Source organism: Bradyrhizobium sp. USDA 3397, assembly GCF_054060965.1.
The window spans coordinates 4,065,987-4,119,364 of sequence record NZ_JBSSDS010000001.1; the positions used below are offsets into that span (position 1 = coordinate 4,065,987).

At 65.7% G+C, this 53,378-nt stretch carries 60 protein-coding genes and 1 riboswitch (2 of these 61 cut by a window edge); of the genes, 36 read left to right on the forward strand and 24 right to left on the reverse strand.

Annotation, left to right across the window (positions count from 1 at the left end):
- Together ACVWYQ_RS18625 and ACVWYQ_RS18630 are read right to left on the reverse strand one after the other, a co-directional pair.
- A protein-coding gene (locus ACVWYQ_RS18625) for a DUF1501 domain-containing protein (RefSeq protein WP_404543975.1) crosses the window boundary here: on the reverse strand, positions 1-1,164 show its 5' portion. It extends 54 nt beyond the left edge of the window; only the first 1,164 of its 1,218 coding nucleotides appear in the window; its start codon is at positions 1,162-1,164; the stop codon falls past the left edge of the window.
- Between the two features lie 2 nt (positions 1,165-1,166).
- Entirely contained in the window at positions 1,167-2,717 is a 1,551-nt protein-coding gene (locus ACVWYQ_RS18630) for a DUF1800 domain-containing protein (protein WP_404543977.1), read from the reverse strand.
- A gap of 117 nt (positions 2,718-2,834) precedes the next feature.
- On the opposite strand from ACVWYQ_RS18630, the gene ACVWYQ_RS18635 reads away from it, so the two are divergent.
- Positions 2,835-3,050, forward strand: a complete 216-nt coding sequence (locus tag ACVWYQ_RS18635) for a hypothetical protein (protein WP_404543979.1) — start codon at positions 2,835-2,837, stop codon at positions 3,048-3,050.
- Positions 3,051-3,113: 63 nt separating this feature from the next.
- Here ACVWYQ_RS18635 and ACVWYQ_RS18640 read toward each other — a convergent pair whose 3' ends face one another.
- From ACVWYQ_RS18640 to ACVWYQ_RS18650, 3 genes are all read right to left on the reverse strand, one after another.
- Positions 3,114-3,812: a glutathione S-transferase family protein gene (locus tag ACVWYQ_RS18640; protein WP_404543982.1), complete on the reverse strand. Its 699-nt coding sequence runs from the start codon at positions 3,810-3,812 to the stop codon at positions 3,114-3,116.
- Positions 3,813-4,077: 265 nt separating this feature from the next.
- A complete protein-coding gene (locus ACVWYQ_RS18645; protein WP_128264786.1) occupies positions 4,078-4,308 on the reverse strand; it encodes a hypothetical protein in 231 nt (76 codons plus the stop codon).
- The gene (locus ACVWYQ_RS18650) at positions 4,305-5,084 is read right to left on the reverse strand and encodes a sulfite exporter TauE/SafE family protein (protein WP_271538998.1); all 780 of its coding nucleotides are present in this window, start codon (positions 5,082-5,084) and stop codon (positions 4,305-4,307) included. Before ACVWYQ_RS18650 ends, ACVWYQ_RS18645 begins: the two co-directional genes overlap by 4 nt.
- Before the next feature lie 152 nt (positions 5,085-5,236).
- Here ACVWYQ_RS18650 and ACVWYQ_RS18655 point away from each other — a divergent pair, with 152 nt between their 5' ends.
- The 4 genes from ACVWYQ_RS18655 to uvrB all read left to right on the forward strand — a co-directional run bounded on the left by ACVWYQ_RS18655 (position 5,237) and on the right by uvrB (position 9,820).
- Positions 5,237-6,151: a LysR substrate-binding domain-containing protein gene (locus tag ACVWYQ_RS18655; protein ID WP_157286545.1), complete on the forward strand. Its 915-nt coding sequence runs from the start codon at positions 5,237-5,239 to the stop codon at positions 6,149-6,151.
- 100 nt (positions 6,152-6,251) lie between these two features.
- On the forward strand, positions 6,252-6,476 hold the full coding sequence (locus ACVWYQ_RS18660) for a hypothetical protein (protein WP_157286544.1): 225 nt from the start codon (positions 6,252-6,254) through the stop codon (positions 6,474-6,476).
- Positions 6,477-6,526: 50 nt separating this feature from the next.
- Entirely contained in the window at positions 6,527-6,754 is a 228-nt protein-coding gene (locus tag ACVWYQ_RS18665; RefSeq protein ID WP_271539002.1) for a hypothetical protein, read from the forward strand.
- Between the two features lie 93 nt (positions 6,755-6,847).
- Entirely contained in the window at positions 6,848-9,820 is a 2,973-nt protein-coding gene (uvrB, locus tag ACVWYQ_RS18670; RefSeq protein WP_271539004.1) for an excinuclease ABC subunit UvrB, read from the forward strand.
- A gap of 37 nt (positions 9,821-9,857) precedes the next feature.
- On the opposite strand, the gene ACVWYQ_RS18675 is transcribed toward uvrB, so the two are convergent.
- Positions 9,858-10,244 carry a hypothetical protein gene (locus ACVWYQ_RS18675; RefSeq protein ID WP_157286541.1) on the reverse strand — a complete coding sequence of 129 codons (387 nt, stop codon included), beginning with the start codon at positions 10,242-10,244 and terminating at the stop codon, positions 9,858-9,860.
- A 503-nt stretch (positions 10,245-10,747) separates the two neighbouring features.
- On the opposite strand from ACVWYQ_RS18675, the gene ACVWYQ_RS18680 reads away from it, so the two are divergent.
- The 5 genes from ACVWYQ_RS18680 to ACVWYQ_RS18700 all read left to right on the forward strand — a co-directional run bounded on the left by ACVWYQ_RS18680 (position 10,748) and on the right by ACVWYQ_RS18700 (position 14,322).
- A complete protein-coding gene (locus tag ACVWYQ_RS18680; RefSeq protein ID WP_271539815.1) occupies positions 10,748-11,188 on the forward strand; it encodes a nuclear transport factor 2 family protein in 441 nt (146 codons plus the stop codon).
- Between the two features lie 198 nt (positions 11,189-11,386).
- Positions 11,387-11,827, forward strand: coding sequence for a nuclear transport factor 2 family protein (locus ACVWYQ_RS18685; RefSeq protein ID WP_271539006.1), 441 nt, complete (start codon positions 11,387-11,389; stop codon positions 11,825-11,827).
- A gap of 373 nt (positions 11,828-12,200) precedes the next feature.
- A complete protein-coding gene (locus ACVWYQ_RS18690) occupies positions 12,201-13,109 on the forward strand; it encodes a hypothetical protein (protein ID WP_456726254.1) in 909 nt (302 codons plus the stop codon).
- 356 nt (positions 13,110-13,465) lie between these two features.
- Positions 13,466-13,888: a hypothetical protein gene (locus tag ACVWYQ_RS18695; protein WP_036009414.1), complete on the forward strand. Its 423-nt coding sequence runs from the start codon at positions 13,466-13,468 to the stop codon at positions 13,886-13,888.
- Between the two features lie 296 nt (positions 13,889-14,184).
- Positions 14,185-14,322 carry a hypothetical protein gene (locus tag ACVWYQ_RS18700; protein ID WP_007614812.1) on the forward strand — a complete coding sequence of 46 codons (138 nt, stop codon included), beginning with the start codon at positions 14,185-14,187 and terminating at the stop codon, positions 14,320-14,322.
- Positions 14,323-14,359: 37 nt separating this feature from the next.
- Here the strand turns inward: ACVWYQ_RS18700 and ACVWYQ_RS18705 are convergent, their stop codons facing one another.
- From ACVWYQ_RS18705 to ACVWYQ_RS18715, 3 genes are all read right to left on the reverse strand, one after another.
- Entirely contained in the window at positions 14,360-14,506 is a 147-nt protein-coding gene (locus tag ACVWYQ_RS18705; protein WP_198399945.1) for a hypothetical protein, read from the reverse strand.
- Between the two features lie 198 nt (positions 14,507-14,704).
- A complete protein-coding gene (locus ACVWYQ_RS18710; protein ID WP_157286537.1) occupies positions 14,705-15,184 on the reverse strand; it encodes a MaoC family dehydratase in 480 nt (159 codons plus the stop codon).
- On the reverse strand, positions 15,184-15,636 hold the full coding sequence (locus ACVWYQ_RS18715) for a MaoC family dehydratase (protein ID WP_036027191.1): 453 nt from the start codon (positions 15,634-15,636) through the stop codon (positions 15,184-15,186). Before ACVWYQ_RS18715 ends, ACVWYQ_RS18710 begins: the two co-directional genes overlap by 1 nt.
- A gap of 167 nt (positions 15,637-15,803) precedes the next feature.
- Here ACVWYQ_RS18715 and ACVWYQ_RS18720 point away from each other — a divergent pair, with 167 nt between their 5' ends.
- Entirely contained in the window at positions 15,804-16,100 is a 297-nt protein-coding gene (locus ACVWYQ_RS18720) for a DUF4282 domain-containing protein (RefSeq protein WP_028134403.1), read from the forward strand.
- Between the two features lie 114 nt (positions 16,101-16,214).
- Here ACVWYQ_RS18720 and ychF read toward each other — a convergent pair whose 3' ends face one another.
- The 4 genes from ychF to ACVWYQ_RS18740 all read right to left on the reverse strand — a co-directional run bounded on the left by ychF (position 16,215) and on the right by ACVWYQ_RS18740 (position 19,404).
- Complete coding sequence (ychF, locus tag ACVWYQ_RS18725) at positions 16,215-17,312, reverse strand: redox-regulated ATPase YchF (protein WP_404543991.1); 1,098 nt, start codon at positions 17,310-17,312, stop codon at positions 16,215-16,217.
- A 123-nt stretch (positions 17,313-17,435) separates the two neighbouring features.
- Complete coding sequence (gene pth / locus ACVWYQ_RS18730) at positions 17,436-18,041, reverse strand: aminoacyl-tRNA hydrolase (protein WP_271539016.1); 606 nt, start codon at positions 18,039-18,041, stop codon at positions 17,436-17,438.
- 58 nt (positions 18,042-18,099) lie between these two features.
- Positions 18,100-18,816 (reverse strand): 50S ribosomal protein L25/general stress protein Ctc, encoded by a 717-nt coding sequence (locus tag ACVWYQ_RS18735; protein WP_057027685.1) that lies wholly within the window; start codon positions 18,814-18,816, stop codon positions 18,100-18,102.
- Between the two features lie 324 nt (positions 18,817-19,140).
- Positions 19,141-19,404, reverse strand: coding sequence for an accessory factor UbiK family protein (locus tag ACVWYQ_RS18740; RefSeq protein ID WP_404543992.1), 264 nt, complete (start codon positions 19,402-19,404; stop codon positions 19,141-19,143).
- Between the two features lie 198 nt (positions 19,405-19,602).
- Here ACVWYQ_RS18740 and lgt point away from each other — a divergent pair, with 198 nt between their 5' ends.
- The 5 genes from lgt to ACVWYQ_RS18765 all read left to right on the forward strand — a co-directional run bounded on the left by lgt (position 19,603) and on the right by ACVWYQ_RS18765 (position 24,434).
- Complete coding sequence (lgt, locus tag ACVWYQ_RS18745; RefSeq protein ID WP_404543994.1) at positions 19,603-20,448, forward strand: prolipoprotein diacylglyceryl transferase; 846 nt, start codon at positions 19,603-19,605, stop codon at positions 20,446-20,448.
- A gap of 20 nt (positions 20,449-20,468) precedes the next feature.
- Positions 20,469-21,587: a class I SAM-dependent methyltransferase gene (locus tag ACVWYQ_RS18750; protein ID WP_404543995.1), complete on the forward strand. Its 1,119-nt coding sequence runs from the start codon at positions 20,469-20,471 to the stop codon at positions 21,585-21,587.
- On the forward strand, positions 21,584-22,351 hold the full coding sequence (gene pgeF, locus ACVWYQ_RS18755) for a peptidoglycan editing factor PgeF (RefSeq protein WP_271539025.1): 768 nt from the start codon (positions 21,584-21,586) through the stop codon (positions 22,349-22,351). The genes ACVWYQ_RS18750 and pgeF overlap by 4 nt, the downstream gene beginning before the upstream one ends.
- Before the next feature lie 323 nt (positions 22,352-22,674).
- A complete protein-coding gene (locus ACVWYQ_RS18760) occupies positions 22,675-23,286 on the forward strand; it encodes a hypothetical protein (RefSeq protein ID WP_157286532.1) in 612 nt (203 codons plus the stop codon).
- A 194-nt stretch (positions 23,287-23,480) separates the two neighbouring features.
- Entirely contained in the window at positions 23,481-24,434 is a 954-nt protein-coding gene (locus tag ACVWYQ_RS18765) for a ribose-phosphate pyrophosphokinase (protein WP_036009398.1), read from the forward strand.
- Between the two features lie 122 nt (positions 24,435-24,556).
- On the opposite strand, the gene ACVWYQ_RS18770 is transcribed toward ACVWYQ_RS18765, so the two are convergent.
- Complete coding sequence (locus ACVWYQ_RS18770; protein WP_404543998.1) at positions 24,557-25,114, reverse strand: 6,7-dimethyl-8-ribityllumazine synthase; 558 nt, start codon at positions 25,112-25,114, stop codon at positions 24,557-24,559.
- A 78-nt stretch (positions 25,115-25,192) separates the two neighbouring features.
- A riboswitch (FMN riboswitch) is annotated at positions 25,193-25,352 on the reverse strand.
- Between the two features lie 432 nt (positions 25,353-25,784).
- Between ACVWYQ_RS18770 and ACVWYQ_RS18775 the strand changes: the two genes are divergently transcribed.
- Both ACVWYQ_RS18775 and proC read left to right on the forward strand, forming a co-directional pair.
- Positions 25,785-26,285 (forward strand): type III secretion system chaperone family protein, encoded by a 501-nt coding sequence (locus ACVWYQ_RS18775; RefSeq protein ID WP_275498573.1) that lies wholly within the window; start codon positions 25,785-25,787, stop codon positions 26,283-26,285.
- Between the two features lie 154 nt (positions 26,286-26,439).
- Positions 26,440-27,315: a pyrroline-5-carboxylate reductase gene (proC, locus tag ACVWYQ_RS18780; protein WP_404544001.1), complete on the forward strand. Its 876-nt coding sequence runs from the start codon at positions 26,440-26,442 to the stop codon at positions 27,313-27,315.
- Positions 27,316-27,410: 95 nt separating this feature from the next.
- On the opposite strand, the gene ACVWYQ_RS18785 is transcribed toward proC, so the two are convergent.
- From ACVWYQ_RS18785 to ACVWYQ_RS18805, 5 genes are all read right to left on the reverse strand, one after another.
- The gene (locus tag ACVWYQ_RS18785) at positions 27,411-27,815 is read right to left on the reverse strand and encodes a thioesterase family protein (RefSeq protein ID WP_404544003.1); all 405 of its coding nucleotides are present in this window, start codon (positions 27,813-27,815) and stop codon (positions 27,411-27,413) included.
- A gap of 196 nt (positions 27,816-28,011) precedes the next feature.
- Positions 28,012-28,215, reverse strand: coding sequence for a tautomerase family protein (locus ACVWYQ_RS18790; protein ID WP_025033847.1), 204 nt, complete (start codon positions 28,213-28,215; stop codon positions 28,012-28,014).
- A 119-nt stretch (positions 28,216-28,334) separates the two neighbouring features.
- The gene (gene hisS, locus ACVWYQ_RS18795) at positions 28,335-29,855 is read right to left on the reverse strand and encodes a histidine--tRNA ligase (protein WP_404544006.1); all 1,521 of its coding nucleotides are present in this window, start codon (positions 29,853-29,855) and stop codon (positions 28,335-28,337) included.
- Positions 29,856-30,029: 174 nt separating this feature from the next.
- A complete protein-coding gene (locus ACVWYQ_RS18800; protein WP_275508021.1) occupies positions 30,030-30,554 on the reverse strand; it encodes a YegJ family protein in 525 nt (174 codons plus the stop codon).
- A 115-nt stretch (positions 30,555-30,669) separates the two neighbouring features.
- On the reverse strand, positions 30,670-31,752 hold the full coding sequence (locus ACVWYQ_RS18805) for a branched-chain amino acid aminotransferase (protein WP_370108601.1): 1,083 nt from the start codon (positions 31,750-31,752) through the stop codon (positions 30,670-30,672).
- 337 nt (positions 31,753-32,089) lie between these two features.
- On the opposite strand from ACVWYQ_RS18805, the gene ACVWYQ_RS18810 reads away from it, so the two are divergent.
- The 3 genes from ACVWYQ_RS18810 to ACVWYQ_RS18820 are packed head-to-tail and all read left to right on the forward strand — an operon-like array spanning position 32,090 to position 34,769.
- Positions 32,090-32,632, forward strand: coding sequence for a MarR family winged helix-turn-helix transcriptional regulator (locus ACVWYQ_RS18810; RefSeq protein WP_057027673.1), 543 nt, complete (start codon positions 32,090-32,092; stop codon positions 32,630-32,632).
- Complete coding sequence (locus tag ACVWYQ_RS18815) at positions 32,629-33,360, forward strand: response regulator (RefSeq protein ID WP_036027131.1); 732 nt, start codon at positions 32,629-32,631, stop codon at positions 33,358-33,360. Before ACVWYQ_RS18810 ends, ACVWYQ_RS18815 begins: the two co-directional genes overlap by 4 nt.
- Before the next feature lie 20 nt (positions 33,361-33,380).
- Positions 33,381-34,769 (forward strand): ATP-binding protein, encoded by a 1,389-nt coding sequence (locus tag ACVWYQ_RS18820; protein ID WP_025033840.1) that lies wholly within the window; start codon positions 33,381-33,383, stop codon positions 34,767-34,769.
- A gap of 169 nt (positions 34,770-34,938) precedes the next feature.
- Here ACVWYQ_RS18820 and ACVWYQ_RS18825 read toward each other — a convergent pair whose 3' ends face one another.
- Together ACVWYQ_RS18825 and ACVWYQ_RS18830 are read right to left on the reverse strand one after the other, a co-directional pair.
- Positions 34,939-35,469, reverse strand: a complete 531-nt coding sequence (locus ACVWYQ_RS18825) for a DUF3617 domain-containing protein (protein ID WP_404544010.1) — start codon at positions 35,467-35,469, stop codon at positions 34,939-34,941.
- 44 nt (positions 35,470-35,513) lie between these two features.
- Positions 35,514-35,813 (reverse strand): hypothetical protein, encoded by a 300-nt coding sequence (locus tag ACVWYQ_RS18830; RefSeq protein WP_036027125.1) that lies wholly within the window; start codon positions 35,811-35,813, stop codon positions 35,514-35,516.
- Between the two features lie 235 nt (positions 35,814-36,048).
- Here ACVWYQ_RS18830 and ACVWYQ_RS18835 point away from each other — a divergent pair, with 235 nt between their 5' ends.
- The 4 genes from ACVWYQ_RS18835 to ACVWYQ_RS18850 all read left to right on the forward strand — a co-directional run bounded on the left by ACVWYQ_RS18835 (position 36,049) and on the right by ACVWYQ_RS18850 (position 38,827).
- Positions 36,049-36,459: a hypothetical protein gene (locus ACVWYQ_RS18835; RefSeq protein ID WP_246732434.1), complete on the forward strand. Its 411-nt coding sequence runs from the start codon at positions 36,049-36,051 to the stop codon at positions 36,457-36,459.
- 121 nt (positions 36,460-36,580) lie between these two features.
- Positions 36,581-37,273: a ribonuclease T2 family protein gene (locus ACVWYQ_RS18840; RefSeq protein ID WP_404544012.1), complete on the forward strand. Its 693-nt coding sequence runs from the start codon at positions 36,581-36,583 to the stop codon at positions 37,271-37,273.
- Positions 37,274-37,459: 186 nt separating this feature from the next.
- Positions 37,460-38,320 (forward strand): 23S rRNA (adenine(2030)-N(6))-methyltransferase RlmJ, encoded by an 861-nt coding sequence (locus ACVWYQ_RS18845; protein WP_404544014.1) that lies wholly within the window; start codon positions 37,460-37,462, stop codon positions 38,318-38,320.
- Positions 38,321-38,611: 291 nt separating this feature from the next.
- Positions 38,612-38,827 carry a cold-shock protein gene (locus ACVWYQ_RS18850; protein ID WP_008544396.1) on the forward strand — a complete coding sequence of 72 codons (216 nt, stop codon included), beginning with the start codon at positions 38,612-38,614 and terminating at the stop codon, positions 38,825-38,827.
- A gap of 69 nt (positions 38,828-38,896) precedes the next feature.
- Here ACVWYQ_RS18850 and ACVWYQ_RS18855 read toward each other — a convergent pair whose 3' ends face one another.
- A complete protein-coding gene (locus tag ACVWYQ_RS18855; RefSeq protein ID WP_225186194.1) occupies positions 38,897-39,520 on the reverse strand; it encodes an outer membrane protein in 624 nt (207 codons plus the stop codon).
- A 250-nt stretch (positions 39,521-39,770) separates the two neighbouring features.
- Between ACVWYQ_RS18855 and uvrC the strand changes: the two genes are divergently transcribed.
- The 7 genes from uvrC (at position 39,771) to ACVWYQ_RS18890 (ending at position 46,031) form a co-directional block, all read left to right on the forward strand.
- A complete protein-coding gene (uvrC, locus tag ACVWYQ_RS18860; RefSeq protein ID WP_456726255.1) occupies positions 39,771-41,831 on the forward strand; it encodes an excinuclease ABC subunit UvrC in 2,061 nt (686 codons plus the stop codon).
- Between the two features lie 97 nt (positions 41,832-41,928).
- A complete protein-coding gene (gene pgsA / locus ACVWYQ_RS18865) occupies positions 41,929-42,546 on the forward strand; it encodes a CDP-diacylglycerol--glycerol-3-phosphate 3-phosphatidyltransferase (RefSeq protein WP_036009286.1) in 618 nt (205 codons plus the stop codon).
- On the forward strand, positions 42,543-42,794 hold the full coding sequence (moaD, locus tag ACVWYQ_RS18870) for a molybdopterin converting factor subunit 1 (protein WP_271539059.1): 252 nt from the start codon (positions 42,543-42,545) through the stop codon (positions 42,792-42,794). The genes pgsA and moaD overlap by 4 nt, the downstream gene beginning before the upstream one ends.
- Before the next feature lie 4 nt (positions 42,795-42,798).
- Positions 42,799-43,266, forward strand: coding sequence for a molybdenum cofactor biosynthesis protein MoaE (locus tag ACVWYQ_RS18875; RefSeq protein ID WP_157286519.1), 468 nt, complete (start codon positions 42,799-42,801; stop codon positions 43,264-43,266).
- Positions 43,266-44,225, forward strand: a complete 960-nt coding sequence (gene prmB / locus ACVWYQ_RS18880) for a 50S ribosomal protein L3 N(5)-glutamine methyltransferase (protein WP_271539063.1) — start codon at positions 43,266-43,268, stop codon at positions 44,223-44,225. Before ACVWYQ_RS18875 ends, prmB begins: the two co-directional genes overlap by 1 nt.
- 91 nt (positions 44,226-44,316) lie before the next feature.
- The gene (locus tag ACVWYQ_RS18885) at positions 44,317-44,901 is read left to right on the forward strand and encodes a phage holin family protein (protein ID WP_057027666.1); all 585 of its coding nucleotides are present in this window, start codon (positions 44,317-44,319) and stop codon (positions 44,899-44,901) included.
- Positions 44,901-46,031 carry a YihY/virulence factor BrkB family protein gene (locus ACVWYQ_RS18890; RefSeq protein ID WP_456726256.1) on the forward strand — a complete coding sequence of 377 codons (1,131 nt, stop codon included), beginning with the start codon at positions 44,901-44,903 and terminating at the stop codon, positions 46,029-46,031. The genes ACVWYQ_RS18885 and ACVWYQ_RS18890 overlap by 1 nt, the downstream gene beginning before the upstream one ends.
- Positions 46,032-46,078: 47 nt before the next feature.
- Here the strand turns inward: ACVWYQ_RS18890 and ACVWYQ_RS18895 are convergent, their stop codons facing one another.
- Positions 46,079-46,918, reverse strand: coding sequence for a class I SAM-dependent methyltransferase (locus ACVWYQ_RS18895; RefSeq protein WP_404544024.1), 840 nt, complete (start codon positions 46,916-46,918; stop codon positions 46,079-46,081).
- A 298-nt stretch (positions 46,919-47,216) separates the two neighbouring features.
- Here ACVWYQ_RS18895 and ACVWYQ_RS18900 point away from each other — a divergent pair, with 298 nt between their 5' ends.
- A complete protein-coding gene (locus ACVWYQ_RS18900; RefSeq protein ID WP_404544026.1) occupies positions 47,217-48,695 on the forward strand; it encodes an EAL domain-containing protein in 1,479 nt (492 codons plus the stop codon).
- 15 nt (positions 48,696-48,710) lie between these two features.
- Positions 48,711-49,565: a TIGR01459 family HAD-type hydrolase gene (locus tag ACVWYQ_RS18905; RefSeq protein WP_271539071.1), complete on the forward strand. Its 855-nt coding sequence runs from the start codon at positions 48,711-48,713 to the stop codon at positions 49,563-49,565.
- A 211-nt stretch (positions 49,566-49,776) separates the two neighbouring features.
- Here the strand turns inward: ACVWYQ_RS18905 and ACVWYQ_RS18910 are convergent, their stop codons facing one another.
- A complete protein-coding gene (locus ACVWYQ_RS18910; RefSeq protein WP_008567674.1) occupies positions 49,777-50,172 on the reverse strand; it encodes a response regulator in 396 nt (131 codons plus the stop codon).
- Between the two features lie 230 nt (positions 50,173-50,402).
- Between ACVWYQ_RS18910 and ACVWYQ_RS18915 the strand changes: the two genes are divergently transcribed.
- Positions 50,403-51,386 (forward strand): bifunctional riboflavin kinase/FAD synthetase, encoded by a 984-nt coding sequence (locus tag ACVWYQ_RS18915; protein WP_404544029.1) that lies wholly within the window; start codon positions 50,403-50,405, stop codon positions 51,384-51,386.
- Positions 51,387-51,589: 203 nt separating this feature from the next.
- On the forward strand, positions 51,590-53,378 hold the 5' portion of the coding sequence (ileS, locus tag ACVWYQ_RS18920) for an isoleucine--tRNA ligase (protein WP_404544031.1). 1,220 nt of this gene lie beyond the right edge of the window; only the first 1,789 of its 3,009 coding nucleotides appear in the window; its start codon is at positions 51,590-51,592; the stop codon falls past the right edge of the window.

Sequence of the window (53,378 nt, forward strand, 5' to 3'; positions counted from 1 at the left end):
CTCGGCCAGCGCGCGATCGGACAGGCCGAACTGATCCTGCAGCACGCCTTTGATCACCGAGCGCAGATCCGTGGTCGGCTTGAGGTCACGGCCCTCATACAGATTGGCGAGCTTGAGGCCGGGCCAGTCCGCGATCACCCGGCCGCCCTGCACCGCGCCGCCGGCAAGCAAGGCGATCGTGCCGGTGCCGTGATCGGTCCCCTCGGTGCCGTTGATGCGCGCGGTGCGGCCGAACTCGGTGGCGACGACCACGACGGTGTCGCGCCAGCGATCCCTTAGGCCGCTTTCGAATTCGGCGAGCGCCCCGTCGAGGCCGCCGAGCAGGAAGGCGAGACGCCCCACAGGGCCGCCTTCATTGGCATGCGTGTCCCAGCCGTCGAAGGCGAGCGCGGCGATGCGCGGGCCATCATCGGCCGCCATCAGCTTTGCGGCGCCGCGCGCGACCTGCCGCATCTGCGCGACCGCATTGCCGCGCGTCGCTTTCATGTCGTCGCCGCTCGCCGCCTTGTCGAGCTGGAGGCCTTGCGACAGCGCGGAGGCCAAGGCGGGATCGCGGTGGCGGTAGAGCTCGACCAGGCGCATTGCGGTGTCATCATCGGCCTGCGGCAGCGCGACCGGCGCCCAGCCCACGGTGGGCGCGCTGCCGCGCAGCACTAGCGGCGTTGTGGGGCCGACCGCGAGGCCGCTCGACACGCGCTCGCCGCGCGGCAGCGCTTCCAGCGCGCGGTTGAGCCAGCCGGACTGCACGCGGCCCGGGCCGGCATAGCCGCTTTCGAGCACGTCCTGACCGTCGAAATGCGAGCGGTCGCGATAGGGCGTCGCGACCGCGTGGATCACCGCCGCGTGCTTGTCGCGATACATGCGCGCAAACTCCGGCATCGCCGGATGCAGGGCGAAGAACGAGTCGAGCATGATCGCGGGATGCGCCCCGTCGGCGCTGAGCGCGATCGATCCATGCAGGCCGGCATAATCGGGATCGCCGAGCGGCGCGACGGTCGAGAGCCCGTCCAGTGCGCCGCGCAGGATCACCACGATCATTCGCGGATCGCGCCCGTCGGCCGCGCGGGCGAATTTCGGCAGGTAAGCCCAGGCCGCAAAGGACGCGCCGCCGAGCAGGAGACCGCGGCGGGAGGTGAGGAGCCGGTTCTCGACGCAGTCGGTCATCATCATCTCCTCTGCATTTCCGGCGACATCAGCAGCAGCGCCAGCGCCTGCTGCCGCGACTCCGCGCGCTCGATGGTCCGCCGCGTCTCGGCCGAGGCGGCATCGGCGGCGGCGAACTCAAGGAGGTCGAGCGGATCGATGTTGTTGCCAAGCCGCGCGCCGATCTGCGCCGCGATGTCGAGCCTGAGCTTGATGCCTTCCGGCGCGCCCCAGGCGGCATTGCTGTCGGGAAAGCCGTTGGGACCCGGCGGCGACCACAGCGGCTGGCCGAGCAGATTGAGGTTGTTGAGATAGGCGCCGGGATCCTCCGGCACGCGCGCCAGCAGCCGGCCGCTCGCGACCAGGAAATCGTATGGCGAGCGCAGCTTCGTGAGCGGCGCTTTCCATGCTTCCTCGGAATCGACGAGCGTGGTCGCCATCGCCTTGAGATCGCCGTCGGTCTTGACGAAGACGTCGCGCAGGCGCGCAACGAGCGCCGGCGGCGGCTCGTCCGCGACGAAGTGACGGACGAATTTGGTGGCGATGAAACTCGCGGTCGAGGGATGTCGCGCGAGATCGGCGAGCGCGGCTTCGCCCTGTGCGAGGCCGGCCTGATCGTAGGTCTTGCCGAGCAGCACCTGCGGCCCGGGCTGATGCGCATTGGTGTTGAAGACGAAGGAGCCGGGAACCCCGAGCTGCCCTTGCCTGCCGGCAAAGGTCCAGCCGGTGATGATGCGCGCGAGCGAGGTGACGTCGCCTTGGGTGTAGCCGCCGCCGACGCCGAGCGTATGCAGCTCCATGATCTCGCGCGCGAGATTTTCGTTCAGCCCGCGCTTGCGGTTTTGTCCCGCGCGCGAGTCGGGTCCAAGCGATTGCTGGTTGTCGAGGAAGAACAGCATCGCCGGATGCTGCTCGACCGCCCTCAGCATGTCGGCGAAGCGACCGAGCACGTGCGGCCGGATCGCCTCGCGCTCGAACGCGCCGGCCCAGATCCGCGCCAACTCGCCCTTACTGGCAGAGATACAGAAATGATTGGACCAGAACGCGACGAGGCGCTCGGTGAAGCCGCACTCGGCCAGCGTGGCGCGCTGCAGCCGCGCCAGCGCCTCGGCGCGAAAGGTTTTCTGGATGACATTGAGCGGCTGCGGCGCTGGCTTGGCAGCAGGCGGCGCAGCGTTCGGCTGCATGGTCTCCGGCTTCGGTGCGCTGCCTGTGGGCTTCGCATCGGCCATTTGGCCAGTGATCTCTGCCGCTGCATTCAGCGAGAGATTACGGCGCAAGGGCGCGTCCTGATCGGCAGGCGCTAGTGCCGGCGTCTCGGCGGGCGCGGCGGCCTTCGCCGCCTCACGCGCCTGCTTGACCTGGTCCTGATAGGCAAACACGGCCTGCCCGAGCTGCGGCGTCGATTGCAGGCCCGGCGCTTCCAACAGCACGCCATTGGAACGCGAAAGCTCGGCCTTCACGAAGCCGCGCGGGTCGGAGCTTGCGTTGACGAGATCGCCCGATGCACCGCCGCGGGCGCCGAAGCCGAAGCGGTTGAGCGCGACGAGGGCGGCTTGCGAATCGCGGGCCATCGATGATCTGTCCTTCGCGTGTTGCGAGGTGCTTTCCTGCGACGCGGGCGACGCGTAATATACTGCAGCGGCAGATGAACCCGCCCTGAAAATGACGACGAAGCTTCGACGTAGATCATGACAAATCCGAAAGAAATGCCGTCAGCGCCGGCACTTGCGCGCCGTCTCACCTGTTCCCGTTGCGGCAGCGAATTCGGCTGCGATCTCTATGGCAATTGCTGGTGCGCGGAGGAGACGGCAAAACTGCCGATGCCGCTCGAGGGCGAGGACTGCCTGTGCCGGGCGTGCTTGCGGAAAGCGGCGGCGCGTAGCCCGGATGGAGCGCAAGCGTAATCCGGGATTCGTTCCGCTAGCACCGGCCCCGGATTTCGCTACGCTCCATCCGGGCTACGAAGTTTACACCTCGTGCCCCGGCGATTTGCGCGCCAAGCCGTCGAACGCATCCAGCAGCTTTTCGCGCCAGGCATAGATGGGATCATCCGCATCCAGCAGCTTGAACGGGCTGACCATGCGCGCCCATTGGAATCCGCCGAACACGATGTAGTCGGCGTAGTTCGGTGCCTGCCCGCCGAGAAAAGGCTGCGTCTTGAACGTCTGCCGCATGATCTCGAGCGACTTGCGGAACGCGATGACGCCGGCCTCGCGGCCCGCCATGATCTCCTCGAGAGTATTGCCGCCGAAGCGGGCCTCGCGCGACTTGCGGAAATAGGCGGCATCGACCTCATTCAGATTCTTCGGGATGTCGGCGATGATGAGCGGAAAGATGCCGCCCACGATGGCGATGTCGCCCCACGCATTGATCATGCGCGCCATGGCGCGGCCGCCCTCGCCGCCGAACAGCGACGGGCGATCCGGAAAATGGTCCTCGAGATAGTTCGCGATGATCCAGGAATCGACGATCGGCTTGTCGTGATGCATCAGCACCGGGACCTTCTCCGAGCCGTGCGGCGCAATCGCGCTCTTCTCGGTGAAGCGCCAGGGCAGCGATTCCGCTGCAAGGCCCTTGTGCGCGAGCGCCATCCGCGTGCGCCAGCAATACGGGCTGAAGGGGCGCGCTGGATCGGTGCCGACGAGTTCGTAGAGTTTGAGCGACATGGACCAGTGCTCCGTCATTGCGAGCGCAGCGAAGCAATCCAGGCTACCGCTGCAGTGACATTCTGGATTGCTTCGCTTGCGCTCGCAATGACGATGTGGAGAGAGCTGCGCTATGTCTTCTCCCTCTCCCCGTTCTTACGGGGAGAGGGTTGGGGTGAGGGGCTGCCTCCGCAATCACAGTGAGAGACGGACTCGCGGAGACTCCCCCTCACCCGCCACGCTTCGCGTGTCGGCCTCTCCCCGCAGGCGGGGAGAGGCAAAGAAACTACCGCCCGTTGGCGCGCAACAGCCTCTCACCGCCTTCCGTCACCGCGATCACCAGCCCGAGACCTGCAATCGTCTCGCGCGCGACGTAGCCGCGCTCGGCGGCGTCTTCCCAGATGGTGAGGCGCGGGCACGAGGTCTTCCAGGTCGCGATCACCTCGGCATAGGCGCGCGGCTCGCGCGCCACCCATTCGACGAAGTCCAGCACCAGCGGATCGGCCGTCTCGCTCATTGCAAACCTCCCTTGTCGAAGGCAGCCAGAACCGGCGCACGCAGCAACAGCCAGCCGCCGTGGACGATGTAGTAGCAGGCGATGGTGGTGATCAGCTTGTTGGACCAGGCGATGAACTGCTGGTCGGTCATGGCTTCGAGGATGCGCCGCGCCAGCGTGGTGCCGAGCATCGAGGCTGCGATGGCGACGGCAGCGAGCACGGGATCGAGGCCCGCGGCCTGGTCGATGATGCCGCCGAAATAGATCAGCTTGGTGAAATGGCTGACGACCTGGCACATCGCCTTGGTCGCAACCTTCTCGCGCCGGCCGAAATCGCCGCCGAGGAAGAAGGTGTCGAGCAGCGGGCCGGAGACGCCGGTCATCAGCATCAGGCCCATGCAGATCGTGCCGTAGACCGTGCCCTGCCAGAGGCTATCAGGATCCGGCTTGACGTTCGCCGGCAAAAGCCGCGCCATGAACGGGGTGACGCCGAGCAAGAGCAGCGCCGTCGGCTTGTCTGGCACGTAGCGGGTCAGCGACCACGCCGCGAGCGCGACGGCCGCGCCGACCATATAGTTCGCGACCGGCCGCCAGCGGATATGCGCCCGCCACAGGAACGCGCGCCAGCCGTTCGAGGCCATCTGCGTGATCGCATGCAGCACCATCGCGGTCGGCAGCGGCATCAGGGCCAGCAGCACGCCGATCAGGATCAGCCCGCCCGCCATGCCGAACAGCCCCGACAGGAACGCCGTGGCCACCATCAGCAATCCGAGGGCAGCGATCATGATGGGCGTCACGAAAGGATCTCCCGAGGGCGAGTGAGGGACGCGAACTGTTGCACTCCCTCGCCCCACTCGCGGGGAGAGGCAAAGGAGAACGTGCCTCGCTTGCGCCTTTTCCGCAAACTGAGTTATCTTGCCCTGGCATCAGCTTTCCTGAGGGTGATCATTTGCGGCGACTGCTGTTTCTCAACGGCATCAAGGCGTTCGAGGCGGCGGCGCGGACCGGAAGCTTTGCTGCGGCCGGGTTGGAGCTGAGCGTATCGGCGGCCGCCGTCAGCCGCATGGTGCACCTGCTCGAAGAGCGGCTCGGCGTCGCCTTGTTCGAGCGCAAGGCCAACAGGCTCGTGCTGACGCAGGCCGGCCGCGCCTATCAAAGCGGGCTGACCCCGATCTTCGATGCGCTGGCGAGCCTCACGGCGCAGGTGACGGCGCCTGCGAGCGTGCGCGTGCTCACCATCGGCGTCGGCCACACCTTTGCGATGCGCTGGCTGATCCCGCGCCTTTCGGAGTTTCGCAGCGAGGAGCCCGACATCGAGGTGCGCTTCACCACCGGCGGCGCCGCGGTGCCGTTCGGCGAGGACTGGAACTGCGGCATCAAGCTCGGCACCGGCGACTGGCCCGGCCTCGTCGCCGAGCCGCTGTTCGCGGGCGACCTCACCCCCGTCTGCGTGCCTCGCCTTGCCGGAGGATTGAAGCGCCCGGCCGACCTGAAGGGACCGAGCCTGATCCGCGTCGCGCACTCACCCGAGGACTGGCCGATCTGGCTGAAGGCGGCGGGCACGGCTCGGATCAGCGCGCGCGGGCCCGAGTTCCAGTTCTACGGCCAGGCGCTGCAGGCCGCGGCCGACGGGCTCGGCATCGCGATGGGCATCCGCCCCTATATCGACGACGATCTTGCGGCCGGCCGGCTGGTAGCGCCGTTCGACCTGTCAGTGCCCAAGGGCATGCGCTGGTACCTGCTCTATCGCAGCTTCCAGACCGAGCAGCGCGACTTTGCCGCCTTCCGCCGCTGGATCATGCGGGCGGCATCGGAACCCGCCGCCCGGCCGCGCCGGATCGGCCGTGCTGCAGCGCGGAACTGAAGGCGGGCAAAAAAGCCGCCCGCTTGTGAACGGCTTCACATCCCAAAATCCGCAGACGTGGTCTCGTGACCCTCCGAAAAGAAACGTGGGACCTACACTCATGACGACCCTCTACGACGGCTTTGACATCGAATCCTTCGAAGCTGGCAAGGGGCTGTGGCACGCGCGGATCCGCCGGGCCGATCTCAGCCCGGTGGCCATCGACGGCGTGCTGTTTCCGGCCATGGAAGTCGGCTTCGCCTGGCCCGATCGCGATGCCGCGATTGCCGATGCCAAGCACCACATCGATCGTTTTCGGCTGCGGGCCGGCGGCGACGACGAATAGGCGGTCCGCAGGCGGATCAGAGACAGGGCGGCGCAAAGGGGGGAACCGGTATGTCCATCGTCGAAACCGATGCAGCGCAGCCGCGGATCTATGCCCGCGCAGTGCTGTCCAACTGCCCGGAATGCGACAGCGATCTCACGGTGCTCCGTGTGATAGGCGGCCGCGCCGGATGCGAGTACTGGACCATGCGCTGCACTGATTGCGGCGGCATTCATCTCGACATCGTCGAGCCGAATGTCAGCACCGGAGACGACGAGGGGCCGCTGCCGGCGGCGTGAACCGCAAGGCTGCTGCCAACCTGCTGTCAGCAGCCTGCATCGCCACGGGCATTCACCCTTTATTGCGGGGCGGACTCGTCCCATATTCGCCTCATGGCGAAGAAACCTGCATCCTCCGAAAAACCCGGCAAATCCACGAAGACCAAGGCTCCGAACTCGAAGGCACACCGCCCCGACGTGCAGCCGATCGGGCCGGCGCTGGCCGAACTGCTCAATCCCGCGATCAATCGCGGCGATGCGGGCTTGGGATCAGGCACCGGCCTGCAGCCGCCGCCGGACAATTCGCGCGACCGCCGCGCCGGGGGCGAGGCCGCCGCACATCGCGCGCGGGCTTCGACGCCGAAGGAGTTTCCACAAGATGCGGCGCGGCCGATGCCGCTGCGGCCCAATCCGCAGCCGCCGGGCGCCCGTCAGTCGGCTGAGCTCGCCGGGCTGGAGGAGGCGCCGCAGGCCAATTACGGAACCGCGGCCACGATTCCGACGCTCGATCCGGAGCTGGCGCGGCAGCTCGGCCTGCCCACTGAGGAGGACGATGCCGAGGCGCTGGCGCGTCCGCCGCGGTCCAAGATGGAGGCGCTCGGCGTCAAGGCCACCGCGGATGCACTGGAATCGCTGATCCGCGAGGGCCGGCCGGAGTTCCGCAAGGGCGACGGCTCCATGAAGGTGTGGACGCCGCACCGGCCGCCGCGGCCGGAAAAGTCCGAAGGCGGCGTCCGCTTCGAGATCAAGTCGTCCTACGAGCCCAAGGGCGACCAGCCGACCGCAATCGCCGAGCTGGTCGAGGGCATCGAGCGCAACGACCGTTCGCAGGTGCTGCTGGGCGTCACCGGCTCGGGCAAGACCTACACCATGGCCAAGGTGATCGAGGCGACGCAGCGCCCGGCCCTGATCCTGGCGCCGAACAAGACGCTGGCCGCCCAGCTCTATGGCGAGTTCAAGAACTTTTTCCCCGACAACGCAGTCGAGTATTTCGTCAGCTATTACGACTACTACCAGCCGGAAGCGTATGTGCCCCGCACGGACACGTACATCGAAAAGGATTCCTCGATCAACGAGCAGATCGACCGCATGCGCCACTCGGCGACGCGCGCGCTGCTCGAACGCGACGACGTCATCATCGTGGCCTCGGTGTCCTGCATCTACGGTATCGGCTCGGTCGAGACCTACACCGCGATGACCTTCGCGCTGAAGAAGGGCGAGCGCATCGACCAGCGCCAGCTCATCGCCGATCTCGTCGCGCTGCAGTACAAGCGCACCCAGGCCGATTTCACCCGCGGCACGTTTCGCGTGCGCGGCGACGTCATCGACATCTTTCCGGCGCACTATGAAGACCGCGCCTGGCGCGTGAACCTGTTCGGCGACACCATCGAGAATATCGAGGAGTTCGATCCGCTCACCGGCCACAAGCAGGACGAGCTCGAATTCATCAAGATGTACGCCAACTCGCACTACGTGACGCCACGGCCGACGCTGGTGCAGGCGATCAAGTCGATCAAGTTCGAATTGAAGCAGCGGCTCGACCAGCTCAACAACCAGGGCCGCCTGCTGGAGGCGCAGCGGCTGGAGCAGCGCACCACCTTCGACCTCGAGATGATGGAGGCGACGGGCAGCTGCGCCGGCATCGAGAACTATTCGCGCTACCTCACCGGGCGTCGCCCCGGCGAGCCGCCGCCGACGCTGTTCGAATACGTGCCCGACAACGCGCTGATCTTCGCAGACGAGAGCCACGTCACCATCCCGCAGATCGGCGCGATGTTCCGCGGCGACTTCCGCCGCAAGGCGACGCTGGCCGAATACGGCTTCCGCCTGCCGTCCTGCATGGACAACCGCCCGCTCCGCTTCGAGGAATGGGACATGATGCGGCCGCAGACCGTCGCGGTGTCGGCAACCCCGGGCAGCTGGGAGCTGAACGAGAGCGGCGGCGTGTTCGTCGAGCAGGTCATTCGCCCCACGGGACTGATCGATCCTCCCGTCGACATCCGCCCGGCCCGCACGCAGGTCGATGATCTCGTCGGCGAGGTGCGCGCCACCGCGCAAGCGGGCTATCGCTCGCTGATCACGGTCCTCACAAAACGCATGGCGGAGGACCTCACCGAATATCTACACGAGCAGGGCATTCGCGTCCGCTACATGCACTCGGACATCGACACGATCGAGCGCATCGAGATCATCCGCGATTTGCGCCTCGGTGCATTCGACGCGCTGGTCGGCATCAACCTCTTGCGCGAAGGCCTCGACATTCCCGAATGCGCGCTGGTCGCTATCCTCGACGCCGACAAGGAAGGTTTTCTGCGCAGCGAGACCTCGCTGATCCAGACCATCGGCCGCGCCGCGCGCAACGTCGACGGCAAGGTGATCCTCTACGCCGACCAGATGACGGGATCGATGGAGCGCGCCATCGCCGAGACCAACCGCCGCCGCGAGAAGCAGGTCGAGTACAACAACGCCAACGGCATCACGCCGGAGAGCGTGAAGAAGCAGATCGGCGACATCCTCAACTCGGTCTACGAGCGCGACCACGTGCTGATCGAGGTCGGCGGCCACGACATGACCGACGACGTCATCTCGATCGGCCATAATTTCGAAGCCGTGCTCGCCGATCTCGAAACAAGGATGCGCGAGGCCGCGGCCGACCTGAACTTCGAGGAAGCCGCGCGCCTGCGCGACGAAGTCAAGCGCCTGCGCGCCACCGAGCTCGCCGTGGTCGACGACCCCACCGCCAAGCAGCGCGTGGTCGCGGGCAAGGCCGGCGCCTATGCGGGGGCGAAGAAGTATGGCGATGCCGCGAACCTGCCCGTCAGCGCCATGAAGAACAAGAGCGCCGCGACCGCGCTCAAGGCCGGCGGCGGCAAAGGCTCCCGCGTGCACAAGCCGCATCTCGACGAGATGCACGGCCCGGAATCGCTGCCCTATCGCGAGAGCCGCGCGTTGCCGTCAAAGCCGTTCGGCAGCGCCAGCCGCATCATCCAGCCGACGGATTCGCGGCAGTCGGGTCCGGAGTTCGGGCCGGCGCCGAAGTCGACGGGTGGCGCGCCGGGACGGCGCGGGGGGTGGAAGAAGAGGTAGACGCGTAGGTTTATCGGCGACGTTCGTGGTTACCCCCTCACCCCACGCTCGCCGTCACCACCGCCATCACCGACAGCAGCAGCACGATCGTCACCAATTGCAGCGAGGCGACGGGCTGGGTGCGCCATGCCGTGATCTTGTCGGAGAGCGACAGATGGGCCTCGAAGAATTTCGGCTCGTAGACGGTCTTGAACAGGTGCGGGAAACTCGGGCCCAGGGTCACGGCCAGCGTCGCGTGGGCGAGCGAGGCAAATGCGACGAAGATGGCAACGCCGGGGTCGCCGACGAGGTCGTGGTCGCCGCAGAGCTTGAGCAGGAAGGCCGATGTGGCGAAGGTCGGGAAGCTCTGCAGGCTCGCGGTCAGCGCGAGGCCTTCGAGCGCGTTATGCAGGCGGGACTTTCTTGCATTGGCGATGGTGGCCATGGCACGTCTCCCTGATGACATGCCGATGACGGTAGCCACGGCGCCGGTGGGGTGATGTGAGATGGGTCACGCGGGACGGGCCGGCTTCGCTCCACTTGCGGCAAGACTATCGCATATGAGCTGTCGGCCTATGGGCGCCGACTCTCTCCACGTCGTCATGGCCGGGCTTGTCCCGGCCATCCACGCCTTTCACGCAGCACGAAGAACGTGGATGCCCGGGACAAGCCCGGGCATGACGGCCTCTGGCTAATTCAAATGAAGTTTCCGTGCGCCTGTGCTGACGTTGCGCACGGCGCCATGCGCGTTGCGCCCCGCGCAACCGGATAGAGCGCGAATTCGTGCAGCTATCCCGCAATTCAACTTACAGTTGCATATCGTGAACCGAGCATTGCGCTCGTGCGTCAAAACGCATGCAACATCCCTGTGATTTCGCGGATTGCCGGTGCGCGACACCGCGCGTTAGCGTTGCGGAACGCAACGGGGCCGAACGAGGACTGGTGGCAATGACGGTGGAGAAGCTGAATCGCCAACGCGTGGTGCACCTGCTCGATGCCTTCGCGCGCGGCGATATCGAGGCGGCGCTGGCCTGCTGCACCGATGATGTCTATTTCCTCACCCACGCGCCGATCGACGTGCTGCCGCACATGGTACCGCGCCACGGCAAGCAGGAGCTGCGCGAGCTGTGGCAGACGGTCTGGTCGCGCTATTCGGAGGTTCGTTACAAGACGCCGCACATCGTCGCCGAGGGCGAGGCCGTCGCGACGTACATGCACGCTTTTTTCAAGAAGCGCAGCAACGACCGCATCGTGCAGTTCGACATGGCGGTGTTCTACACGTTCCGCGGCGGACTGGTGGCGGAGATGCGCGAGATCATCGATTCCTACGACCTGGTGCAGCAGGTGCTGGAACGGGAGATCGGGCCGCTGATCGCCCGGGCGGACTGAGCGCCGGGACCCGGACAATTACGGGGTTCTATTGTAAATCTCACAAAGAGCGATCAAGTGTGCATTGCGAAAACGTGAATTGCGTTTTGGCCGAAATCTGCTAATTTGTTCGTATACAAATGAGTTGGCCCCGGCGCCCGAGTGCGCATGGGGTTGTTTGCCGTTTTTTCCGTAAAGCCAGCTTCAGGACTGCCCCAAATGACAGAGCACAGCCTCTGGCGTTTCTCGCGCGCGTTGCACCGCGCGATCAACGACCGGCATTTCGCTGATATCGAGGTCCTGATCGACGAGGACGTCGAATGGGCGCTCTACGGCCCGATCGACATGTTTCCGTTCCTCGGCGCGCGCCAGGGCAAGGATGCCGTGCTCGACGTCATCCGCCAGCTCGCCGACAATTTCCAGGTCCGCCGCTTCGACCGCGAGAGCATCATGCTGGGCGTCGATTCCGCCGCCTCGATGGTGCGCTATTCGCTGACGGCGCTGGATTCCAACAAGCCGATCAGCCTGCGCGTGGCGCAGTTCGCCCAGTTCAAGGCCGGCAAGCTAATCAGCATGCGGGTGCTGATCGACACCTTCGACCTGGTCGAGCAGGCACTCGGCCGCGCCATTCATCTGCCGAAGATGACCAGCGTCGGCTAGCGCATGATCCGGCCCCGAAAGGGCCGCGCTAGCGCATAGTGCGAAGCGATTTTCCGAGAAGATCATGTGCAAACAACAACCTGAAGCGCGATGATGATCATCGCGCTTCAGGGGGGACGCCAACGGGCCCCGCTGTTCGGGACCGACGACGAGGCGATCGCGACGTCCTGGCCTCCAGCCCCGCCGGATGCCGTCGCATCACGAGCTCGTCATCGGGCGCGCGCCTCTCGCGCGGCCCGTTGGTTCGCCTTCCCTGGCGAACCGCCACAATTCCGCAACGATAAACCGGCACTTTCAGCGCCGGAATGGCGCATGGTCATTGCGACCGCTATAGTGGGGCGGACAGCATGCGCTGGGGTTCGTGGGCAGGACGATGGAATTCTCGACAGGGTTTGGCTGGACCAGGCTGCCGTTGCTGGCGGCCGCATTCATCTTGGGCTCGGTGCTGACGTTACAGGCACAGATCATTCCGCCCTTCTCCTCACCCGCATCCGACGACGAGGCCGAGGCGGCCGAAGCCCCCGACGTCAATGATCCCGACATCATGAAGGGCATCGACGTCGACAAGCTCGACTGGAGCCAGATCGCGGTCGATGCGGGGACCGGCATCGACCCGATGACCGCCAAGAAGCGCGCGCAGGCCGCCGCCAGGGAAGGCCTCGACTGGTCGTCGAATCCCAATGCCAACGGCTCCTCGGCGGTGACCGTAAAGCAATCGGTGTCCTCGTTCTGGGATACCCGAGTCGGCGCCGACATGACGCTGGCGAGCGAGCCCAGGACGATGTCCGAGCTGCTGGCGCAGAAGGCCACCAACGGCGGCAACCTGCCGCAATCCTCGGGCAGCGCCTGGGCGACGGCAACCGCGCCGGGCGCGGGCGCGATCTGGGACAAGACCGCGGTGGAAGCCAGGGTCGATCCCGGCGCCGAGCACAGCAAGATCGGGGCGACACTGACCAAATCGGTGCCGCTGTCAGGCGACACCTCGCTGACGCTGCAGAATGGCTACAGCGTCAACCAGCAGGGCACCAGTGCGGTCCCCGGCATCGGCGGCCACGTCACGCGCAATTACGAGACCGACCAGAGTGCCAAGGTCACCGTGACCGACACCGGCACCAGCATCGTTGCCGGCCAGACGCTGTCGACCACCGACGATAGATGGCTGCGCAAGCTCGGCGCCGAGCAGAAGCTGTTCGACAACGTCACCGTATCAGGCTCGGTCGGTGAAACCTCGCAAGGCACGCTGAACAAGAGCGTTACGGCGGGCTTCAAGAAGAGCTGGTAGTGTCTTCGCCTCTCCCCGCCTGCGGGGAGAGGCCGAAATTTGCGACAGCAAATTCCGGGTGAGGGGGACTCTCCGCGAGTCCAACTCTCACCGTGATCGCGGAAGCAGCCCCTCACCCCACCCTCTCCCCGTAAGAACGGGGCGAGGGCGTGAAGCACCGGCCGAGCCGCGCATTCACCTCGCACGCGATTCACCCTTCCCTAACCATACGCCACGGCAAAACCCCCGAATGGTCCGGCCTTGCCGCATCTCGGCCCATTTGCGGTCAAAATCGGACGCCCTGATGCGGCCTGCCTCACAGACGTCGTCGTGCGGGGGACACTCGCGCTGCGCTCAACGCGAACAGGGGAATAACGATGAACGCCATGCGTCCGGAAAAGATCGAAGCCACCGAGACCGAGACGGTCGACACCAACCTCGCCGCCGTGACCGAGGTCGAAGCCGGCATCCGCGACTTCGTCCGCAACGACATCGCCTATCTGCGCCGTCCGGCCGCGACCACCACCGACGCCCCGCCGCTCGACCCGAGCGCGGAAGCCACCGTCAACAACGTCAACTCGCTGATCCAGCGCGTCGCCGGCACCTCGCTCGCCGAGATCGAGAATTTGATCTCCGAGCTCGAGAGCCTGCGCGACCTGCTTCACGCCGAAGGCCAGCGCGTCCAGCGCGAGATCTCCGGCTACGCCCAGCTCAGCCAGGCCGCGATGAAGTCGACCCGCATGATCGCCGACAACGTCGCGCAGTGGAAGCGCGCCGCCGACGGCCTGCGCAACAGCTGATCGCCGGCACGAAACGCATCATCGGCCGCCGCGTTCCGGAAGGGACGCGGCGGTTTTGATTTCGAGGGAGGCCTCGTGCCCCGGACGCGATGCGGCACGCAGTGACGCGTCGCAGAGCCGGGGCCCATGTCACAGCATTTCTCCAGCGCGGCCTTCTGGGTCCCAGCTCTGCGCAGCAGCGTTGCACGCTGCAGCGCGTTCGGGACACGAGACTGCCGTTTGAACCCACCGCCGCTCCCGGGCGACAAACGCCAAGCGCCCGTGCCGTCGCGGCCGGGCTCAGGGGGACATTTCAGATGGAAAGCATTCGGCCCGACACCACGGACCCGATCCCGTTGCGGCCCGCGCCGAATCAATTCGGCACGATCATGCTGCGCTTTGTCGGGCTGCTGGCGGTTGCGATCGCCATCCTTGCGTTCGTCTATAGCCGCTGAGCTGCGGCCGGATGCCGGCCGCGATCGTTAACGAATCTTACCGGGCCGCTTCCACGGTCGAGGCTTCCAGCGTGTAGGCGCCATCGGCGTAGCCCTTCGCCACCATGCCCGCGACCAGCATCACGGCCAGCGTCGCGGTCGCGAAGATGAATCCAACAAATTTGAGTGCGCCGCGATCAGCCATGGTCCTCGTCCCCTGTCGTCTGCCTATTCGTTTTCAAATAGACAGCGACAGGTTCATAATTAGTTAGCAACTGACTGGTTCCGCGAAACTGCTTCGCCGTAACCATGTTGCGCAGGCTTATGGCAGCCACCCGGAATCGCGTCCATAGCGCGCGGGCAACACTCGCGCACTCATTTGCCCGTTCATCTTGGAACAGATCTAACCGCCCTCGCGCAGCGGCACGAAGGCGGAGGCGGTGATGGAATAGACCTCCTCGCCGCGCTGGTTGGTGCCGGTGGTGCGGGCCGTCAAAATGCCCCAGCCGGGACGGGAGGCGGAGGCGCGCTTGTCGATGACTTCATTGACGTAAGCGACGGTATCGCCGGCGAGCACCGGCCTGATCCAGCGCAGGTCGCGAAAGCCTGGCGACGGGCCCCACACCGCGACCTCCTCGCCGCGCGAGGCGGCCTCGCGCGCCAGACGCTGGCCGTCGGCGACAAGCAGGCTCATGCAGGCCGAGCCGACATGCCAGCCCGAGGCCGCGAGCCCGCCGAACAGCGAGTTCTTGCCCTCCTCCTCATCGAGGTGAAAGCGCTGCGGATCGAACTTCGCGGCGAAGGTCTTGATCTTTTCCGCCGTGAACGTATAGGCGCCGATCTCGCGACGCTGACCGATCGCGATGTCTTCGAAGAACCGCATCAGGCCGCTCCTTCGCGCCGCTTGATCAGGATCGGCGAGGTCATCTCGGCGAGCGCCTGCCCCGCCGCATTGCGCGCGGTGCATTTGAACTTGACGATGCCGAGCTCAGGTCGGCTCTTCGAGGCCCGCGCTTCCAGGACATCGACGTCGAGCGTGAGATCGTCGCCGGGCCGCAGTGGCGACAGCCAGCGCACCTCGTCGACGCCGGGAGATCCCAGTGACGCGGCGCGCGTGATGAAGCCGTCGGCCATCATCCGCATCATCAGCGAGCACAGGTGCCAGCCCGAACCGGACAGGCCGCGCAGCATGCTCTCAGCTGCTGCCGCCTCGTCGAGATGCATCGGCTGCGGATCGAACTCGGCGGCGAAGGCCAATATCTCGTCGCGGGTGACGTGGCGCGGGCCGAACGTTCCGAACCGGCCAGGCGGGAAATCTTCGAAGGTCAGGGTCATCTCGGGAAAGCTTTGCGGGAATGACAGATTGTGGCCGCACTTTGCGGCAATCTCAACCCGCCGGCCCGCATGGCTCGTGCTACATACTTGAGATCGGCGTTGATTTGAGTCGGATCGATCGACGGCCGAAGCCCGATTTGAAGTCCCGATTTGCCTTGGGGAGAGCAATGTTCTCATTCAGCGACCTGTTCCAATGGGACCGCTTCATCACGCCGACGATCATCAAGACCTTCTACTGGCTGGTGATCGCGCTGATCTGCCTGTTCGGGCTCTCCGGCATCTTCTCAGGGTTGGCTGCGATGGCGATCAGCCCGTTCGGCGGCTTCCTGGTGCTGCTGTCGTCGATCGCCAGCGTCGTGGTCGGCATCGTGTTCTCGCGCATCGTCGCGGAGCTGATCCTGATCGTCTTCCGCATCAACGAGCATCTCGGCGCGATCAGGGACCAGGGATCAGGGATGCGGTGATTCCCGTCATTCCGGGGCGCCTCGAAGAGGCGAGCCCGGAATCCATTGAGCCACAGAACAAGCGTATAGATGGATTCCGGGCTCGCGCTTCGCGCGCCCCGGAATGACCAGCTCCTACGTATTGAACCTGAAATGCATCACGTCGCCGTCGGCGACGACGTAGTCCTTGCCTTCGAGGCGGAGCTTGCCGGCATCGCGGGCGCCGGCTTCGCCGCCGAGCGCGACATAATCGTCATATGCGATGGTCTCGGCGCGGATAAAACCCTTCTCGAAATCGGTGTGGATCACGCCGGCCGCCGCCGGCGCCTTGGTGCCGCGATAGATGGTCCAGGCGCGCGCTTCCTTCGGGCCCACGGTGAAATAGGTGATGAGGTCGAGCAGGGTGTAGCCGGCGCGGATCAGGCGGTCGAGGCCGGCTTCTGCGAGGCCCAAAGTCTCCAGGAAGTCCGCGCGCTCGTCACGCGAGATGGTCGCGATCTCGGATTCGATCTTGGCGGAGATGACGACGGCAACCGCGCCCTCCTTCGCCGCCTGCTCCTCGACCGCCTTGGAGAAGGCGTTGCCGGTGGCGGCCGAGCCTTCCTCGACGTTGCAGACATAGAGCACGGGCTTGGACGACAGCAGGCCGAGCATCGAGAAGGCCCGCTCCTCCTCCGCCTTGCGCTCGACGAGGCGCGCGGGCTTGCCTTCGCGCAAGAGCACCAGGGTGCGGCCCACGAGATCGAGCTGCTCCTTGGCGTCCTTGTCGTTGCCCTTGGCCTTCTTGGTGAGATTGTCGATGCGCTTCTCGAGGCTGTCGAGATCGGCGAGCATCAGCTCGGTCTCGATGGTCTCGATGTCCGCGAGCGGGGCGATCTTGCCTTCGACATGGGTGATGTCGGAATCTTCAAAGCAGCGCACCACATGCGCGATGGCGTCGACCTCGCGGATATTGGCGAGGAACTGGTTGCCGAGGCCTTCGCCCTTGGAGGCGCCGCGCACGAGGCCGGCGATGTCGACGAAGGTCAGCCGGGTCGGGATGATCTGGCCCGACTTGGCGATCGCGGCGAGCTTGTCGAGCCTGGGATCGGGCACGGCGACCTCGCCGACATTCGGCTCGATGGTGCAGAACGGATAGTTCGCGGCCTGCGCCGCGGCCGTCTCGGTCAGCGCATTGAACAAGGTCGACTTGCCGACATTGGGCAATCCGACGATCCCGCATTTGAATCCCATGGTGGTCCTGGCCTCCGCGCTCCGCGCGTCAATATCTTCCGAACTCGTCATGCGCGGGCTTGACCCGCGCATCCATCTTCTTCGAACGATGGATCGCCGGATCAAGTCCGGCGATGACCGGTGTTATTCCTTGCCGTTCTCGTCCTTGGTCAAAAACCCCTTCGCCTGCATGGCCAGATGCACCCTGTTGGCGAAGGTCGCGTCCGTGCCCTTGGCAAGCAGCGCGGCGTGCTCGGCCACCGCATCGCAGAGCGTCGTCACCCATTCGTTGTCGGCCTTGGCGAAGTCCGACAGCACATGGCCGTGCACCAGCTCCTTGACGCCGGGATGACCGATGCCGAGCCGGACCCGGCGATAATCGTTGCCGACATGCGCCGAGATCGAGCGCAGGCCGTTGTGGCCGGCGATGCCGCCGCCGATCTTCACCCGCACCTTGCCCGGCGGCAGCTCGAGCTCGTCGTGGAACACGGTGGTGTCGCCCGCGGCGATCTTGAAGAAGCTCGCCGCTTCCTGAACGCTGCGGCCGGACTCGTTCATGTAGGTCGTGGGCTTGAGCAGGATCACGCGCTCGGTGCCGAGCGCACCTTCCGAGGTCTCGCCCTGAAAGCGGCGGCGCCACGGCGCAAAGCCATGACGCCGCGCGATCTCATCGACGGCCATGAAGCCGATATTGTGCCGGTTACGTGCGTATTTCGCGCCGGGATTGCCGAGCCCAACAAAGAGTCGCATGACGCGGCGCGCCCCCCGCTCGGCGCGCGGTCAAGGACCGCGCGCCAGCTTCGAGAGATTACTTCTTCTTGTCGCCGCCGGCGGGAGCCTTGGCAGCAGCGGCAGGAGCAGCAGCCGGTGCCGCAGCACCAGCGGCCGGAGCAGCCGCAGCGCCCGGGGCCGCACCAGCAGCGGCAGCCGCAGCAGCGGCCTTCTGCTCTTCGGCGTAACCGGACGGCGGAACGATGGTGACGAGGGTCGCGTCCTCGCGGGTCAGCGCCTTGACGCCGGCCGGCAGCTTGACGTCGGCCAGATGCAGGGAGTGACCGATCTCGAGCGAGCCGACATCGGCCTCGATGTACTGCGGGATGCTCTCGACGCCGCATTCGAGCTCGATCGCGTGCGCGACGATGTTGACGGTGCCGCCGCGCTTCACGCCCGGAGAGGTTTCCGCCTTCACCACGTGCAGGGGAACGCTGATGCGGATGGTGGCGCCTTCGCCCAGCCGCATGAAGTCGACATGGATCGGGAAGTCCTTGACCGGGTCGAGGTGGTAGTCGCGCGGAATGACGCGGTGCTTCTTGCCCTCGAGGTCGATGTCGACCAGCGTGGTCAGGAACCGGCCGGCAAGGATGCGCTGGCGCAGTTCACGATCCTCGATCGAGATCGTCAGCGGGGGCTGGTTGTTGCCGTAGATCACTCCGGGCACTCGCCCGGCGCGACGCTCAGCCCGGGCGGCCCCCTTGCCGCTCTTCGGACGTGCGGTCGCCTTCAATTCCTTGACGGTCGTCGCCATGTCGTTAAGTCCTTGTTTTTGCAAAAGTTAATGGGCCGCAAGGCGGCCCATGGCATGGTCCACAGCAAGCCTCCAGGGGTGCGGGGGCCGCGGACGTGGCGGGCTTTTACCCGGAAGCTGCGGAAATGACAAGGAGAATGGGCTGGCGGGCGGTTTCCACCCTCCCCTGGAGGGGGAGGGTCGGCTCATATGGAGCGTAGCGAAATGTGAGCCGGGGTGGGGTGACAGTCTCTCCACCGAGGCGGTGCCGAGTGGAGAGATCACCCCACCCGGCGCTGCGCGCCGACCCTCCCCCTCCAGGGGAGGGACAGAGAGAACCGCGCTTTACGACGTCGGGGTCCCCCCGAGCTTTGCCTCCAGCGCGGCGACCCGCGCCTTCAGGGCTTCGTTCTCCTCACGCGCCAGGCGCGCCATGTCCTTGACCGCCTCGAACTCCTCGCGCTTGACGAGATCCATGTCGCGCAGGAATTTTTCGGCCTGGCTGCGCATCACGGAATCGAACTCGCGCTTGACGCCCTGGGCAGCACCGGCGGCGTCGTTCATCAGGCGGCCGATCTCGTCGAAAAACCGGTTATTGGTCTGGGTCATTGTGGGCCTCCGATAAACTTTGCGCGACCTCGCGGAAAGACAATGGCAATCCGAGGGGGCCGGTTCAAGAGCGAAGCGGCGGTATCCTTGTCACGCGCCGGTTTCCTTGCAATCGTATTCAACGTCCCTGCATAAGAGGAATCACGGGGCGTCTGCCGGCGCCGACCGCCGCGATTCCGCTTGGACACAGAAGGCGCGATGCCGTTTTTGCTCATCGACTTCCCCGCCTTCAACCCGATCGCGCTCGAGATCGGTCCGTTCGCGATCAAATGGTATGCCCTGGCCTATATCTGCGGCATCGTATTCGGCTGGCTTTATGCCCGCGCGCTGCTGAAGAGCGAACGCGTGTGGGGCGGACCCGCGCCGATCTCGCTGCTTCAGATCGATGACTTCATCCTGTGGGTCACGCTCGGCATCATCCTCGGCGGCCGCGCCGGCTACGTGCTGTTCTACAACCTGCCCTTCTTCATCGATCATCCCGCCGCGATCTTTAAGTTGTGGGAGGGCGGGATGTCGTTCCACGGCGGCTTCCTCGGCTGCGTCGTCGCGGTGATGTGGTTCGCCTACCGCAATGGCATCTCGATCCTGTCGCTCGGCGACATCACCACCGCGGTCGCCCCGGTCGGACTCTTGCTCGGACGCATCGCCAATTTCATCAACGGCGAATTGTGGGGCCGCGCCACCGACCCGAGCCTGCCCTGGGCGATCATCTTCCCCAACGATCCCACGCAGTTGCCGCGGCATCCAAGCCAGCTCTACCAAGCCGGCATGGAGGGCATCCTGCTGTTCACCGTGCTGGCGATCATGATCCGGTTCGGCGCCTTGAAGCGCCCCGGCATGATCCTCGGCGCCTTCATCCTGGTCTATGGCCTGGCCCGCATCGCCGGGGAGCATTTCCGCGAGCCGGACGCGCAGCTCGGTTTTCTCTGGGGCGGATTAACCATGGGCATGCTGCTGTCGATCCCGATGCTTATCGTCGGCCTCATACTTATTGTATTGGCAGTGAGGCGCGGTGCGCTGACGCCCGTCGAGGCCATTCGTTAATTCATTTCGAGAAGATCGCCGTGACCGACCAGCCGCTGCTCAACGAGATCAAGGCGCTGATCAAATCTTCCGGGCCGATGCCGGTCTGGCGGTACATGGAACTGTGCCTGATGCATCCGCGCTACGGCTATTACGTCTCGCGCGATCCGCTCGGGCGCGAGGGCGACTTCACGACGGCGCCCGAAGTCAGCCAGATGTTCGGCGAGCTGTTGGGGTTGTGGACCGCCTCGGTCTGGAAGCAGATGGGCTCGCCGCAATTCCTGCGGCTGATCGAGCTCGGCCCCGGCCGCGGCACCATGATGGCGGATGCGCTGCGCGCGCTCCGCGTGCTGCCCCCGCTCTACCAGGCGCTCCACATCCACATGGTCGAGGTCAATCCCGTGTTGCGGGACCGGCAGAGCGCGACGCTCGCCAACGTGCGCAACATCGCCTGGCACGACAGCATCGACGAGGTGCCGGAGGGCCCCAGCATCATCCTCGCCAACGAATATTTCGACGTGCTGCCGATTCACCAGATGGTTCGGCTCGAGAACGGCTGGCACGAGCGCGTGATCGAGATCGATCCCAACGGCAAGCTTCAGTTCGGCGCGGCGCCGGAGCCGACGCCGCGCTTCGACGTGCTGCTGCCGCCCTTGGTGCGTACCGCGCCCATCGGCGCCGTGTTCGAGTGGCGTCCTGACGGCGAGATCATGAAGCTTGCCACGCGCGTGCGCGACCAGGACGGCGCGGCGCTCATCATCGATTACGGTCACCTGCGCAGCGACGCCGGCGACACGTTCCAGGCGATTGCGCGCCACACCTTCGCCGATCCATTGAAGGCGCCGGGCCAGGCCGACGTCACCGCCCATGTCGACTTCCAGGCGCTGGCGCGCGCGGCCGAGGATGTCGGCGCGCGCGTGCATGGGCCGGTCACGCAAGGCGACTTCCTCAAGCGGATCGGCATTGATACCCGCGCCGCCGCCCTGATGCAGAAAGCTGCGCCCGACGTTGCCACCGACATTTCGGTGGCGCTCAAGCGCCTGACCGATACCGGGCGTGGCGGCATGGGTTCGATGTTCAAGGTGCTCGGCATCTCCGAGCCGCGGCTGACGGGCCTTGCCGGCCTCAGCGATCTGGAACAGGCAGGAGAGGCCTCATGACGATAGCTTCGTCGCTGCTGTCGGCCGTGCCCGGCCTGCGCCATGCCTTCTTCACCCGCGAAGGCGGCGTCTCCGGCGGCATTTATTCCGCGCTGAACGGCGGACTCGGCTCCAACGACGATCAGGCCCTGGTCGCCGAGAACCGCCGCCGCATGGCCGAGCATGTCGGCGTTGCGCCCGAGCGCTTCCTCAGCCTGCACCAGATCCATTCGCCCGACGTGCTGGTTGCCGAGGCACCGTGGCCGAGCGGGCCGCGACCAAAAGGCGACGCGCTGGTCACGAAGACGCCAGGCATCGCGCTCGGCGTCTCCACCGCCGATTGCGGGCCGGTGTTGTTCGTGGATCCCCAGGCGCGCGTGATCGGTGGCGCGCATGCGGGGTGGAAGGGCGCACTGACGGGCGTGCTGGAATCCACCATCGCGGCGATGGAGCAGCTCGGCGCCACGCGCGGCGGCATCATCGCCGCGATCGGCCCGTTGATCCGCCAGGACAGCTACGAGGTCGGCAACGAGTTCGTCGCGCGCTTCATCGAACAGGATGCGGAGAACGTTGTGTTCTTCATCCCCTCGGTGCGCGAGGGCCACGCGATGTTCGATCTCGCCGGCTTCATCCGCAAGCGGCTGGAGGCCGCCGGCATCCTGATGATCGACGATCTCGGCCTCGACACCTATTCCGACGAGCGCTTCTTCAGCTATCGCCGTTCGGTGCACCGCAAGGAGCCGGATTACGGCCGCCACGTTCACGCGATTGCGCTGGAGGGATGAGGCCTCGCGCCCCGGACGCGGTGCAGCACGTAAGTGATGTGCCGCTGAGCCGGGGCCCATGTCTCTGCAATCTCAATCTCGGCGGCAATCTGGGTCCCGGCTCAGCGCAGCGGCACTGCGCGCCGCAGCGCGTCCGGGACACAGGGGCAACCCCGTCATTCCGGGGCTCGCGAAGCGAGAACCCGGAATCCATCGTGCGGCAATTCACGCTGCGAAATGGATTCCGGGTTCGATGCTTGCGCATCGCCCCGGAATGACGGTGGGGGGTGTGGCTCGCCCGCCCTAGACGTTAATGCGTTTTAACGATATCGCTGCCCTCCATAATGAGGGACGCGTCATTCATCTTTCGCCGCGCGGGTTCGCGCGTGCTGGCGGTCATGCTGCTGGCAGCGGCGGCCGCGCTGGGCGGCTGCGGCGGCGGCAGTGCCGTCAATTCCTATGCGATGGCGCCGAGCGCCGGCAGCGGGGCCACTATCGCCTTCGAATCGATCGACGGGCCACCTCCGCAAGTGTTCGACCGCATGGTCGGCGTGCTCGACAGCGAATCCAAGCTGCGCAGCCTGTCCGTGGTCTCCCGCGAAGGTACGGCTGCCTATCGCGTGCGCAGCTACCTCTCCGCCCAGGTGGTGCGCGGCAAGACCGTGATCGCCTGGGTCTGGGACGTCTACGACGCCAACCAGCAGCGCGCGCTGCGTCTTTCCGGCGAGGAACCGACCTCGGCCAAGGGCGGCCGCGACGCGTGGTTGGCTGCCGACGACCTCGTGCTGCGGAAGATCGCCCAGGCCGGATTCAGCGGACTTTCCAACATGATCAACGGAACGCCGGATGCACCCGGCGCGGCTCCGGCATTGCGGGGACCGGCGGTGGCCAGCGTCGTCAAGGACGCTTCCGCGCCGGACATGCCGGCATCAGCGCTCGGCTATGCCGAGCAATAACCCCCGCTAAACCACGGCCTCAACTTGCGGCCAAGCCGTTGGCCCGACTCAGGATTTTCAAAGGGAAAACGTAGCATCCCGGGTTGCCATTGCGGCCTTCCGCCTGATATTTCCTCGCCCGTCGTAACCGTGCTGCCAGCGGGTATTCTCAGATGTTGAAGGTCGTATCCAGCAAAGCGCGGGAGGAAGCGTCCATGTCGGCCAAAAACGGCTCCATCAAGCTCGTCGCCGGCAACTCCAATCCGGCCCTCGCCCAGGCGATCGCGCAAGGGCTCGACCTGCCGCTGACCAAGGCGGTGGTACGGCGCTTCGCCGATATGGAGATCTTCGTCGAGATCCAGGAGAACGTCCGCGGCTCGGATGCCTTCGTCATTCAGTCGACCTCGTTCCCCGCCAACGACCATCTGATGGAATTGCTGATCATCACCGACGCGCTGCGCCGCTCCTCGGCGCGCCGCATCACCGCGGTGCTGCCCTATTTCGGCTACGCAAGGCAGGACCGTAAGTCAGGCTCTCGCACGCCGATCTCGGCCAAGCTCGTCGCCAACATGATCACGCAGGCCGGCGTCGACCGCGTCATGACGCTCGACCTGCATGCCGGCCAGATCCAGGGCTTCTTCGACATTCCGACCGACAACCTGTTCGCCGCGCCGCTGATGGTGCGCGACATCAAGGACAAGTTCGACCTGACCAAGACGATGGTGGTCTCGCCCGACGTCGGCGGCGTCGCCCGCGCGCGCGGCCTCGCCAAGCGCATCAACACCCCGCTCGCGATCGTCGACAAGCGCCGCGAGCGGCCGGGCGAGTCCGAGGTCATGAACGTGATCGGCGACGTCTCCGGCCACACCTGCATCCTCGTCGACGACATCGTCGATTCCGGCGGCACGCTGGTGAACGCGGCCGATGCGCTGCTCGCCAAGGGCGCCAAGGACGTCTACGCCTACATCACCCACGGCGTGCTCTCCGGCGGCGCGGCGGCGCGCATCGCCGGCTCCAGGCTGAAGGAGCTGGTGATCACCGATTCGATCCTGCCGACCGACGCGGTGACCAAGGCGCCGAACATCCGCACCCTGCCGATCGCCAGCCTGATCTCGGATGCGATCGCGCGCACGGCGGCGGAAGAATCGGTGTCGAGCCTGTTCGATTGATCCTTGAGGATCGTCATTCCGGGGCGGCGCGTCAGCGCCGAACCCGGAATCCATCTTGCCGCCATCCGTGTCGATCAATGGATCCCGGGCTCGCGCTACGCGCGCCCCGGAATGACCACTGCCTACCCCACGATCCCCGCCGCGACTTGGCCGCGCAGGCGCTCCAGGCCGTGCAACGTCTCCGCGCAGGCGGTCGCGACCTCGACGCCCTTGATCGCAAAGTGCTTGCGGAAGAAATCGTAGTGCACCTCGGTCTCGTGGAATTGCTGCGGCGTCAGCACGGCCGAGAACACCGGCACCTCCGTGCGCAGCTGCACGTCCATCAGCGCCTTGATCACGGTGTCGGCGACGAATTCGTGGCGGTAGATGCCGCCGTCGACGACGAGACCGGCCGCGACGATCGCGGTGTAGCGCCGCGTCTTGGCGAGGACCTGCGCGTGCAGCGGGATCTCGAACGAGCCCGGTACCTCGAACACGTCGACATGGGTGAGGTGGCGGGCTTCTGCCTCCTTCATGAAGGCGATGCGGGCTTCCGCGACCACGTCGCGGTGCCAGCAGGCCTGCACGAAGGCCACCCTCTGCGGCTTGGCGAAACGCGGATGCGCAGAGGCCGGATCCACGGGAACCGGCGGCGGCGTTTGGGACGTTTCGGTTTGGGGGTCTTGCAGCATCTGATTCATGGCTTTCCTCGGTTTAAGGACCAGAATCAGGGCACACGGAACGACAAACAGCCGCATCGTCTCGATGCGTCTGCCAGCGACCGTTCTCTTTCATCCGGACTTTAACCGTCGGCTTCGGAGTTGCACCGAATCTGCTGACCCTTCCGTTCGGGATAAACCCTTGCGGAAGGCGCTCGCGGGCTTGGGCCTGTCGGCCCTTACCGCCGGTGGGGACTTTCACCCCGCCCTGAGAACATCGGCCGTCCGGGATGAACGGCCTATCAGGCAATATGCCGCCGCCGGGCAGTCGCGGCAAGCGTGTTCCGCATGGGCCAAGTGCATGGTGCCATGCCGCGGCGGCGATTCGGCCCTCGCCCCACGGAATTTGCGGCGTGCTTTTTTGCCGAAGCCGATTCCGGTTTGTTCTCGTCCGTTAAGAATTGTGGCGGAGATGAGCTGTGGACGAACGAGTCCTGGCTTGTGGACGGACTCGCGACCCCGTTGCGCAGATTCCGCAAATCACATCACTTGATCCGCGACAGGCCCGCGCTGATCCGAGGGATCGCAACAGCGACTCCGAGGGGATTGCAAAGGCCGATCCGAGGGACGCCGCAGCGACGTTTAGGGAGTGCGCGCCGGGCCCAACCGCGTGCGTATCAAAGACAACAAGAAGGCAAGAGGTCGAGACGGCATGTCCCTGCTCGAAGGCACTATCGATTCCAGAAACCATCCGCTCGCGGTGGTCGAGGACATCGCCGCCAGCAACAACTGGCCGTTCGAACGCTCCGGCGAGGACGAGCTCACGATTGTCTCCAAGGGACAATGGACCGACTACCAGCTCTCCTTCACCTGGATGGGCGAGATCGAGGCGCTGCATCTGGCCTGCGCCTTCGACATGAAGATTCCGCCCGCGCGCCGCGGCGAGGTGCAGCGGCTCGTTGCCGCCGTCAACGAACAGCTGTGGGTCGGCCATTTCGACCTGTGGACCAACACCGGCATGGTGATGCACCGTCAGGCCCTGGTGCTGCCGGGCGGCCTCACCGCCTCGCCGGCGCAATGCGAGGTCATGCTCGCCGGCGCCATTCATGCCTGCGAGCGCTACTTCCCCGCGTTCCAGTTCGTGGTGTGGGCCGGCAAGACCACCGCGGAGGCGATGGACGCGGCAATGTTCGATACGGTGGGCGAGGCGTAGGGCCTACCAAGGCGCGAGGGCGGCAGCTCCCTCCCCACGTCATCCCGACAAGCGCGCCCAAAGCGCGCGCCGATCCGGGATCCATACCGCGTGATGTCGCTTGTGGCACGCGGCTTGTTGCCAACACCTCGATCCACTAGAACCGCCTGTGGTTATGGGTCCCGGCCTTCGCCGGGACGACACCGAATTTGTGGTGACCACAGTGGCTAACAGCAGCACCCTCCAAAACATCACCGGCACCATCCTGCTCGCCGGCGCCGGCAAGATGGGCGGCGCGATGCTGACCGGATGGCTTTCGGGCGGGCTCGATCCGCGCCGCGTCGCGGTGATCGAGCCGCACATTGCGCCCGAGATCTCCGCGCTGGCCGCCAAGGGCGTCGTGCTCAATCCTGATGCGAGCACCGCCGGCGCTGTCGAAACGCTGGTCGTGGCGGTGAAGCCGCAGATGTTCCGCGAGGCCGGCGCCAAGCTGAAACCGTTCGTCTCGGACAAGACGTCGGTGGTCTCGATCATGGCGGGCACCACGATCGCCACGCTCCAGGAGGTCTGTGGCGGCGCCGTGGTGCGCGCGATGCCGAACACGCCGGCCGCGATCGGCCGCGGCATCACCGTCGCTGTTGCCGCGAACGACGTCAGCGCCGCGCAGCGCGCGGTGGCCGATGCGCTGCTGCGCGCCACCGGCTCGGTCGAATGGGTCGAGGACGAAGGATTGATGGACGCGGTCACCGCCGTGTCCGGCTCGGGCCCGGCCTATGTGTTCCTGCTCGCCGAAGAGCTCGCCCGCGCCGGCGTTGAAGCGGGATTGCCCGAAGCGCTGGCGACCAAGCTCGCCCGCGAGACCGTCGCCGGCTCCGGCGAACTGCTGCACCGGTCGGAGCTGCCGTCGAGCACCCTGCGCCAGAACGTCACCTCGCCCGGCGGCACCACGGCCGCAGCGCTCAGTGTGCTGATGGGCGAGCCGGGCCTGCGCGAACTCATGCTCCGCGCCATCGCAGCGGCCACGCAGCGGTCGAAGGAATTGGCGAAGTAGAAGCTGCGTAGGGTGGGCAAAGCGAAGCGTGCCCACCACCTTCATACGAGTCTGAGGAGAGATGGTGGGCACGGCGCTTTGCGCCTTTGACCACCCTACGGCGTCGTGCCCGCGGCCAACCGCTTGTTGAACATCTCGACATTGACGAGCCCGCGCGCGTGGCGGCCTTCGCCGAGCTTGCGCGTGCCCTCGAATGCCTCGACGTCGAAGCGGATGACCCGGCGCTCGACCGCGACCACCTTTGCGGTGGTCCGCACGGTCGCGCCGACGAGCGCGGCGGCAAGATGGCGGATGTCGACCTCGGTGCCGACAGTGACCCAGCCCGGCTGAAGCGCTGAGCGGATCGCATCGCCCGATGTCATCTCCATCTCCAGAATCATCATCGGCGTCGCGTAGACAAAAGGCATGCCTGACACGAAATGCCCGACGGTGCGCTCCACCGGGACCACCAGCGTGCGCTCGGCGCTCATGCCTGTTGTGATGAAGTCGCGTGCGTCCATGGGGACCTCAAACTCAGTGTCGTCCCGGACAAGCGCGCCGCGCGCGCCGATCCGGGACCCATAATCACAGGACGTCGTGGTTGCGGGGACTCGGAGTGACCGCTTCATTCCACAAACCACTTCCTGTGGTTATGGCTCCCGGATCTGCGCTGACGCTTGTCCGGGACGACAGCGGCGCTTGCCGCAACGGCGATGGCTACTTCTTCGCCGCCGCCGCGCGCTCCACGAAGGTCTTGCCGCCCTTCATCTTGTGACGGAGCGGGGCTTCGTTGATCTGGATGACGACGGCATCGGCATCGACGCCGAGATTCTTCACCAGCGCCTGGGTGATGTCGCGCATCATGCCGGCCTTCTGCTCGTCGGTACGGCCTTCGGCCATGCTGATGGTGATCTCAGGCATTGTTCTCTCCCTGCTGCGCGTTCATCTTCCACTCGTCATTGCCGGGCTTGACCCGGCAATCCATCATTTTGAAGATGGATGCGCGGGTCAAGCCCGCGCATGACGATCGAGGCGAATAGCTAGCCCCAGCTCACGTCATGGCGGGCCAGGACTTCGCGCACCTTGACCACGAGATCGGCCTCGCTGCACGAGAACTGCGCCGGCCGGGTCTCGCGCCATTCCTGGTTGGAGGCGATCGCTGCGGCCGCCTTGGCGCCTTCAATCAGGTCCTTGACCTGCACTTCGCCGCGCGCCTTTTCATCCGAGCCCTGGATGATGACGCAAGGTGAGTTGCGGCGATCAGCGTATTTGAGCTGGTTGCCCATGTTCTTGGGATTGCCGAGATAGAGCTCGGCACGGATGCCCGCACCTCGCAAGCTCGCGACCATCTTCTGGTAGTCGGCGACGCGGTCGCGGTCGAACACGGTGACGACGACGGGGCCGAATTCGGGCCGCGTGTCGAGCTTGCCGAGCAGCGTCAGCGCCGCCTGCAGCCGCGACACGCCGATCGAGAATCCGGTTGCCGGCACCAGCTCGCCGCGGAAGCGCGAGACCAGGCCGTCATAGCGCCCGCCGCCGCCGACCGAGCCGAAGCGCACCGGGCGGCCCTTCTCGTCCTTGGTGTCGAGCAGGAGTTCGACCTCGTAGACGGGGCCGGTGTAATATTCGAGGCCGCGCACGACCGAGGGATCGATCTTGATGCGATCCGCACCATAGCCCGAGGCCGTGACCAGTTTTGCAATCTCTTCCAGCTCGCTGACGCCGGTCTGACCGACTTCGCTCTTGGCGAGATAGGTTTCTGCCGCGGCAATTGCTTCTTTCCAATCCTCGCGCGGCTTGGTGATGGCGAGAACAACATCGGCTTCCGCCGCGCTCAAATTGGCGCCTTTGGTGAAGTCGCCCTTGCCTTCCTCGCCGCCATCCCAGCGTCCGGGACCGAGCAGCTTGCGCACTTCATCCGCGGAAAACTTGTCGAGCTTGTCGATCGCGCGCAGCACGGTCAGTCGGCGCGCCGCATTTTCCTCACCCGCGAGGCCAATGGCTTCCAGAACGCCGTCGAGCACCTTGCGATTGTTCACCTTCACCAGGTACTGGCCGCGCGCGATCCCGAGCGCCTCCATCGTGTCCGCCGCCATCATGCAGATCTCGGCGTCCGCCGCTGGCGTCGCCGAGCCGACCGTGTCGGCATCGAACTGCATGAACTGGCGGAAGCGGCCGGGGCCGGGCTTCTCGTTGCGGAAGACGTAGCCAACGCGATAGCTGCGATAGGGCAGCACCAGACCATCTGTACCGTAGCGCTCACCGACGTAGCGGGCGAGCGGCGCGGTCAGATCGTAGCGCAGGCTGATCCATTGCTCGTCGTCGTCCTGGAACGAGAACACGCCCTCGTTCGGACGATCTTGATCCGGCAGGAATTTGCCGAGCGCGTCGGTATATTCCATCGCCGGCGTCTCCACCGGCTCGAAACCGTAGAGCTCGTAGACGGCGCGGATCTTCTCGACCATCTCGCGCGTCGCCCGGATCGCGGCAGGGTCGCGATCCTCGAGCCCGCGCGGCAGGCGCGCCTTCAGTTTCTGGGGTTTTTTAGGTTTCTCGGCCATGCGCGGCGTTTACCAGCCGGGGCGCAAGGCGGCAACCGGCCTATCCGCAGAACTCGTCATGGCCGGGCTTGTCCCGGCCATCCACGCGCCGCGATGGGGCGCCAAAGACGTGGATGCCCGGGACAAGCCCGGGCATGACGGAGTGTGTGGTTAAGAGCGGAGAAGGAGAGAGTTTTACGGCTGCTCCATCCGCGCCCTCAGGGCATCGGCGTCCGCCTTCGGCAGGGACTTCAGCGTCGGCTTAATGGTCTCGCCGCCGACGATCTTGCCGTTGCGCATGAACATCCAGTCCGAGATGTCGGCCTCCGCGAACTTGACCTTATCGCCGGCTCGCTTGCCCGGCAGATCGCGCGGCTCGTTGGCGAAGACGCCGGTCAAGGTCCCGTCGGGCAGCTTCTTCACCTCACCGATCCAGATGTGCTCCCCGCCCTTGCGGGTCGTAAAGCGCACCTTCAGAGCGTGACCAGACTCGGACGGCTTGGGCGATTCATAGGAGGCCCAGAAGGTCGGCAGCGAGCCGCGGGCGCGAGCGATCGCGGTGTTCATCTCGGGGTCGGTGGTGCGTACGTCGACGATCGGCGAGCGGTCTTGCGCTGCGACCTCGTGGGTCGGGCCGATGGTCAGGATGCCGAAAACGCAAACGCCGGTGATGGCGGCGAGAACGACCCATTTCATGGGTTGGGAGAGCTTTGTTGCCATGATCGCGATGTCCGGAACGCTTGTTGTGTCCTGGCTTTGTCGCACGTCGGCAGCAGCACGTTCAGTGCGCAATAAGCCACAAACGTTGCGCTTTTTACCCTCCCCTGGAGGGTGATCAAAACACCTTGCGGATCCAGTTGTGGGGATCGTTGGTGCGGCCGTACTGGATGTCGACGAGCTGCTTGCGCAGGCCCATGGCGACGGGGCCGGCGGCGCCGCCTGAGATGTCGAAATCGCCGCTGACCGAGCGCACCTTGCCGATCGGCGAGATCACGGCGGCGGTGCCGCAGGCGAAGGCTTCCTTCAGCCTGCCTGAGGCCGCGTCCTTGCGCCACTGCTCGAGCGTATAGGGTTCTTCGCGCACCGTCTTGCCGGCGTCGCGGGCGAGCGTGATGATGGAGTCGCGGGTGATGCCGGGCAGGATGGTGCCGAGCGGCGGCGTCGACAGCGAGCCGTCGTCGAACACGAAGAACACGTTCATGCCGCCGAGCTCCTCGATGTAGCGGCGCTCGACCGCGTCAAGGAAGACGACCTGGTCGCAGCCGTGCTGAATCGCTTCGGCCTGGGCGCGCAGGCTCGCGGCATAATTGCCGCCGCATTTGACCGCGCCGGTGCCGCCGATCGCGGCGCGCGTGTAGTTCTCCGACACCCAGATCGAGACCGGCGCGGGCCCGCCCTTGAAGTAGGAGCCGACCGGCGAGGCGATCACCGCAAAGATGTATTCGGACGATGGCTTGACGCCGAGGAAGGTCTCGCTCGCGATCATGAACGGGCGCAAGTAAAGGCTGCCCTCGCCGCCCGGCATCCAGGCGCGGTCGATGCGCACGACCTGCTCGACCGCCTCGATGAAGACGTCTTCGGGCAGCTGCGCCATCGCCATGCGATCGGCCGAGTCCTTGAAGCGGCGCGCATTGGCGTCGGGACGGAAAAGGTTCACCCCGCCGTCGTCGCGCTTGTAGGCCTTCAAGCCTTCGAAGATCTCCTGGGCGTAGTGCAGAACCGCGCCGGCGGGATCGAGCTGGAAGTTGGCGCGCGCCTCGATTTTCGCCTCGTACCAGCCGCCCTTGGCCTGGTTGTAGCGGACGATTGCCATGTGATCGGTGAAGATCCGCCCGAAGCCGGGATCCACCAGCTTGGCGACGCGGTCCTTCTCGGGCGTCGGATTGGATGCGGGCTGGATGTCGAATGTCATGCTCATGTCCTTGCCTCCCGCTGCCGGTGGCGGCGCTATTTCTCGCGCCCGCCTGCCCGCTCGGGCCCGGCTGGCTTGATTGGTTTCTGGCTGGACCGCCGCCAGCCATGTTACGGCCGGTTTCCGCAGCCAGCATGTCATCGAGGACATGCTTTTGCGGAAGGCGGAAGTCCAGTATGTTTTGCCGAAATGCCGCTCGACAATTGCACGGTAGATCTGCTTCGGCCGTCGCCACCTGTCCGGCTCTCTCCGGCCGTCCTGCTCCGATGCCACCCGGCGCGAAACGATCTAAAATTTCGTGCGGGTCGATCGTTTTGTAACATTGAACCCAAGATACGTCAATATGCCTGACATAAATTTCGCGACTCCTTCTCAAGACGCTGCCGCGCCCCGGCCGGCCGCAGGCGATGGAGGCAATTTGCGCTGGGATATCATCGAGCTGCTGTTCTTCGCCTATCGCGATTTCGTCGGCGATCCCGACCAGGAGCTGGAGGCGTTCGGCTTCGGCCGGGCCCATCACCGGGTCATGCATTTCGTCTACCGCTATCCCGGGCTCAAGGTCGCCGACCTGCTCGACGTCCTGCGCATCACCAAACAGTCGCTCGGCCGGGTGCTGAAGCAGCTCCTGGACGAGGGCTATATCGTGCAGAAGACCGGCGACAATGACCGTCGCCAGCGGCTGCTCTACGCGACGCCGAAGGGCGAGGCGCTGGTGCAGAAGCTCGCCGGGCTGCAGACCACGCGGATCACCAGGGCGCTCGCGGAGATGGGTCCGCAGGATGCCGAGACGGTCAAGCGCTTCCTGCGCGCGATGATCGACCGCGACGATCCGGACAAGGTGCTGGAGACGATCTTCGCTTCCGTCAAACAAGACGCCAAGGAGTGACCGTGCCGCTCGCAGCCACGCTCGCGCGCCCGCCGGTGCAACCGGCCGACGATGCCCCGCATCTCTTGCTGGTCGATGACGACCGCCGCATCCGCGACCTGCTCTCGCGCTTTCTTGCAAGTGAAGGCTACCGCGTCACCACCGCGGCGAGCGCCGGCGATGCGCGCTCGAAGCTGATGGGCCTGCATTTCGATCTCCTGATCCTCGACGTCATGATGCCCGGCGAGACCGGCTTCGACCTCGCCCGCTTCATCCGCACCTCGTCCTCGGTGCCGATCGTGATGCTGACGGCGCGCCACGAGGCGGAAGCCCGCATCGAGGGCCTGCAGATCGGCGCCGACGATTACGTCGCAAAACCGTTCGAGCCGCGCGAGCTGGCGCTGCGCATCAACAACATTCTCAAGCGCGCCGCGCCGCCGCCGCAGGCCACGACGCTCGAGAAGATCGCCTTCGGCCCCTATGTCTACCATCTCGAACGCGGCGAATTGCGCCAGGGCGAGGAGGTCATCCACCTCACCGACCGCGAGCGCGAGATGCTGAGGATTCTCGCGGAGACGCCGGGCGAGACTGTGCCGCGCAGCGCGCTGACCGGCAATGGCAGCGTCAACGAGCGCGCCGTCGACGTGCAGATCAACCGCCTCCGGCGCAAGATCGAGACCGATCCCGCCAATCCGCTGTTCCTGCAGGCGGTGCGCGGCATCGGCTACCGCCTGGTGGCCTCGCCCTGAACCGCAGTGAAGCGCGCCAGATGAGCACGATCGATACCGGCCTGACGCTGCTGAAGAGCGCCGCCGGCCGCGTCTCGGCCGCGAACGGCTGGATGGGCAACGCGTTCAAGGGCTGGATGCCGACCGGCCTCTACGCCCGCGCGCTCCTCATCATGATCGTGCCGATGGTGATCCTGCAATCGGTCGTCGCCTTCGTGTTCATGGAGCGGCACTGGAACACGGTGACGCGCCGCCTGTCGGCCGCAGTGGTGCAGGACATCGCCGCACTGATCGACGTCTACAAGGGCTATCCGCAGGACAAGGACCGCAACGAGATCCGCCGCATCGCGCAGCAGCGGCTCGGCCTGGTGGTCGATTTCCTGCCTGCCGGCGACATGCCGCCGCCGGGACCAAAGCCGTTCTTCTCGCTGCTCGACCAGACGCTGTCGGTGCAGCTCGGCCGCCAGATCGGCCGCTCGTTCTGGATCGACACGGTCGGCCGCTCCAACCTGGTCGAGATCCGCATCCAGCTCGACGACGCCGTGATGCGCGTGTTCGCGCAGCGCAGCGCCGCCTATGCATCGAACTCGGAGATCTTCCTGTTCTGGATGGTCGGCACGTCCTCGATCCTGTTGATCGTCGCGGTGCTGTTCCTGCGCAACCAGATCAAGCCGATCCTGCGGCTTGCCGACGCCGCAGAAAGCTTCGGCAAGGGCCGCGAGGCGCCGAACTTCAGACCGCGCGGCGCGCGCGAGGTGCGGCGCGCGGCGGTCGCCTTCCTGGAGATGAAGTCGCGCATCGAGCGCACGATGGAGCAGCGCACCGCGATGCTCGCCGGCGTCAGTCACGATCTGCGCACCATCCTGACCCGCTTCAAGCTCGAGCTGGCACTGATCGGCGACAGCCCCGAGCTCGAAGGCATGCGCAAGGACGTCGACGAGATGTCGATGATGCTGGAGGATTACCTCGCCTTCGCGCGCGGCGATTCCGGCGAGCAGTCGCAGCCGACCGACATGGCGCAGGCACTCGAAGAGCTGCGCAGCGATGCCGAGCGCCACGGCCATACCGCGACCGTCGCCTTCAACGGCCTGCCCGTGGTGACGGTGAAGCCGGCCTCGTTCAAGCGCTGCCTCGCCAACCTCGTCACCAACGCAGCGCGCTACGGCAAGAACATCGCCATCACCGGCCAGCGCGATCACCGTTATTTGACCGTCACCGTCGATGACGACGGCCCGGGCATTCCCGCCCACCTGCGCGAAGAGGTGTTCAAGCCGTTCCTGCGGCTGGACAACGCCCGCAACCAGGATGAAGGCGGCACCGGCCTTGGCCTCGCGATCGCCCGCGACATCGCCCGCTCGCACGGCGGCGACATCACGCTGGGTGACAGCCCGATGGGGGGATTGAGGGCGAGCGTGCGGATACCGGTGTAGGTGGCTTACTCCACCTCTCCCGCTTGCGGGGAGAGGTCGGATCGCTCTTGCGATCCGGGTGAGGGGGTACAGGTCTCTCATCCATCTCACGTGTGAGAGAGCCCCTCACCCCCACCCTCTCCCCGTAAGAACGGGGCGAGGGAGCGCACCGGCCGCGCGGCGAGCACACCTACTTCGGCAGCAGCGCCTTCAGCTTGTCCATGTCGCGCGTGTTCATCTTGAAGCCGCCGGGCATGACGATGTCACCGGGCTTCTGATCCGGCTTGCAGGCCCCGAGCCACTTGGCCTGCAGCGTCGTGGTGCTGTCGCGCCCGGCGGCACCGGCAACGCCACCTTTGGCGTGCGAAGTGGTCTTCACCGTGTAGGCCGAGTTGAAGTCTCCGGTGATCTCGGCATGCGAGGTCGTGCTGACGCCGGCGACGCTGCACTCGGAATCGCTGACATAGCCGGTCGCGGTCTTCTTGATCTCCTGCTTGGCGCAGACCTGCTTGGCCATCGGGGAGACGTTGTTGCTCATCTCCTTGTCGACGGTCTCGTCGGTGCAGTGCTGCATGATCATCTCGGGCACGGGCGAGCCTGATGTGACCAGCTTCATCTCCCAAAGACCGGCCTTGCGCAGCGGCAGTTCGTCGGCGCCGGCGCTGCTCGCTGACAATGCGAGGCAAAGCATCGAGCCGAGCAAAGCGAGTTTGCGCGTCATGAGGAAAGCTCCCGGCTGAGAGAAGTACGGCCTTGCGACAGCGCTCAGTACAGCGTGCGGATCGGCCGGTCGGCGGCGCCATAGGGCACCCAGCGGCACGAGAACGAGATGTAGCCGCCCTCATAGCCCTGCACGGCCAGGAATTTCGCGACCTTGCCGTAGCGGGCGCAGTGATCGACCGCGACCTGGCGCGCATCGACCCGGGTCGCCATCGAATAGGCGATGATGCCGCCGGTGTCGTTGCCCTTGAACGGCGGCACGTAATCGGCGCGCGCCGACTGGCTCGCCATCATGCCCGAGACAACCAGGCTGGCAAGAAGGCCCGCGGCCGCAATGATTCGCATTCCCGTCACTCCAATTGGCTGGCGCCAGTTTACGGTGCCGGGAGGCACCTGAAAAGAACCGAACCCCTGTTGGCCGCGACACTTGGTCAAGTCCTTGCGAAGTGTTGCCGCGCTGCACTTGACCTCCCCCAACCTTCGCGGCACCGTCCGGACCTTCGCAAGACCTTAGCTGTCCGGATTGACCATGCCCGCCCCCTCCCAGAAATCGCTCCGCTTTGCTGCCGTGCTCGGCCTCATGTTCGGAGCGCTGTCGCTCGGCGAGGCCAGGGCCGCCAACCCGCTGGAGCTGAATTTCTGGCTGAGCGGGCCGCGCTATGACGGTGCCGTCGCCCCTTGCGACTGGGCTCTGCCGAGGATCGTGCACGAGTTCGCCGAAAAGGAATACACGTTCTGGAATTCTTCGTTGCAGATCACCGGTTTCTCCGCCGTTCGCGAGACCGCGTTCCGGCCCTGGCAGTCCGACAACATTCCGCGGCGCTATTGCACCGGCGAGGCCATGCTCAATGACGGCAAGGCGCGCAAGGTGCATTTCTCGATCATCGAGGATGGCGGCTTTGCCTCCTACGGCAACGGTGTCGAATGGTGCGTCGTCGGGGTGGATCGCAACTGGGCCTACAATCCGGCCTGCCGCGCCGCCAAGCCCTGATCCCAACAGCGGCGGATTCGGGCTGATCAGCCAGCCGATGACTGCCGCCCCAATTTTGTTCTTGAAATGTTCCCATCGCCTGCTAGGCTGTGTGTGCACAGTCTAGTTGAGGGGCGTCGCCATGTTTCACTTCAGATTGCGTTCGTTGTCCCGTTTGATGATCTCGCTCACTCTTGCTGCGGGGTTGGCCAGCCTCGCCGGCGGTGCGAAGGCGCAGGACAAGCGGCAGAACGCACCCGGCGAGTTCGACTTCTATGTGCTGGCGCTATCGTGGTCGCCCTCGTTCTGCGAGGAGGCCGCCGAACGCGGCGGACGGTCCCAGATGCAATGCAGCGGACGGCCCTACGCCTTCGTGGTGCATGGGCTGTGGCCGCAATATGAAAACGGCTTCCCCGAATATTGCCAGCGGCCGGCGCCGCGGCTGAACCGCAATATCGTTTCCTCGATGCTCGACCTGATGCCAGCGCCGGGCCTGATCTTCAACGAATGGGACAAGCACGGCACCTGCTCCGGGCTCGAGGGCCGCGGCTATTTCGAGATGATCCGCAAGGCGCGCGCTGCGATCAAGATCCCGCCCGAATATCTCGATCTGGCGCAGGCCAAGACCGTCGCGCCGGCGGAGGTCGAGGAGGCCTTCATCAAGGCCAATCCGGGTCTCGGCAGTGCCGCCGTCTCGGTCACCTGCAACCGGACACGGCTGTCAGAGGTCCGCATCTGCCTCAGCAAGGACCTGCAATTCCGCGCCTGCGATGAGATCGAGCGCCGCGCCTGCCGCCGCGACCAGGTGACGATGCCGCCGATCAGGGGCGGGTAGGCACGCTCTCGTGCCCCGGATGCAGCGCAATGCGCCGCGAACAGCGGCGTGGTGTGCTGCTGATCCGGGGCCTTTCGCGAAGAGCTGGGTCCCGGCTCAGCGGCGCAGCGTTACACGCTGCACCGCGTCCGGGACACGTGATCGTGCCTCTTTGCTCAAGCCATCGCGTGGCGTAGTGCTCTTGCCATGAACTACCGCCACGCCTTCCACGCCGGCAGCTTCGCCGATGTCATCAAGCACATCGTGCTGGCGCGCATCCTTACTTATCTGCAGGACAAGCCGGCAGCGTTCCGCGTCATCGACACCCATGCCGGCGCCGGCCTCTACGATCTCGACAGCGAAGAGGCGCGCCGCGGCGGCGAATGGCTGACCGGCATCGCGCGGCTGCTGCAGGCACGCCTGTCGAACGAGAGCGCAGCGCTGACGAAGCCTTATCTCGACATCGTCCGCGCCTTCAACCCAAAGGGGGAGCTCAAGGCCTATCCGGGCTCGCCGTTGATCGCACGCGGCCTGCTCAGGCCGCAGGACCGGCTCGTCGCCTGCGAGCTCGAGCCGAAGGCCCGGAAAGCGCTGATCGACGCGCTGCGCCGCGACGAGCAGGCCCGCGTGGTCGATCTCGACGGCTGGGTGGCGCTGCCGGCCTTCGTGCCGCCGAAGGAGCGGCGTGGCCTCGTGCTGATCGATCCGCCCTTCGAGGCCAAGGACGAGTTCGAGCGGCTCGGCGAAGCCTTCTCGGCAGCGTTCGCGAAATGGCCGACCGGTATCTACGTAATCTGGTATCCCGCCAAGAACCGGCGCGCCACCGACACGCTGGCACAAACCGTGGCGCGGCTCGCAGCTGCAGCAAAGCCGCCCGGAAAATGCCTGCGCCTCGAATTCAGCGTCGCGCCGCAAGCCGACAGCGCCGCCCTCACCTCCACCGGTCTCTTGATCGTCAACCCGCCCTACACGCTGCACGGCGAGCTCAAGACCATTCTGCCGGAGCTGGAAATACCGCTCGGCCAGGGCGGTGCTGCCAGATTCCGGCTGGAGGTGCCCAAGCCTTGACGCCAAGCATTGACGCCAAGCCGTAACGCCAAGCCGTAACACTCCGGCATTCTTGGGAAAAATATGCAGGACCGGTAGTCAATCTGCAAAGAACCGTATTATGCTATTTCCGTGACTGGCTTTACGTTCCGCTTCCGCGAATGGTTGCGGCGGAGTGAAGGCCCTAAGAAAGATCCCGCCGGACCGATCAGGTCCGTCCAAGGATGGCCAGCTCCCGGGCTCCGTAAGGCCCGGTCATGTCGCGACGTGAGTCTGCGTCGCGACGGAGGAGCAATGAGGGGGAGTTTCCCGATGGCCATGACGGGAACGGTCAAGTTCTTCAACGGCGAGCGCGGCTACGGCTTCATCAAGCCTGACGACGGCGGTCGCGATGTCTTCGTTCACATCACTGCTGTGGAGCGGGCGGGACTGAAGGACCTTGCCGAAGGACAGCGTATTACTTTCGAAGTCGAACCGGACAAGAAGGGGAAGGGACCGAAGGCGGTCAATCTGGTGATCCTCTCCTAGCAAGCCTGGCGAAAAAAATCCCGGCCGCGAGCGGCCGGGAGGCTGGTCCGGTATTTTCTTCTTTGGATGTCAGAAGCGATAGTTCACGCCTGCGCGGACAACGTTGGCGCTATAGCCGTTTGACACGCCCGTGATTGCGAACTGGCTGGTCGAGAGATCGATGTAGAGATATTCGAGCTTGGCGCTCCAGTTCGGCGCGAGGCCGACTTCCGCACCGGCGCCGATGGTCCAGCCGGCGGTGGTGTGCGACTCAGACCAGCCGAAGGTCTGCGCCCGCAGCTCGCCGAAGGCGAGACCGGCAGTGCCGTAGAACAGCACGTTGTTGAACGCATAGCCGGCGCGGCCGCGCAGGGTGCCGAACCACGGATTGGAGAACTTCCACGGCGCGAACGTGTCGTCGGCGCCGGCGGCCTGGATGTCGCCCTCGACGCCGAACACCCACGGGCCGTTCTGGAAATTGTAGCCGGCCTGCACACCGGCGACGAAGCCGGACGGCTTGGTGGGGTTGTTGTCGACCGAGCCCCATTCGTAGCCGATATTGCCGCCGAGATAGGGACCCGCCCAGCTATAGGCATTGAGCGGCTGATTGACGGTATAGGGCGCACGCTGCCCGTATTGGAGATCGGCGGCCTCTGCCGAAGCTGTCCAGCCGGCTGCAACCAACGCGGCCGCGCCCACAACGAGCCTCTTCATCACTCACTCCAACGCCACTGTCGCAACCCGAGCGATGCCCGCGCCGCCGCACGAGCAAAACCGCATGGTTACGGAACCAAGAACTTTTCGCGTAGGATTTATCGAGAGTTTTAAGTTAAAGGGCTGTTAAGCCGGGTTACCGCCCGCTTAACAGACTTAAGGAAGCGTTACCGGAAACTGGGCGCCATCCGCTGTGCGTGCCGCATGGCCGGAACTTCAAATCAGTCCCCCCAGCGCCTAAATTCGTCCCATGGTTCACGATTCCCCCGACAATCCGGACGACCGCGCGCGCAAGGCGCCGCCGGCTCAAGCGATCGACACGCCGCCCGAGCGGCTGGCCGGGCCGGACGTCGATCCCGCGGCGGCAGGGGGCGACGACGAGGACGATGCCCTGCTGCCGGACATCCTGGAAGAGAGCGGCGCCGTCGGCGAAGGCCCGCTCGCGACCGGTCACGAGGCAATCGAGCGCGCGGTCCGCCTCGCACCGACCTCGCCTGGCGTCTATCGTATGCTCAATGCGAACGCCGACGTGCTGTATGTCGGCAAGGCCAAGAACGTCAAAAAGCGCCTGGCCAGTTATGCGCGCCAGAGTGCGCCGCTGCCGGCCCGCATCCTGCGCATGATCGCGGCCACCGTCACCGTGGAGATCGTCTCGACCACGACCGAGACCGAGGCGCTGCTGCTGGAAGCCAACCTGATCAAGCAGCTGCGGCCGCGCTTCAACGTGCAGCTTCGCGACGACAAGTCGTTCCCCTACATCCTGATCACCGGCGACCATTGGGCGCCGCAGATCCTGAAACATCGCGGTGCGCAGACCCGGCCCGGGCGCTATTTCGGCCCGTTTGCCTCCGCCGGCGCGGTCAACCGCACAATCACGGCGCTGCAGCGCGCGTTCTTGATCCGCTCCTGCACCGATTCCTTCTTTGAGAGCCGCACCCGGCCCTGCCTGCTCCACCAGATCCGCCGCTGCGCCGGACCCTGCACCCGGGAGATCGATTTCGGCGGCTATTCGACGCTGGTGCGCGAGGCCAGCGACTTCCTCTCCGGCAAGAGTCATGCGGTGAAGCAGGAACTCGCCGGCGAGATGGAGAAGGCCTCGAACGAGCTGGAATTCGAGCGCGCCGCACTGTACCGCGACCGCCTCGCCGCGCTGTCGGCGATCCAGTCGCAGCAGGGCATCAATCCGCGCACGGTGGAGGAAGCCGACGTGTTCGCCATCCACCAGGAGGGTGGCTTCTCCTGCGTCGAGGTGTTCTTCTTTCGCACCGGACAGAACTGGGGCAACCGCGCCTATTTTCCGCGCGCGGAGAAGAGCTTTACGCCGGAGGAGGTGCTGGGGTCCTTCCTGGCGCAGTTCTACGACGACAAGCCGCCGCCGAGGAACATCCTGCTCTCGCACGATATCGAGGAGAGCGAGCTGCTCGCCAACGCGCTATCGATCAAGGCTGGCCACAAGGTCGAGGTCACCGCGCCCAAGCGCGGCGAGAAGAAGGAGCTGGTCACCCACGCGCTGACCAATGCGCGCGAGGCGCTCGGCCGCAAGCTCGCGGACACCGCAACGCAAAGCCGGCTGCTCGAGGCCATGGCCGCGACGCTGAGCCTGCCGCACGTGCCCAAGCGCATCGAGGTCTACGACAACAGCCACATCCAGGGCACCAACGCGGTCGGCGCCATGATCGTCGCGGGCCCAGATGGCTTCGTGAAGAACCAGTACCGCAAGTTCAACATCAAGTCGGAAGGGATCACGCCCGGCGACGACTTCGCCATGATGCGCGAAGTGCTGGAGCGCCGCTTCAAGCGCCTGATCAATCCGCCCGAGGACGCCGCCAGCAAGGCCAAGGACGACGATTTCCCGCAATGGCCCGACCTCGTGATCATCGACGGCGGCCGCGGCCAGCTCAATGCCGTGCGCGAGATCTTCGCCAAACTCGGCCTGACCCAGGTGTCGCTGATGTCGGTCGCCAAGGGACCGGACCGGGATGCCGGCCGCGAGACCCTGTTCATGCCGGAGCGCGAGGCGATCAAGCTGGAGCCACGTGATCCCGTGCTCTATTTCATCCAGCGCCTGCGTGACGAAGCCCACCGCTTCGTCATCGGCTCGCACCGCAAGCTGCGCAAGAAGGACATCCGCGAGGCTGGTTTGCAGGAGATTCCGGGCATCGGCCCGTCACGCAAACGTGCCTTGCTGCACCATTTCGGAACCCTGAAGGAGATCGAACGGGCCTCGATCGCCGATCTCGGCAAGGTTCCGGGGGTGAGCGCCGAGAGTGCGCGCAGGATTTTCGAATATTTCCATCCCCAGCCGGGATGAACTAAAGGGGGACCGCAGTCATATGATCGTCGTGTCCGCACCTCATTTGGGGCGCGGGACGGTTGACGTTCAGGCAGCAGCGGTATTGGTAGGACGGATGAACATCGCCACCACACGAGGGACGACCAGCCGCGCGATGTCCCTCCCCAACATCCTGACCTATGGCCGGATCGCCGCGATCCCGGTCGTGGTCGGATGCATCTATGCGCAGTCGATTCTGGATCAGCCGCTCTGGCTGCGCTGGCTCGCGGTCGCCCTTTTCATCGCCGCAGGGGTGACGGATTACCTCGATGGCTATTACGCGCGGATCTGGAATCAGCAATCGGCGTTCGGCCGCATGCTCGATCCGATCGCCGACAAGCTGCTGGTGGCCTCCTGCCTGTTGATGCTCGCCGCGGACGGCATCATTCACGGCTGGTCGCTATGGGCCGCCATCGTGATCCTGTGCCGCGAGATCCTGGTCTCGGGCCTGCGCGAATATCTGGCTGCGCTCCGCGTTAGCGTGCCCGTGACCAAGCTTGCGAAGTGGAAAACCACGGTCCAGCTGGTTGCGATCGGCTTCCTGATCGCCGGCCCAGCCGGCGATCAGGTGGTGCCGGTGGTCTCGATGATTGGGCTCGCACTGCTGTGGGCTTCGGCGATCCTCACCATGTACACCGGCTACGACTATTTCCGCGCCGGCATCCATCACCTCATCAAGGAGGACGAGGGATGAAGGTGAAGTATTTCGCCTGGGTACGCGAGCGCGTCGGCAAGGCCGAAGAGACGATCGAGCCTCCCGCGAGCGTGCGCACCGTCGAGGAGCTGATCGCCTGGCTCTCCGGCCAGAGCGAAGCCTATGCGCACGCGTTCGAGAAGCCGAAGGTGATCCGCGCCGCGATCGACCGCGCTCACGTCAAGCAGGACACCGCCATCGCAGGCGCCCGCGAGATCGCGTTCTTCCCGCCCATGACCGGCGGCTAGCCTCATGACCTGCCCCGTCACCATCCGTATCCAGGAAGACGATTTCGACATCGCGCGCGAGATCTCGGTCCTGACGAGCAGCCGGACCGATATCGGCGCTGTGGTGACATTTTCCGGCATCTGCCGCGCCGACGAGGACAGCGCCAAGGTCGCTGCGCTGACGCTCGAACATTACCCCGGCATGGCGGAGGAAGAGATCAGGCGCCACGCCGACGAGGCCGTCTCGCGCTGGCCGCTCAACGGCATCACGGTGATCCACCGCGTCGGCCGCTTGATGCCGGGCCAGAACATCGTGCTGGTGGTGGCCGCCTCGCAGCACCGACAGGCGGCGTTCGAGGCCGCCGAGTTCCTGATGGACTATCTCAAGACCAGCGCGCCGTTCTGGAAGAAGGAAGAGAGCGCTACCGGCACCGACTGGGTCGAGGCCCATGCCCGTGACGACGAAGCCGCCGCACGCTGGACCAAATCCTGATGGCTAAGCCAACGAAAAAGACCGCGCGCGGCCGCGCCGCGCCTGACCTCGCGAAGGTGGGACCCGGCGAGCTTCTCACGCTGCTCGACTTCGTCCGCTACGCGGTGAGCCGCTTCGTCGAGGCGAAGCTCGCCTTTGCCCACGGCACGACCGACCCCGTCTCTGAAGCCGCGTTCCTGGTCTGCGAGGCGCTGCATCTCAATCCCGACCAGTTCGAGATCTTCGCCAACGCGCGCGTCAGCGCCGCGGAAGGCAAGACCCTCCTCGATCTCATCCATCAGCGCGTCACGACGCGCAAACCGGCCGCCTATCTCGTCAACAAGATCTACATGCGCGGCCTCTCGTTCTATGTCGACGAGCGCGTCATCGTTCCGCGCTCCTTCATCGGCGAGCTCCTGGAGTCGCATTTCGGCGCCGACGGCGAGGCCGGATCGCTGATCGACGACCCGACGGCGGTCAAGCGCGTGCTCGATCTCTGCACGGGCTCGGGATGCCTTGCGATCCTCGCCGCGCATCATTTCCCGAACGCCAATATCGACGCCGTCGACATCTCCAAGGGCGCACTCGAGGTCGCGGCACGCAATGTCGGCGAATATGGGCTCGAGGACCGCATCAGCCTCCATCGCGGCGACCTTTTCGCCCCGCTCGGCGGCAACAGATATGACCTGATCATCACCAACCCGCCCTATGTCGACGCCGAGGGCATGGCGGCATTGCCGCCGGAGTGCCGGGCCGAGCCAAAGCTCGCCTTCGATGGTGGCGCCGACGGTCTCGACGTGGTGCGCCGTATCCTGCGCGATGCGCCCGATCACCTGACGGCGGATGGCGGGCTAATTTGCGAGATTGGCCGCGGCCGCGAGCTGGTCGACGCGGCTTTCCCGGAACTGCCGCTGCTCTGGCTGGACACCGAAGATTCCGAGGGCGAGGTGTTCTGGATCGCAGCCGCCGATCTCGGCTGATTCATCGCGGCCGATCACGCTCCGTCGGAACAAGTCAAATATCGCCACGTTCATCCCCCGACGAATTTTCTAGTCCTTGGAGGATGTCCGCATGCTCGCGCCATCGGGCGAATTGCTGCGCGCCGGGATGGCGCTCAAGCTCAATCACGTCAAACGCGCTGCTCAATCCTATCTGCGCGACCAGACCAGCCAGGCAACCGGCAAGGTGACATCCTACGCCGTGGCCGGCGGGCTGTTCGCGGTCGCCGGCCTGTTCGTTGTCGCGGCATTTTTCGTTGGCCTGATCGCCTTGTACCGCTGGGTCGGGATCACCTACGGGCAGTTCTGGGGATTTGGCGCCGTCGCCGCAGTGCTGCTGGTGCTGGCTGCGGTCTGTGCCGGGGTGGCTATGGCCCAGATGAAACGCAAGGCCAAGCCGGTCGTGCCGCTCGCGAGCCGTCTGCGCGTGGCGGTCGCCACGCCCCGGATCCCGCGTGGAACGGTCAAGGAGGCGGTGAAGGAGGTCGCAACGACGATTCCCCTCGCGCCGCTCGCACCGGGCGAGCGCGGCGGCATCAAGACCTGGCCGGCCCGCGCCAACCGTCCCGTGCAGCTCGGCCTGATGCTCGCGGCGGTCGGCCTGGTCGGGCTGACGGCCGCCCGGCGGCGACGCAACAGGCATAGTCTGGAGGCGTGATGCTGGCGCGGCGCCCCGAACAGATCGACTCCTGGCTGCTGGTGGCGGCGACGGCCGTGTTCGTGCTGACCGCGGAGCGCTACTTTCAGGATTCCGGCCTGGCGAGGCCGGGGCCTCCGCAAGACCACCGCAAGGGCGAAGCGAATTCCCCGGAAACTCACCCGGCCGGCGCGGCGATGCAGCCGGGCCGCGGCCGCCGGGCGAAAAGCCCGTTCGAGATCCCCTGGGCGGGCTGGAAGGACATTTTCTGGCGGACCTATCAGCGCATCGACGAGGATCGCCTGCTCGCGACCGCGGGCGGCGTCGTCTTCTTCGGGCTGCTCGCACTCTTCCCCGCAGTCACCGCGCTCGTCTCCTCCTATGCCCTGTTCGCCGATCCCGCCACGATCAGCGCCAATCTGCACACGCTTGCGACCATGCTGCCCGAGGGCTCGTTCCAGATCGTCGAGGAGCAGGTCGCGCGCGTGGTGTCGAACGGCAATGCGACGCTCGGCGTCACCTTCCTGGTCGGCCTGCTGCTTGCGATCTGGAGCGCCAATGCCGGCGTCAAGGCGATCTTCGACGCCCTCAACGTCGCCTATGAGGAGCGCGAGAAGCGCAGCTTCATCCGGCTGAACATGGTCTCGCTGGCCTTCACCGTTGGCGGCATCGTGGCGCTGCTGTTGATGGTGGGAGCCGTCGTCGCCTTCCCGCTTGCGCTCAATCATCTCGGCATGGCGCCCGAAAGCAAGCTGATCGTGGCGCTGGCACGATGGCCGCTGCTGTTCATCATCCTGCTGGTCGCACTCGCCATCCTCTATCGCTTCGCGCCGAGCCGCGATGCGCCGCGCTGGCAATGGCTGAGCCTCGGCGCCGTGATTGCCGCGATTCTCTGGATCGCGGGCTCTGCCCTGCTGTCCTGGTATCTCTCGGAATTCGCCAATTACAACGCGACCTACGGCTCGCTGGGCGCGGCGATCGGCCTGATGACGTGGATGTGGATGTCGGCGATCGTCATCATGTTCGGCGCCGAGCTGAATTCGGAGATCGAGCGGCAGACGCTGCGCGATACCACCACCGGGCGGGCGAAGCCGCTCGGCACCCGGGACGCCGTCTCCGCCGACACGGTCGGCGCCACCGCGCCATTTTGATCGGTGGCGGTCGGGCCGAAGCTGGCCCGACCGCATCCCGGGCGCGATCAGCGCTTGGTGATCACGGCTTCCAGATATTCGCTGTGCACCACGATCGTGCCGTCATCGGCGTGGTTGAACTCTTCGAGCAGCGCCAGGAGATCGCGCGTCAGCGCGGCTTGCCCGTTCGCGTCGAGCGCGGCAAACGCCTTCAGCGTGGGGCCGTAGAAAGTCTTGAAGATGTCGAGCCAGTGGTCCGGCGACCGATAGCGGAACACGAACATGCGCGGCTCGGCGGCGATCTCCGCGGCCACGCCGCCGAACATCTCCTCGAGCCGTGCCGGTGTCCCCCACATGGCGGGCGATTTCACCCCGGCCGGCGGCGGCAAATGCTTGCCGATGGTCTTGAACAGCTGGCCGATAAAACCTTGCGGCGTCCAGTTGGCAAGGCCGATCTTGCCGCCGGATCTGCAGACCCGCGCGAGCTCGGAAGCGGCCTTGTCCTGATCCGGTGTGAACATCACGCCGAAAGTCGAGAGCACGACGTCGAAGGCGGCATCCGCAAACGGCAGCGCCTCGGCATCCGCCTCGCGGAACTCAACAGTGAGGTGTTCGGCCATGGCGCGCTCGCGCCCGCGTTTGAGCAGCGCCGGTACGTAGTCGGTGGATGTGACGTCACACCAGCGCCGCGCCGCCGCCAGCGTTGCATTGCCGTTGCCCGCCGCGACGTCCAGCACCTTGCTGCCGGCGCGCAAGTCAATGGCCTCGCAGAGCTGTTCCCCGACGATCTGCAAGGTGGTGCCGACCACGGCATAATCGCCGGACGACCAGGCGCCGTGCTGGCGCTGCTTGACGGCGGCAAGATCGGGCTGGGGGGCGGCTTGCTTGAGCGCGGCGGATGTCGACATGGCAATCTCCTGCGGTTGAAAACGCCGGGACGATAGAGCGCATGCGGCGCGCTGGCCTTGAGGGCGGCATGATTTTCCGCTGAGAGCGTCTTGATTTCCGCACCTGAGCCGGCAGACGGGTAACGAAAGGCTTTGGGCGCGCGGGCCTGAATAGGCGCCGACACAGTCACTATCCCCTCGAATCAACAATGATGTTAGGCTCATCGATGCTTGGGGGAGCATGAGGCGTGACGAGGTCGAGCGCGACCCGTGTTTTCCCCGGGTGAGGCAGTCAGCTCTTAAAGGCATAACGCGCGGCATGATTCGCATTTCGACGATCTTCATCGCCATCTGCATGGTCCTGGTCGCGGCCTCGCTCGGGCTCGTGCTCTATTCGGTCACCGGCATCAGCGGAACGGAATCGGCGATCGTGGCGCTGACCGCGCTGACCTTCCTGATCCTCTACAACGCGGTGTCGATGCGGCTGCGCGACCGCAGCGACGTCGGCGGCCAGATCGCCGACCTCTCGCGCGGCACTGCCGACCTCGCCCGCCAGGTGGCCGAGTTCGGCCGCCGGCTGGCTGCGGTCGAGAGCCGCATCGCCGCGTCCAATTCGACCAATTCCGACCGCATCCAGTCGGTCATCGGCGAGATCAATGAACTCGGCGGATTGGTCAGGCAGCTCGCCACCACCGTCGCGGCCCATGAGGATCTGCTCGCCGGCCACGCGCCAGCGGCGGCACCCGCCCCGATCACAAGGCCCGAGCCGGAAACGCCGATCGATCTGGCTGCCCCCTTCGAGGAGAAGCCGCTCGCTCCTCCTCCCCTTCCGCAGCCCCCGCCACGGCCGGCGCCGCCGACGGTGCAGGCCCAGGCCATCCCCCCGGTTCAGACCGCCAATGGGCGCAACCAGACCCAATTGCTGGCGACGCTGCGCAATGCAGTCGACGAGAACCGCATCGATATCTTCCTGCAGCCGATGGTGACGCTGCCGCAGCGCAAGGTGCGGTTCTACGAGGCGGTGACGCGCCTGCGCGACGAGCGCGACCAGCTCATCGCCGCCGAGGAGTTCATCAGCATCGCGGAAGCCTCGGGCCTGATCGGGCGCATCGACAACATGGTGATGCTGCGCTGCGTGCAGGTGCTGCGGCGTCTGATGGTGCGCAACAAGGACGTCGGCGTGTTTTGCAACGTCGCGGCTTCCACGCTGGGCAATTCCACTACCTTCGCGCAATGCCTCGATTTCCTGGAAGCCAATCGCGCGCTGGCGCCCTCGCTGGTGCTGGAGTTCAAGCAGTCGACCTTCCGCAATCTCGGTCCCGTCGAGACCGAGAACCTTGCGGCGCTCGCCCAGCGCGGTTTCCGTTTCTCGATCGACCATGTCACGGATTTGCGCATCGAGCCGCGGGAGCTGGCCGATCGCGGGGTTCGCTTCATCAAGGTGCCGGCCGCGCTGCTGCTCGATCCCAAGCAGGCCTCCGCCTCCGACATCCACCCGTCCGACCTCTCCGACCTGCTCGGCCGCTTCGGCATCGACCTGATCGCCGAACGGATCGAAGGCGAGCGCGCCGTGGTCGACCTGCTCGACTATGACGTGCGGTTTGGACAGGGCTTCCTGTTCGCGCCGCCCCGGCCATTGCGGCCGGAGGGGGCATCTGCTACCGGCGGGGCCTCGCCGAACCAGGCGCAGGACATTCAGGGATCCAATGGCTCCGCCACACCCAGCTCAGGCGCGACCTCTTCGGCGCCTCCGCCCCAGCGCATCACCGGCAACGCAGCCCTCGCGCGCCGCATCTGATCGGCCGCGCTCGTCATGACCGCGCTGCATTTTGCCGGAGGCCTGCGCGAGCTCGTGGGCGGTGTGGAGGTCGTGCTCAGCGATATCTGGGGCGTGGTCCATAACGGGCTGGAATCCTTCCCCGAGGCGTGCGAGGCGCTGCACACCTATCGCAGCCGGGGCGGTACGGTAATCCTGATCACCAACGCACCGCGCCCGGCCGATTCCGTGCAGCGGCAATTGCGCAAGCTCGGCGTCCCCGATGAGACCTATGACGCCATCGTATCTTCGGGCGACCTGACCCGGCTCTACGTCGCCGAGCATCCCGGCCGCAAGATGTTCTGGCTCGGCCCCGAGCGCGACAACTCGATCTATCGCGGCCTCGATGCGGTGACCGCGCCGCTGGAGCAAGCCGATTACATCGTCTGCACCGGCCTCTACGACGACGAGACCGAGACGGCGGAAGACTATCGCGGCATGATGCTGCAGGCGCGCGAGCGCAAGCTGACGCTGGTCTGCGCCAACCCCGACATCGTGGTGGAACGCGGCGACCGGTTGATCTACTGCGCCGGCGCCATCGCCGAGCTCTACCGCGAGCTCGGCGGCGAGGTGATCTTCTACGGCAAGCCGCACCGGCCGATCTACGAACGCGCCATGGCGCTCGCCGGCGAACGCCAAGGCTACCAGATCGACCGGAAAAAGGTGCTGGCGATCGGCGATTCCGTCCGCACCGACTTAACCGGCGCCCGCGAATTCGGCATCGACTGCCTGTTCGTCACCCGCGGCATCCATGCCGAGGAGTTCGAGGGCCTCGACCAGCTCGACCCGAATTCGGTCATGGAGCTGTTCGGCCACCCGCCGAAGGCGCTGATGCGCGAATTGAAGTGGTGACGGCGGAGCGCGCGCAGCTGCAATGGGCTTAGAGGCAAGCCTCAGACGCCGTCATGGCCGGGCATAGCCGTCCGAAGGACGGCGTCGCTTGCGCTCGCCTATGACCCGGCCATCCACGTCTTCCTTTTTTTGCATCCAAGAACGTGGATGCCCGGGACAAGCCCGGGCATGACGTTCCAAACGGAAAATTGTTGTCCGGCGAAGAGCGCCCTTACGCGCTCGCCATGTCCGGGAAGACCGCCTCGATCTTGGTCTTCAGCGTCGCCGCATTGAACGGCTTGACGATGTAATTGTTCACGCCGGCCTTCTTGGCCGCGATCACGTTCTCGGTCTTCGATTCCGCGGTGATCATGATGAAGGGCGTGGTGGCGAGGTTCGGATCCGCGCGGACTTCGCGCAGGAGGTCGTAGCCCGTCATCGGCTCCATGTTCCAGTCGGAGATCACGAGCCCGTACTTCTTGCCGCGCATCTTGTTCAGCGCTGCCGAACCGTCGCTGGCATCATCGATGTTCTCGAAGCCAAGCTGCTTCAGCAGATTCCGGATGATACGGATCATGGTGCTGTAGTCATCCACCACCAGAACCGGCATCGACAAATCAACCGCCATCTCGACTCCCCCAACGCAAACCCAGGAATATTACGATCGGACCTGCCAGGCCGGCGCCCGGCAGTTCCACGCCTCAAGGACTAGCACCAAGGCCTTAAACAGCGCGTTAACTGCGGTCAGCTCCGAAGGCTTGAAATCGTGTTCAATGTCTGCCCGCCCCGCCGCTTGACTTCGCAGGGCCGGTCGCGCCACGGTCCGGGCCGGTCCTGCCCGGTTCGAGAATTCCCCTGATGGCTCCGCCTTTTACCGTCATCCGCGATACAACGCCGGATTCCGCGATTCCGAGGGGCGCCGTCGTTGCCATGGGCAATTTCGACGGCGTGCATCTCGGCCATCGCGCCGTCATCGCGGCTGCCCTGGAGATGGGCAGGGCGCATGGCCGGCCTGCGCTGGCCTTGACCTTCGAGCCGCATCCGCGACGGTTCTTCAGCCCCAACACCCCGCAATTCCGCCTGACGGACGAGCGGGCCAAGCTGCGGCTTCTGGCCGGTACCGGACTTGCCGGCGCCGTGGTCATGACCTTCGACAAGGCCCGTGCCGGAACCAGCGCGCAAGATTTCATTCACCATGACCTGATCGGGCGTCTCGGCGTCAGCGGCATCGCGGTCGGCTACGACTTCCATTTCGGCAAGGGACGGGTCGGCTCGCCCGGCCTCCTGGTCAACGAGGCGCCCCGGCTCGGCATCGAGGTCGACGTCCAGCCGCATGTCGATATCGACGAGCGGCCGGTCTCCTCCAGCGCGATCCGGATCGCCCTCGCCGAGGGCCAGCTCGACGAGGCCACGACCATGCTGGGCGCGCCCTGGTTCATCACCGGCGAGGTCATCCACGGCGAAAAGCGCGGCCGCGACCTCGGCTATCCCACCGCCAACATCCGCCTGGACGCCAATTGCGGCCTCAAGCACGGCATCTACGCGGTCCGGGTCGGGCGCGGCCAGGGAAAGGCTCAGGTGCGTCTGGATGGCGTGGCCAGCTTCGGCCGCCGCCCGACCTTCGACAATGGCGCCCCGCTCCTCGAAATCTTCCTGTTCGACTTCAAGGGCGACCTCTACGGGCAGGCGCTCGACTGCGCCTTCATCGGCTTCATCCGCGAGGAGGTGAAGTTCGAGGGCATCGAGGCCCTGATCCGCCAGATGGACGACGATTCCGCACGCGCCCGCGCCTTGCTCGCCGCCGCCCCGGACGCGTTTCCGCGGCTGGGCGTGATCGATTGAGAGGCGAAACCGGGCCACCCGGACCTTTGCGCTTCCTCCGCCCCCCTGCTATGGAGAGCCCATGTTTGCGCGGCGCATCATAGGGATTAGCGGCCCGGCTTCCGCCTGAGCCTGAGGGCTCGGCGCAAGACCGGGATTTCGTCGTTTCACCCGCGATTCCGCATCGCCATCCGTTCCCGCGCCCTTCCGAGCCAGTCAGCCTCATGTCCGAAAAGCCGCAAAAGTCCCAAAAGTCTGAAGCCAAGGACTATTCGAAGACCCTGTTCCTGCCGCAGACCGAATTCCCGATGCGCGCCGGCCTGCCGCAGCGCGAGCCGGAGATCCTCAAGCGCTGGTACGAGATCGGCCTCTACGAGAAGCTGCGCCAGAATGCGAAGGGGCGCGCCAAGTTCGTGCTGCATGACGGCCCGCCCTACGCCAACGGCAACATCCATATCGGCACGGCGCTGAACAAGATCCTGAAGGACCTCGTCACCAAGAGCCAGCAGATGCTCGGCTTCGATTCCAACTACGTGCCGGGCTGGGACTGCCACGGCCTGCCGATCGAGTGGAAGGTCGAGGAGGAGCATTATCGCAAGAAGGGCAAGCAGAAGCCCGACTTCCGCGACAGCGCCGCAATGATCGATTTCCGCAAGGAGTGCCGCGCCTATGCCACGCACTGGCTCGGCGTGCAGCGCGAGGAGTTCAAGCGCCTCGGCGTGATCGGCGATTGGGACCATCCCTACGCCACTATGAGCTATCCGGCCGAAGCCCAGATCGCGCGCGAGCTGATGAAGTTTGCCGCCAACGGCACGCTCTATCGCGGCTCCAAGCCGGTGATGTGGAGCGTGGTCGAGAAGACCGCGCTGGCCGAAGCCGAGGTCGAGTACGAGGACCACACGTCCGATACGGTCTGGGTGAAATTCCCGGTGACCTCGCCCGCGCACGGTGCCCTCGCCTCGGCGAGCGTCGTGATCTGGACCACCACGCCCTGGACGCTGCCGGGCAACCGCGCCATCTCGTTCTCGCCGAAGATCGCCTATGGCCTCTACAAGGTGACGGACGCCCCCGCCGACAATTGGGCCAGAAATGGCGACCTCCTCATCCTCGCCGATGCGCTCGCCCAAGACGTCTTCAAGCAGGCGCGCGTGACGGCTTATGAGAAGGTCCGCGACGTCCCCGGCGACACCATGGACGCGATCGAGTGTGCCCATCCGCTCAAGGGCATCGGCGGTGGCTACGACTTCATCGTGCCGCTGCTGCCTGGCGACCATGTCACCGACGACACCGGCACCGGCTTCGTGCACACGGCGCCCGGCCACGGCCGCGAGGACTTCGATGTCTGGATGGCAGAGGCGCGCGATCTCGACGCGCGCGGCATCAACACCGCCATCCCCTATACCGTCGACGAGAACGGCGCCTACACCGATCATGCGCCGGGCTTTGCCGGCAAGCGCGTCATCACCGACAAGGGCGAGAAGGGCGATGCCAACGAGGCCGTGATCAAGGCGCTCGTCGAGAAAGGCATGCTGCTCGCCCGCGGCCGGCTCAAGCACCAATATCCGCATTCCTGGCGCTCCAAGAAGCCGGTGATCTTCCGCAACACGCCGCAATGGTTCATCGCGATGGACAAGGATATCGCGACGGCTGGCAAGACCAAGGCCGGCGACACGCTGCGCGCCCGCGCGCTGCACGCGATCTCAGTGACGCAATGGGTGCCGCCGTCGGGCGAAAACCGCATCAACGGCATGATCGAGGCGCGCCCGGACTGGGTGATCTCGCGCCAGCGCGCCTGGGGCGTGCCGATCGCCGTTTTCGTGCGCGAGAAGGGTGACGGCTCCGCCGAGATTCTCCAGGACGAGGCCGTCAATGCGCGCATCGGTGAAGCCTTCGAGAAGGAAGGCGCCGACGCCTGGTATGCGACGGGCGCGCGCGAGCGCTTCCTCGGGCCCCGCGCGAACGAAAACTGGCAGAAGGTCGACGACATTCTCGACGTCTGGTTCGATTCCGGCT

Bases quoted from the DNA above. Each gene is read 5' to 3' on its own strand.
- ACVWYQ_RS18900 (WP_404544026.1), top strand. From the start codon at position 47,217: ATGATTCGCATTTCGACGATCTTCATCGCCATCTGCATGGTCCTGGTC.
- ACVWYQ_RS18800 (WP_275508021.1), bottom strand. From the start codon at position 30,554: ATGGCAACAAAGCTCTCCCAACCCATGAAATGGGTCGTTCTCGCCGCC.
- ACVWYQ_RS18665 (WP_271539002.1), top strand. From the start codon at position 6,527: ATGTCCATCGTCGAAACCGATGCAGCGCAGCCGCGGATCTATGCCCGC.
- ACVWYQ_RS18685 (WP_271539006.1), top strand. From the start codon at position 11,387: ATGACAGAGCACAGCCTCTGGCGTTTCTCGCGCGCGTTGCACCGCGCG.
- ACVWYQ_RS18875 (WP_157286519.1), top strand. From the start codon at position 42,799: ATGACCTGCCCCGTCACCATCCGTATCCAGGAAGACGATTTCGACATC.
- ACVWYQ_RS18760 (WP_157286532.1), top strand. From the start codon at position 22,675: ATGAGGGACGCGTCATTCATCTTTCGCCGCGCGGGTTCGCGCGTGCTG.
- ACVWYQ_RS18740 (WP_404543992.1), bottom strand. From the start codon at position 19,404: ATGACCCAGACCAATAACCGGTTTTTCGACGAGATCGGCCGCCTGATG.
- ACVWYQ_RS18905 (WP_271539071.1), top strand. From the start codon at position 48,711: ATGACCGCGCTGCATTTTGCCGGAGGCCTGCGCGAGCTCGTGGGCGGT.
- ACVWYQ_RS18855 (WP_225186194.1), bottom strand. From the start codon at position 39,520: ATGAAGAGGCTCGTTGTGGGCGCGGCCGCGTTGGTTGCAGCCGGCTGG.
- ACVWYQ_RS18790 (WP_025033847.1), bottom strand. From the start codon at position 28,215: ATGCCTGAGATCACCATCAGCATGGCCGAAGGCCGTACCGACGAGCAG.
- ACVWYQ_RS18895 (WP_404544024.1), bottom strand. From the start codon at position 46,918: ATGTCGACATCCGCCGCGCTCAAGCAAGCCGCCCCCCAGCCCGATCTT.
- ACVWYQ_RS18830 (WP_036027125.1), bottom strand. From the start codon at position 35,813: ATGCGAATCATTGCGGCCGCGGGCCTTCTTGCCAGCCTGGTTGTCTCG.
- ACVWYQ_RS18645 (WP_128264786.1), bottom strand. From the start codon at position 4,308: ATGAGCGAGACGGCCGATCCGCTGGTGCTGGACTTCGTCGAATGGGTG.
- ACVWYQ_RS18710 (WP_157286537.1), bottom strand. From the start codon at position 15,184: ATGCGGTTCTTCGAAGACATCGCGATCGGTCAGCGTCGCGAGATCGGC.
- ACVWYQ_RS18635 (WP_404543979.1), top strand. From the start codon at position 2,835: ATGACAAATCCGAAAGAAATGCCGTCAGCGCCGGCACTTGCGCGCCGT.
- ACVWYQ_RS18695 (WP_036009414.1), top strand. From the start codon at position 13,466: ATGAACGCCATGCGTCCGGAAAAGATCGAAGCCACCGAGACCGAGACG.
- ACVWYQ_RS18770 (WP_404543998.1), bottom strand. From the start codon at position 25,114: ATGAATCAGATGCTGCAAGACCCCCAAACCGAAACGTCCCAAACGCCG.
- ACVWYQ_RS18715 (WP_036027191.1), bottom strand. From the start codon at position 15,636: ATGACCCTGACCTTCGAAGATTTCCCGCCTGGCCGGTTCGGAACGTTC.
- ACVWYQ_RS18700 (WP_007614812.1), top strand. From the start codon at position 14,185: ATGGAAAGCATTCGGCCCGACACCACGGACCCGATCCCGTTGCGGCCC.
- uvrC (WP_456726255.1), top strand. From the start codon at position 39,771: ATGGTTCACGATTCCCCCGACAATCCGGACGACCGCGCGCGCAAGGCG.
- uvrB (WP_271539004.1), top strand. From the start codon at position 6,848: ATGGCGAAGAAACCTGCATCCTCCGAAAAACCCGGCAAATCCACGAAG.
- ACVWYQ_RS18735 (WP_057027685.1), bottom strand. From the start codon at position 18,816: ATGGCGACGACCGTCAAGGAATTGAAGGCGACCGCACGTCCGAAGAGC.
- ACVWYQ_RS18675 (WP_157286541.1), bottom strand. From the start codon at position 10,244: ATGGCCACCATCGCCAATGCAAGAAAGTCCCGCCTGCATAACGCGCTC.
- pgsA (WP_036009286.1), top strand. From the start codon at position 41,929: ATGAACATCGCCACCACACGAGGGACGACCAGCCGCGCGATGTCCCTC.
- ACVWYQ_RS18805 (WP_370108601.1), bottom strand. From the start codon at position 31,752: ATGAGCATGACATTCGACATCCAGCCCGCATCCAATCCGACGCCCGAG.
- pgeF (WP_271539025.1), top strand. From the start codon at position 21,584: ATGACGATAGCTTCGTCGCTGCTGTCGGCCGTGCCCGGCCTGCGCCAT.
- moaD (WP_271539059.1), top strand. From the start codon at position 42,543: ATGAAGGTGAAGTATTTCGCCTGGGTACGCGAGCGCGTCGGCAAGGCC.
- ACVWYQ_RS18690 (WP_456726254.1), top strand. From the start codon at position 12,201: ATGGAATTCTCGACAGGGTTTGGCTGGACCAGGCTGCCGTTGCTGGCG.
- pth (WP_271539016.1), bottom strand. From the start codon at position 18,041: ATGCGACTCTTTGTTGGGCTCGGCAATCCCGGCGCGAAATACGCACGT.
- ACVWYQ_RS18840 (WP_404544012.1), top strand. From the start codon at position 36,581: ATGTTTCACTTCAGATTGCGTTCGTTGTCCCGTTTGATGATCTCGCTC.
- ACVWYQ_RS18810 (WP_057027673.1), top strand. From the start codon at position 32,090: ATGCCTGACATAAATTTCGCGACTCCTTCTCAAGACGCTGCCGCGCCC.
- ACVWYQ_RS18885 (WP_057027666.1), top strand. From the start codon at position 44,317: ATGCTCGCGCCATCGGGCGAATTGCTGCGCGCCGGGATGGCGCTCAAG.
- ACVWYQ_RS18845 (WP_404544014.1), top strand. From the start codon at position 37,460: ATGAACTACCGCCACGCCTTCCACGCCGGCAGCTTCGCCGATGTCATC.
- ACVWYQ_RS18680 (WP_271539815.1), top strand. From the start codon at position 10,748: ATGACGGTGGAGAAGCTGAATCGCCAACGCGTGGTGCACCTGCTCGAT.
- ACVWYQ_RS18820 (WP_025033840.1), top strand. From the start codon at position 33,381: ATGAGCACGATCGATACCGGCCTGACGCTGCTGAAGAGCGCCGCCGGC.
- ACVWYQ_RS18785 (WP_404544003.1), bottom strand. From the start codon at position 27,815: ATGGACGCACGCGACTTCATCACAACAGGCATGAGCGCCGAGCGCACG.
- ACVWYQ_RS18775 (WP_275498573.1), top strand. From the start codon at position 25,785: ATGTCCCTGCTCGAAGGCACTATCGATTCCAGAAACCATCCGCTCGCG.
- ACVWYQ_RS18640 (WP_404543982.1), bottom strand. From the start codon at position 3,812: ATGTCGCTCAAACTCTACGAACTCGTCGGCACCGATCCAGCGCGCCCC.
- ACVWYQ_RS18630 (WP_404543977.1), bottom strand. From the start codon at position 2,717: ATGGCCCGCGATTCGCAAGCCGCCCTCGTCGCGCTCAACCGCTTCGGC.
- ACVWYQ_RS18825 (WP_404544010.1), bottom strand. From the start codon at position 35,469: ATGACGCGCAAACTCGCTTTGCTCGGCTCGATGCTTTGCCTCGCATTG.
- lgt (WP_404543994.1), top strand. From the start codon at position 19,603: ATGCCGTTTTTGCTCATCGACTTCCCCGCCTTCAACCCGATCGCGCTC.
- ACVWYQ_RS18835 (WP_246732434.1), top strand. From the start codon at position 36,049: ATGTTCGGAGCGCTGTCGCTCGGCGAGGCCAGGGCCGCCAACCCGCTG.
- ACVWYQ_RS18705 (WP_198399945.1), bottom strand. From the start codon at position 14,506: ATGGCTGATCGCGGCGCACTCAAATTTGTTGGATTCATCTTCGCGACC.
- ACVWYQ_RS18720 (WP_028134403.1), top strand. From the start codon at position 15,804: ATGTTCTCATTCAGCGACCTGTTCCAATGGGACCGCTTCATCACGCCG.
- ACVWYQ_RS18765 (WP_036009398.1), top strand. From the start codon at position 23,481: ATGTCGGCCAAAAACGGCTCCATCAAGCTCGTCGCCGGCAACTCCAAT.
- ACVWYQ_RS18915 (WP_404544029.1), top strand. From the start codon at position 50,403: ATGGCTCCGCCTTTTACCGTCATCCGCGATACAACGCCGGATTCCGCG.
- ACVWYQ_RS18660 (WP_157286544.1), top strand. From the start codon at position 6,252: ATGACGACCCTCTACGACGGCTTTGACATCGAATCCTTCGAAGCTGGC.
- ACVWYQ_RS18910 (WP_008567674.1), bottom strand. From the start codon at position 50,172: ATGGCGGTTGATTTGTCGATGCCGGTTCTGGTGGTGGATGACTACAGC.
- ACVWYQ_RS18850 (WP_008544396.1), top strand. From the start codon at position 38,612: ATGGCCATGACGGGAACGGTCAAGTTCTTCAACGGCGAGCGCGGCTAC.
- prmB (WP_271539063.1), top strand. From the start codon at position 43,266: ATGGCTAAGCCAACGAAAAAGACCGCGCGCGGCCGCGCCGCGCCTGAC.
- ACVWYQ_RS18890 (WP_456726256.1), top strand. From the start codon at position 44,901: ATGCTGGCGCGGCGCCCCGAACAGATCGACTCCTGGCTGCTGGTGGCG.
- ychF (WP_404543991.1), bottom strand. From the start codon at position 17,312: ATGGGATTCAAATGCGGGATCGTCGGATTGCCCAATGTCGGCAAGTCG.
- proC (WP_404544001.1), top strand. From the start codon at position 26,440: ATGGGTCCCGGCCTTCGCCGGGACGACACCGAATTTGTGGTGACCACA.
- hisS (WP_404544006.1), bottom strand. From the start codon at position 29,855: ATGGCCGAGAAACCTAAAAAACCCCAGAAACTGAAGGCGCGCCTGCCG.